The 57,027-nt window shown below is 43.7% G+C and carries 59 protein-coding genes, 1 tRNA gene and 1 pseudogene; 45 read left to right on the top strand and 16 right to left on the bottom strand.

Annotated features, from left to right (window positions below; genetic code table 11):
- Positions 1 to 29 precede the first annotated feature (29 nt).
- Positions 30 to 518 carry a transposase gene (locus VB836_RS09970; protein WP_323219211.1) on the top strand — a complete coding sequence of 163 codons (489 nt, stop codon included), beginning with the start codon at positions 30 to 32 and terminating at the stop codon, positions 516 to 518.
- 39 nt (positions 519 to 557) lie between these two features.
- Here the strand turns inward: VB836_RS09970 and VB836_RS09965 are convergent, their stop codons facing one another.
- Positions 558 to 1,784, bottom strand: coding sequence for a hydrogenase (locus VB836_RS09965; protein ID WP_323219209.1), 1,227 nt, complete (start codon positions 1,782 to 1,784; stop codon positions 558 to 560).
- Between the two features lie 205 nt (positions 1,785 to 1,989).
- On the opposite strand from VB836_RS09965, the gene VB836_RS09960 reads away from it, so the two are divergent.
- Positions 1,990 to 2,223 carry a hypothetical protein gene (locus tag VB836_RS09960; protein ID WP_323219207.1) on the top strand — a complete coding sequence of 78 codons (234 nt, stop codon included), beginning with the start codon at positions 1,990 to 1,992 and terminating at the stop codon, positions 2,221 to 2,223.
- A 143-nt stretch (positions 2,224 to 2,366) separates the two neighbouring features.
- Here VB836_RS09960 and VB836_RS09955 read toward each other — a convergent pair whose 3' ends face one another.
- On the bottom strand, positions 2,367 to 2,585 hold the full coding sequence (locus VB836_RS09955) for a hypothetical protein (protein ID WP_046276636.1): 219 nt from the start codon (positions 2,583 to 2,585) through the stop codon (positions 2,367 to 2,369).
- Between the two features lie 125 nt (positions 2,586 to 2,710).
- Positions 2,711 to 3,313 carry a superoxide dismutase gene (locus VB836_RS09950; protein ID WP_323219206.1) on the bottom strand — a complete coding sequence of 201 codons (603 nt, stop codon included), beginning with the start codon at positions 3,311 to 3,313 and terminating at the stop codon, positions 2,711 to 2,713.
- 529 nt (positions 3,314 to 3,842) lie between these two features.
- Between VB836_RS09950 and VB836_RS09945 the strand changes: the two genes are divergently transcribed.
- Together VB836_RS09945 and VB836_RS09940 are read left to right on the top strand one after the other, a co-directional pair.
- On the top strand, positions 3,843 to 6,029 hold the full coding sequence (locus VB836_RS09945; protein ID WP_323219205.1) for a hybrid sensor histidine kinase/response regulator: 2,187 nt from the start codon (positions 3,843 to 3,845) through the stop codon (positions 6,027 to 6,029).
- A gap of 177 nt (positions 6,030 to 6,206) precedes the next feature.
- Positions 6,207 to 7,583 carry a response regulator gene (locus VB836_RS09940; RefSeq protein WP_323219204.1) on the top strand — a complete coding sequence of 459 codons (1,377 nt, stop codon included), beginning with the start codon at positions 6,207 to 6,209 and terminating at the stop codon, positions 7,581 to 7,583.
- Positions 7,584 to 7,616: 33 nt separating this feature from the next.
- Here the strand turns inward: VB836_RS09940 and VB836_RS09935 are convergent, their stop codons facing one another.
- Complete coding sequence (locus tag VB836_RS09935; RefSeq protein WP_323219203.1) at positions 7,617 to 7,823, bottom strand: hypothetical protein; 207 nt, start codon at positions 7,821 to 7,823, stop codon at positions 7,617 to 7,619.
- 455 nt (positions 7,824 to 8,278) lie between these two features.
- On the opposite strand from VB836_RS09935, the gene VB836_RS09930 reads away from it, so the two are divergent.
- The 8 genes from VB836_RS09930 to VB836_RS09895 all read left to right on the top strand — a co-directional run bounded on the left by VB836_RS09930 (position 8,279) and on the right by VB836_RS09895 (position 18,124).
- Complete coding sequence (locus tag VB836_RS09930) at positions 8,279 to 10,780, top strand: dynamin family protein (RefSeq protein WP_323219202.1); 2,502 nt, start codon at positions 8,279 to 8,281, stop codon at positions 10,778 to 10,780.
- Between the two features lie 364 nt (positions 10,781 to 11,144).
- Complete coding sequence (locus tag VB836_RS09925; RefSeq protein ID WP_323219201.1) at positions 11,145 to 11,537, top strand: KGK domain-containing protein; 393 nt, start codon at positions 11,145 to 11,147, stop codon at positions 11,535 to 11,537.
- 221 nt (positions 11,538 to 11,758) lie between these two features.
- Positions 11,759 to 12,007 carry an HNH endonuclease gene (locus VB836_RS09920; protein WP_323219200.1) on the top strand — a complete coding sequence of 83 codons (249 nt, stop codon included), beginning with the start codon at positions 11,759 to 11,761 and terminating at the stop codon, positions 12,005 to 12,007.
- An 84-nt stretch (positions 12,008 to 12,091) separates the two neighbouring features.
- Positions 12,092 to 12,304 (top strand): hypothetical protein, encoded by a 213-nt coding sequence (locus VB836_RS09915; protein WP_046277158.1) that lies wholly within the window; start codon positions 12,092 to 12,094, stop codon positions 12,302 to 12,304.
- Positions 12,305 to 12,352: 48 nt separating this feature from the next.
- Complete coding sequence (locus tag VB836_RS09910) at positions 12,353 to 12,610, top strand: cytotoxic translational repressor of toxin-antitoxin stability system (RefSeq protein WP_323219199.1); 258 nt, start codon at positions 12,353 to 12,355, stop codon at positions 12,608 to 12,610.
- Between the two features lie 211 nt (positions 12,611 to 12,821).
- Entirely contained in the window at positions 12,822 to 14,411 is a 1,590-nt protein-coding gene (locus tag VB836_RS09905; RefSeq protein ID WP_323219198.1) for a glucose-6-phosphate isomerase, read from the top strand.
- Between the two features lie 307 nt (positions 14,412 to 14,718).
- Complete coding sequence (locus tag VB836_RS09900; protein WP_046277161.1) at positions 14,719 to 15,387, top strand: response regulator transcription factor; 669 nt, start codon at positions 14,719 to 14,721, stop codon at positions 15,385 to 15,387.
- A 229-nt stretch (positions 15,388 to 15,616) separates the two neighbouring features.
- Positions 15,617 to 18,124, top strand: coding sequence for a sigma 54-interacting transcriptional regulator (locus VB836_RS09895; RefSeq protein WP_323219197.1), 2,508 nt, complete (start codon positions 15,617 to 15,619; stop codon positions 18,122 to 18,124).
- 38 nt (positions 18,125 to 18,162) lie between these two features.
- On the opposite strand, the gene guaD is transcribed toward VB836_RS09895, so the two are convergent.
- The 3 genes from guaD to VB836_RS09880 form a co-directional block, all read right to left on the bottom strand.
- Entirely contained in the window at positions 18,163 to 19,500 is a 1,338-nt protein-coding gene (guaD, locus tag VB836_RS09890) for a guanine deaminase (protein WP_323219196.1), read from the bottom strand.
- 181 nt (positions 19,501 to 19,681) lie between these two features.
- Positions 19,682 to 19,753: transfer RNA gene (locus VB836_RS09885), tRNA-Gln, on the bottom strand.
- Positions 19,754 to 19,898: 145 nt separating this feature from the next.
- On the bottom strand, positions 19,899 to 23,549 hold the full coding sequence (locus tag VB836_RS09880) for a PAS domain S-box protein (protein WP_323219195.1): 3,651 nt from the start codon (positions 23,547 to 23,549) through the stop codon (positions 19,899 to 19,901).
- Positions 23,550 to 24,091: 542 nt separating this feature from the next.
- Between VB836_RS09880 and VB836_RS09875 the strand changes: the two genes are divergently transcribed.
- Positions 24,092 to 24,481, top strand: coding sequence for a response regulator (locus VB836_RS09875; protein WP_046277165.1), 390 nt, complete (start codon positions 24,092 to 24,094; stop codon positions 24,479 to 24,481).
- 8 nt (positions 24,482 to 24,489) lie between these two features.
- Here VB836_RS09875 and cheB read toward each other — a convergent pair whose 3' ends face one another.
- The 9 genes from cheB to ndhN all read right to left on the bottom strand — a co-directional run bounded on the left by cheB (position 24,490) and on the right by ndhN (position 37,822).
- On the bottom strand, positions 24,490 to 25,599 hold the full coding sequence (cheB, locus tag VB836_RS09870) for a chemotaxis-specific protein-glutamate methyltransferase CheB (protein ID WP_323219194.1): 1,110 nt from the start codon (positions 25,597 to 25,599) through the stop codon (positions 24,490 to 24,492).
- Positions 25,600 to 25,622: 23 nt separating this feature from the next.
- A complete protein-coding gene (locus tag VB836_RS09865; RefSeq protein WP_323219210.1) occupies positions 25,623 to 27,998 on the bottom strand; it encodes a hybrid sensor histidine kinase/response regulator in 2,376 nt (791 codons plus the stop codon).
- Between the two features lie 207 nt (positions 27,999 to 28,205).
- Positions 28,206 to 29,660, bottom strand: coding sequence for a methyl-accepting chemotaxis protein (locus VB836_RS09860; RefSeq protein WP_323219193.1), 1,455 nt, complete (start codon positions 29,658 to 29,660; stop codon positions 28,206 to 28,208).
- 24 nt (positions 29,661 to 29,684) lie between these two features.
- Positions 29,685 to 31,136, bottom strand: a complete 1,452-nt coding sequence (locus VB836_RS09855; protein WP_323219192.1) for a methyl-accepting chemotaxis protein — start codon at positions 31,134 to 31,136, stop codon at positions 29,685 to 29,687.
- Between the two features lie 37 nt (positions 31,137 to 31,173).
- Entirely contained in the window at positions 31,174 to 32,232 is a 1,059-nt protein-coding gene (locus VB836_RS09850) for a chemotaxis protein CheW (RefSeq protein WP_323219191.1), read from the bottom strand.
- A 9-nt stretch (positions 32,233 to 32,241) separates the two neighbouring features.
- Positions 32,242 to 33,765 carry a CheR family methyltransferase gene (locus VB836_RS09845; RefSeq protein ID WP_323219190.1) on the bottom strand — a complete coding sequence of 508 codons (1,524 nt, stop codon included), beginning with the start codon at positions 33,763 to 33,765 and terminating at the stop codon, positions 32,242 to 32,244.
- A 240-nt stretch (positions 33,766 to 34,005) separates the two neighbouring features.
- Complete coding sequence (locus VB836_RS09840) at positions 34,006 to 35,751, bottom strand: R3H domain-containing nucleic acid-binding protein (protein ID WP_323219189.1); 1,746 nt, start codon at positions 35,749 to 35,751, stop codon at positions 34,006 to 34,008.
- 118 nt (positions 35,752 to 35,869) lie between these two features.
- Complete coding sequence (ldpA, locus tag VB836_RS09835; RefSeq protein ID WP_323219187.1) at positions 35,870 to 37,054, bottom strand: circadian clock protein LdpA; 1,185 nt, start codon at positions 37,052 to 37,054, stop codon at positions 35,870 to 35,872.
- A gap of 291 nt (positions 37,055 to 37,345) precedes the next feature.
- Positions 37,346 to 37,822, bottom strand: a complete 477-nt coding sequence (ndhN, locus tag VB836_RS09830) for an NAD(P)H-quinone oxidoreductase subunit N (protein WP_323219185.1) — start codon at positions 37,820 to 37,822, stop codon at positions 37,346 to 37,348.
- An 826-nt stretch (positions 37,823 to 38,648) separates the two neighbouring features.
- On the opposite strand from ndhN, the gene rplC reads away from it, so the two are divergent.
- The 32 genes and pseudogenes from rplC (at position 38,649) to VB836_RS09670 (ending at position 56,950) form a co-directional block, all read left to right on the top strand.
- Positions 38,649 to 39,338: a 50S ribosomal protein L3 gene (gene rplC, locus VB836_RS09825; RefSeq protein ID WP_046277174.1), complete on the top strand. Its 690-nt coding sequence runs from the start codon at positions 38,649 to 38,651 to the stop codon at positions 39,336 to 39,338.
- Between the two features lie 13 nt (positions 39,339 to 39,351).
- Positions 39,352 to 39,984 carry a 50S ribosomal protein L4 gene (gene rplD / locus VB836_RS09820; protein ID WP_323219184.1) on the top strand — a complete coding sequence of 211 codons (633 nt, stop codon included), beginning with the start codon at positions 39,352 to 39,354 and terminating at the stop codon, positions 39,982 to 39,984.
- Entirely contained in the window at positions 39,977 to 40,285 is a 309-nt protein-coding gene (locus tag VB836_RS09815) for a 50S ribosomal protein L23 (protein WP_046277176.1), read from the top strand. Before rplD ends, VB836_RS09815 begins: the two co-directional genes overlap by 8 nt.
- 53 nt (positions 40,286 to 40,338) lie before the next feature.
- A complete protein-coding gene (rplB, locus tag VB836_RS09810) occupies positions 40,339 to 41,202 on the top strand; it encodes a 50S ribosomal protein L2 (protein ID WP_046277177.1) in 864 nt (287 codons plus the stop codon).
- A 62-nt stretch (positions 41,203 to 41,264) separates the two neighbouring features.
- The gene (gene rpsS / locus VB836_RS09805) at positions 41,265 to 41,549 is read left to right on the top strand and encodes a 30S ribosomal protein S19 (RefSeq protein WP_046277178.1); all 285 of its coding nucleotides are present in this window, start codon (positions 41,265 to 41,267) and stop codon (positions 41,547 to 41,549) included.
- An 82-nt stretch (positions 41,550 to 41,631) separates the two neighbouring features.
- Positions 41,632 to 41,991 (top strand): 50S ribosomal protein L22, encoded by a 360-nt coding sequence (gene rplV / locus VB836_RS09800; protein ID WP_046277179.1) that lies wholly within the window; start codon positions 41,632 to 41,634, stop codon positions 41,989 to 41,991.
- A 94-nt stretch (positions 41,992 to 42,085) separates the two neighbouring features.
- Positions 42,086 to 42,805 carry a 30S ribosomal protein S3 gene (gene rpsC / locus VB836_RS09795; RefSeq protein WP_046277180.1) on the top strand — a complete coding sequence of 240 codons (720 nt, stop codon included), beginning with the start codon at positions 42,086 to 42,088 and terminating at the stop codon, positions 42,803 to 42,805.
- 70 nt (positions 42,806 to 42,875) lie between these two features.
- Positions 42,876 to 43,307: a 50S ribosomal protein L16 gene (gene rplP, locus VB836_RS09790; RefSeq protein WP_046277181.1), complete on the top strand. Its 432-nt coding sequence runs from the start codon at positions 42,876 to 42,878 to the stop codon at positions 43,305 to 43,307.
- 42 nt (positions 43,308 to 43,349) lie between these two features.
- Positions 43,350 to 43,604, top strand: coding sequence for a 50S ribosomal protein L29 (gene rpmC / locus VB836_RS09785; RefSeq protein WP_323219182.1), 255 nt, complete (start codon positions 43,350 to 43,352; stop codon positions 43,602 to 43,604).
- A 75-nt stretch (positions 43,605 to 43,679) separates the two neighbouring features.
- Positions 43,680 to 43,928: a 30S ribosomal protein S17 gene (gene rpsQ / locus VB836_RS09780; protein WP_323219180.1), complete on the top strand. Its 249-nt coding sequence runs from the start codon at positions 43,680 to 43,682 to the stop codon at positions 43,926 to 43,928.
- Between the two features lie 62 nt (positions 43,929 to 43,990).
- Complete coding sequence (gene rplN / locus VB836_RS09775; protein ID WP_323219179.1) at positions 43,991 to 44,359, top strand: 50S ribosomal protein L14; 369 nt, start codon at positions 43,991 to 43,993, stop codon at positions 44,357 to 44,359.
- Positions 44,359 to 44,709 carry a 50S ribosomal protein L24 gene (gene rplX / locus VB836_RS09770; protein ID WP_046277185.1) on the top strand — a complete coding sequence of 117 codons (351 nt, stop codon included), beginning with the start codon at positions 44,359 to 44,361 and terminating at the stop codon, positions 44,707 to 44,709. Before rplN ends, rplX begins: the two co-directional genes overlap by 1 nt.
- A 90-nt stretch (positions 44,710 to 44,799) precedes the next feature.
- On the top strand, positions 44,800 to 45,348 hold the full coding sequence (gene rplE, locus VB836_RS09765) for a 50S ribosomal protein L5 (RefSeq protein ID WP_046277186.1): 549 nt from the start codon (positions 44,800 to 44,802) through the stop codon (positions 45,346 to 45,348).
- Between the two features lie 135 nt (positions 45,349 to 45,483).
- The gene (rpsH, locus tag VB836_RS09760; RefSeq protein WP_323219178.1) at positions 45,484 to 45,885 is read left to right on the top strand and encodes a 30S ribosomal protein S8; all 402 of its coding nucleotides are present in this window, start codon (positions 45,484 to 45,486) and stop codon (positions 45,883 to 45,885) included.
- Positions 45,886 to 45,979: 94 nt separating this feature from the next.
- On the top strand, positions 45,980 to 46,522 hold the full coding sequence (rplF, locus tag VB836_RS09755; protein WP_323219177.1) for a 50S ribosomal protein L6: 543 nt from the start codon (positions 45,980 to 45,982) through the stop codon (positions 46,520 to 46,522).
- Between the two features lie 3 nt (positions 46,523 to 46,525).
- Positions 46,526 to 46,888 (top strand): 50S ribosomal protein L18, encoded by a 363-nt coding sequence (gene rplR, locus VB836_RS09750; RefSeq protein WP_046277189.1) that lies wholly within the window; start codon positions 46,526 to 46,528, stop codon positions 46,886 to 46,888.
- A gap of 43 nt (positions 46,889 to 46,931) precedes the next feature.
- On the top strand, positions 46,932 to 47,471 hold the full coding sequence (gene rpsE / locus VB836_RS09745) for a 30S ribosomal protein S5 (protein WP_323219176.1): 540 nt from the start codon (positions 46,932 to 46,934) through the stop codon (positions 47,469 to 47,471).
- 87 nt (positions 47,472 to 47,558) lie between these two features.
- A complete protein-coding gene (gene rplO / locus VB836_RS09740) occupies positions 47,559 to 48,056 on the top strand; it encodes a 50S ribosomal protein L15 (RefSeq protein ID WP_323219175.1) in 498 nt (165 codons plus the stop codon).
- Positions 48,057 to 48,097: 41 nt separating this feature from the next.
- Positions 48,098 to 49,405 (top strand): preprotein translocase subunit SecY, encoded by a 1,308-nt coding sequence (secY, locus tag VB836_RS09735; RefSeq protein WP_323219173.1) that lies wholly within the window; start codon positions 48,098 to 48,100, stop codon positions 49,403 to 49,405.
- Entirely contained in the window at positions 49,405 to 49,989 is a 585-nt protein-coding gene (locus VB836_RS09730; protein WP_046277193.1) for an adenylate kinase, read from the top strand. Before secY ends, VB836_RS09730 begins: the two co-directional genes overlap by 1 nt.
- 276 nt (positions 49,990 to 50,265) lie before the next feature.
- Positions 50,266 to 50,490 (top strand): translation initiation factor IF-1, encoded by a 225-nt coding sequence (gene infA, locus VB836_RS09725; protein ID WP_009782729.1) that lies wholly within the window; start codon positions 50,266 to 50,268, stop codon positions 50,488 to 50,490.
- Between the two features lie 109 nt (positions 50,491 to 50,599).
- Positions 50,600 to 50,713 (top strand): 50S ribosomal protein L36, encoded by a 114-nt coding sequence (gene rpmJ, locus VB836_RS09720; protein WP_071782548.1) that lies wholly within the window; start codon positions 50,600 to 50,602, stop codon positions 50,711 to 50,713.
- Between the two features lie 325 nt (positions 50,714 to 51,038).
- On the top strand, positions 51,039 to 51,422 hold the full coding sequence (gene rpsM / locus VB836_RS09715; RefSeq protein WP_046277194.1) for a 30S ribosomal protein S13: 384 nt from the start codon (positions 51,039 to 51,041) through the stop codon (positions 51,420 to 51,422).
- 90 nt (positions 51,423 to 51,512) lie between these two features.
- The gene (rpsK, locus tag VB836_RS09710; protein ID WP_046277195.1) at positions 51,513 to 51,905 is read left to right on the top strand and encodes a 30S ribosomal protein S11; all 393 of its coding nucleotides are present in this window, start codon (positions 51,513 to 51,515) and stop codon (positions 51,903 to 51,905) included.
- A gap of 114 nt (positions 51,906 to 52,019) precedes the next feature.
- Positions 52,020 to 52,964 carry a DNA-directed RNA polymerase subunit alpha gene (locus VB836_RS09705; RefSeq protein WP_323219169.1) on the top strand — a complete coding sequence of 315 codons (945 nt, stop codon included), beginning with the start codon at positions 52,020 to 52,022 and terminating at the stop codon, positions 52,962 to 52,964.
- A 125-nt stretch (positions 52,965 to 53,089) separates the two neighbouring features.
- Positions 53,090 to 53,440 (top strand): 50S ribosomal protein L17, encoded by a 351-nt coding sequence (gene rplQ / locus VB836_RS09700; protein ID WP_046277197.1) that lies wholly within the window; start codon positions 53,090 to 53,092, stop codon positions 53,438 to 53,440.
- A 51-nt stretch (positions 53,441 to 53,491) separates the two neighbouring features.
- Entirely contained in the window at positions 53,492 to 54,382 is an 891-nt protein-coding gene (truA, locus tag VB836_RS09695; RefSeq protein WP_323219168.1) for a tRNA pseudouridine(38-40) synthase TruA, read from the top strand.
- A 102-nt stretch (positions 54,383 to 54,484) separates the two neighbouring features.
- A complete protein-coding gene (rplM, locus tag VB836_RS09690) occupies positions 54,485 to 54,943 on the top strand; it encodes a 50S ribosomal protein L13 (RefSeq protein ID WP_323219167.1) in 459 nt (152 codons plus the stop codon).
- On the top strand, positions 54,943 to 55,353 hold the full coding sequence (gene rpsI, locus VB836_RS09685; RefSeq protein ID WP_323219166.1) for a 30S ribosomal protein S9: 411 nt from the start codon (positions 54,943 to 54,945) through the stop codon (positions 55,351 to 55,353). Before rplM ends, rpsI begins: the two co-directional genes overlap by 1 nt.
- Positions 55,354 to 55,487: 134 nt before the next feature.
- Positions 55,488 to 55,601: pseudogene (locus tag VB836_RS09680) on the top strand (IS607 family transposase); the annotation flags it as partial.
- Positions 55,598 to 55,810: a helix-turn-helix domain-containing protein gene (locus VB836_RS09675; RefSeq protein ID WP_046277201.1), complete on the top strand. Its 213-nt coding sequence runs from the start codon at positions 55,598 to 55,600 to the stop codon at positions 55,808 to 55,810. The pseudogene VB836_RS09680 and the gene VB836_RS09675, both read left to right, overlap by 4 nt.
- Before the next feature lie 357 nt (positions 55,811 to 56,167).
- Positions 56,168 to 56,950 (top strand): RNA-guided endonuclease InsQ/TnpB family protein, encoded by a 783-nt coding sequence (locus tag VB836_RS09670; protein ID WP_323219165.1) that lies wholly within the window; start codon positions 56,168 to 56,170, stop codon positions 56,948 to 56,950.
- Positions 56,951 to 57,027 lie beyond the last annotated feature (77 nt).

The following is a 57,027-nucleotide window of genomic DNA, read 5'->3' as shown; positions in this document are numbered from 1 at the left end:
CTAAAGCTTGTCGCAAACAAAAGCGACGAATGAATCAGGCAGCCAATCGAATCAGGGTGAGGATTCACAACTTAGTCTCGGAGTGCCACAAGCAAGTAGCCAACTATATCACGAGTCAATACAAGGTTATCTTCTTGCCAACCTTTGAGACTTCACAGATGGTTGTCAAATCTAAGCGAAAGCTAAATAGTAAAACAGCAAGGCAAATGCTAACTTGGTCTCATTATCGGTTCAAGTTGCACTTGAAACAAGTGGCTAAGAAGCGTGGAGTTGCAGTGATTGACGTCAACGAATCTTATACTTCAAAGACCTGTACTAAGTGCGGACACCAGCACTCAAAACTAGGTGCATCAAAGATATTCAAATGCCCCGGTTGTGGTCACGAACATGACCGAGACTGGGGCGGCGCACGGAACATTATGATTCGTGCTTTGAGGGACGGCTCCTTTGCTCTCAACCTATCGGTTGAAGGCATTGCCATCGCGTCAGATGTGTTTGTCCACAGATGTACAGCGTAACACCGTCAGCCAAAATCTAGGCTAGGGAGAAGAACAGATTCAAGCCTTCGGTTGTATCCAAACTTGCATCCCCTCAACCCGCAACGCCTTAGCACGAGTTCCGCAGAATTTCCCATTAGAACAAACCGGAACATCACCGACATTTTGGACGTGAGCCGTGTAAAAAATATCGTAGTTCGAGGCTTGTGGCCCAGTCAGTTCAATAGAAAATCCCTCAATTTGGCGGTTTTTACCGGGTTCGCCAACGGGAGATCCTTCGGAAATCATCGGAGTATCTCCCACTTCTGAAATATGCGCCCCATAACGTAAACTCAAACCGGGAACCGGAGGAACAATACTAATTTGAAACGCTTCTAAAGCCAGACCCTGGCCACGAGTTCCCGCATATTCATTTGCGCCATATTCGCGATCGCCGAGTCTTTGAATAGAAACTCTCAGCTTCAAACCAACAGGCTTGAGTTGACTGACTTGAGGAGGAATAGATTTTCCTGAAATGGGAGCATTTCCAAAAACAATATTTGTTCCGTCAATTGTGGGGAGTATTTTGGGAACTTCAAGACTCGGAACAATAATTACATCTTGAGGTGCCAGAGAAGTCGGTTCACCCAAAATGACAATATCAGGGTTAGCCGCAGGAGGTAAAGAAGTAGAAACCGTTTCGGAGACAGACAGAGCGATTTTACCGCGAGAAATCGCCACTGCTAAGGCTTTCCCAAAAGAAGCTGCAACCTTTTCTTCGAGGAGCACCCAATGTTCATCATCCAAACTCTCTGAAGTTTCTATCAAAGTCAGCAAAGCTCTTAAAGGATGTTCACCCGCAATTAGTGCTTCGACTTCTGTAGAAAGTTCAACCGTTGGATCTGTAATTTGAGTTCGCAGTTGAGTGGCAGCTTGTTTAACCGTTTGTAAGGGTGCAAAAGTCCCCTGATCCTTGTGCGTTAGACTCAAAACCCGTTCCAAGACGATTAAGGCTTGGGAGCGTAAATTTTGAGAGTTGATCGGCTGAACTTTCTGATGGAGTCGCTTTTCTAAGTCTGAGAGGGAAATTCCCTCTGGAGAAATCGATTCACCTTCTGCAATCACCTCTTGTTGGAGGCAGTTGAAGTCCCGATTGTATTTAACCAATTCCTCAAGTAATTGTTCTGAGATAGGTGTGCCAACTTGCTGAAGTTCTTGAGCCGCTAAACAGAGACGAGAGCCTAAGCTCGAATGACGTTTGGACAGAGAAGTGAGTTGTTGCAGTAAGGTTTGGTGTGCGGATTCCATAGGTATTTACTTCAATTCCTTTACAGTCTGGGTTGGTGATCTAAATCACAAGATTTTACAGGACAGATTACCTGTCAAAGCTGCATAAATTTTCAGAGTCGCTCCTAATGACATGATAAGTGCCGATGTTTTCGTCTAGCAGGTGGCGACGTGAATATTCGGATACTGAGAGGAACGAGCTACTTTGAAAGAGGAAAATCCTACTATGACTTGCATTCACGATGTTGTTAACCATGCTTTAAGTACAGGCTATCTGAGTCTAGAAGCCGAAGAACGACTACGGCAACTGTTACAAACGACTCGCTATGGAGTGGAAGAGATGAATGCTTTTGTCAACTTGCAGCTTGCTGCTATGGCGGGTCAAGTCAGACAAGAATCACGGGAATTACTCAGACAAAAGCGTGAATCTGAACGAGCCTTATCTTGTTCGGCCAGATGACTGGACTGGGGTTCAACCTCCAGTTCAAGGTCAATCTACCATGAACCGTTAATTTGTTTGTTGCCCTGGCAATATCCTTGAGAAGCGCGTGAATGACTAGGATTCGCAGGCTAATTTATTAGTTTTATGGGATAGCTGATCTATTAACGATCTGTTCCAAACACTTCCTCTTCAAGACCAACCCACCATTCACCCAAGTTCATCAAGTCTTTCTGAATATCTGCTAACTCTTGTAAATACGCTTCAAAATCAAGCTGCGAACGACGTTCCTGAAGTTTCTGTAATCGCAGTTGAACCAATAACCAAGGTTTCGAGATCCCCTCAGTTGCTTCGATATACTTGGCTAAATTTTCACTATTCATATAAAGATCACAAGACGACAACAGCGATGGAAAAGGCAGCCACTATAAGACTTGTGACTGCCTTCTCAGTTTAACAATATTTGTTGTGCAACCCAATCGCTACACCCAATTGCTGATTGTGACGACTAAGCGGCTGCTAAATTTTCAGCAACAAAATCCCAGTTGACTAACTTCTCTAAGAAATTCTCAATGTAACCCGGACGAGCATTTTGGAAGTCGAGATAATAAGCGTGTTCCCAGACATCCAAAGTCAGTAAAGGAGTTGCTCCTTCAACGATCGGGTTAGCAGCATTAGCAGTCTTTGTGACTTTGAGCGTACCATTGTCTAGGACTAACCACGCCCAACCGCTACCAAATTGGGTAGCTGCTGCTTTTTTGAACTCTTCTACAAACGCTTCATAGCTGCCGAAGTCCGCAGTAATTTTTTCGGCTAATGCGCCATCCGGCTTTCCGCCTCCACCGGGTTTCATGCACTGCCAGAAGAAGCTGTGATTCCAAACTTGAGCGGCATTATTAAAAATACCCGCTTTGCCGGGATCATTGGCGGTTGCTTTAACAATCTCTTCGAGGGACGAACCTGCTAAATCTGTTCCCTCAATCATGCCATTAAGGTTTTTAACGTAAGCGGCGTGGTGCTTGCCATGATGGTATGAAAATGTTTCCTTAGACATCCCAGAGGATTCTAAAGCATCTGCGGCATAGGGTAATTCTGGAAGTTCAAAAGCCATCGTGTTCAATCCTCTCTGAACGACTGTAGATCTGAGTTGACTGTGATAGGCTATGAGCCTACCATCACTCGTCCTCTCCCTAAAGGGATAACAACGAGTTTCTCATCTGGTCTACATAAATCTTTACATTGATTTCATTTTATAACAAACCGGATCAAAGCTAAAACTTTTTTGCGGATTTGAACAAATTGCCAGTAGAGGGGTCATCGGTATACCGCCTTTAAAAGGCTGGGCTTGCTTCGGACTCAACAAGCGAGTCAAGCTGTCCAGTCTTGACGGATTCAGTCCCCTAAACTTTAGGTATAATACCTACTGCCATCTTGATTTTGCCTCTACCGTCAGATAGAAACCCGGGTTGTGATTTCCATCACGAAGGTGTCCTAGATCACAGGGGGACTTGATCCCACTCATGCCTAAATACCATGAATTTTTGTAAAGATCAATAAATAATCAAAAAAAACGTGCTGGATTTTTTTAAATCTCAATAGTGAAACAAAAAACCATAATAAACGAAGAGGACAAACTACTGATGAGCTTGCAGCAATGGAGGGAGGAACAAGAATTAATATTAAACCAGATAGACAATGCGATCGCCCTATTTGATCAAAACGCTCATCTGATCCTATTCAACCTCAAACTAACGGAGTTGTGGGGCTTATCGATCGAACTCCTGGCGAGTCAACCTGATTTTGAGAAGGTTTTTAGAGAAATTGTCAACCAAGGGTACTGGAGCGAGGAACAGTGTCAACATTTAAAAGCTTGTTTGCTGAAATCTGAATCTCAAGGGTCGGCTTTTTGCCTAGAACAAAAGAACGGGGTTTGTCTAGAAGTTTACACGACTACCATGCCGAGTGGGGGATGCTTATTTACCTTTCGAGAGGTCACTTACTACCGCAACTCCCAAGCCAACCTCAACTCTGAAGTACGACGGTTAAAATTCCTACTGGGTTTAAATGAACGTTTGCAAAACTCCGATAACCTGCGAGAAATTGCTCAGTTTGCGCTCAACTACCTCGTGCGGGTGATGAATGCGGCTTTCGGGGATGTCAAAGTTGTCACAGGAGAGGGCAATCAAAGACAAGCAGGCCCGATTAATAACGAAATATCCAGTCAATTTATCGCCAGCTACGGAGAACCCGCCGTTGCTGAGATGCAAAAATTACTCGATCAAGGCATTCCTTACGGTCAAGGACTACTCTGGGAAGTCGTCGAAACAGGTCAACCCGTCTATGTACAAGACTACGCTAACCATCCTAAAGCGGTAGCCGGATTTCGTCATCCCGCGATTGGACAGTTGGGGATTTTCCCAATTCCGGCCATAGACGGTCGGATTATTGGAGTCTTAACGCTAGAGTCTCGCAATGTTGAACAATTGCAAGCCTATCCTCAACGGGATATGCTCTATGCGGCTTGTAGAACCCTCGGAGCCGCCATTGAACGCGCTCAGTCTCAAGACCGTCTCCGGCAAATTAACGAAGACTTAGAACGGGCTTCTCAGATGAAATCGGAGTTTCTGGCTTCTATGTCCCATGAACTACGAACGCCCCTCAATAGCATTTTAGGATTTTCTGACTTGCTGAAACGTCAAATTTCCGGTGAACTGAATCACCGCCAAGTTAATCATGTGAAACTGATCGAAAAAAGCGGTCAACACCTCCTCCAACTGATCAACGATATTTTAGATTTATCGAAAATCGAAGCAGGAAAGACTGAACTGAATCTTCAAGCGGTTGAGATTCATCGCCTTTGCAGCGAGTGCCTGAAGATGATCCAACCTCGGGCAGATAAAAAACGACTGGCTTTGTCGCTAGAATTGGATTATCGGATCAATCAGGTGTTGCTTGATGAGCGTCGAGTTCGACAGATCATCATTAATTTACTCTCCAATGCAGTCAAGTTCACACCCGAAGCAGGCAGCGTCAAACTCAGTGGACGCTTGGCTTACGGGAGCCAGATGCAGGGAGATTATCGTCCCGACTGTTCTCCGGTTAATGCCAGTACGCCATACCTGTGTTTGGAAGTACAAGATTCAGGGATAGGCATTCCAGAAGACCGTTGGCATCTACTTTTTCGTCCTTTTCAACAGGTGGACGCTTCACTGACGCGACGACATGAGGGGACGGGTTTGGGTTTGGCTCTGACAAAACGTTTGGCTGAACTGCATGGGGGTACTGTTTCTTTCCAGTCTGAGTTGAATACTGGAAGTCGGTTTCGGGTTTGGCTTCCTTTGACGGAAATGCGACAAACTCTTACACAAAGCGATGAACAGTCTGAACCCTCTTTGGAAACCTTGTCTAGTGCAACTCTTAGTTCAAATTCTAATCCTCGTAATGCTCCTCGCATTTTAGTTGTCGAAGATCAACCCTTTAATCAGTTGTTGGTTTCGGAGATTTTGGAGATGGAAGGATATCAGGTTGAATTGATCTGTGAAGGTCAAACGATGATGGAGATGATTAATTCACCATTTGTACAGGAGAGTATGTTACCTGATCTGATTTTAATGGATATTCAACTTCCTGAAGTTGATGGGTTTGAACTAATGCGTCAACTTAAGGCACATTCTATTTGGCAGTCTGTTCCAGTGGTGGCGGTTACGGCGATGGCAATGGCAGGAGATCGTGAACGCTGTTTGGTGGCGGGTGCAGTGGCTTACCTCAGCAAACCTTTGGATGTGGATCAAGTATTAGCGACGGTGAAATCATTACTCCAGAGTTAGAGACTGGGTTGAAAAAATTTTTGTATTTCAAAACAGAAGTCTTAGGGGCATTCTACAGCAAATATTTACTGATCAATATTAAGGTTAAAGCGAAAGGATTTTTAGGGAAAATTTAATTTAACCTAATTTGATCTATTTGTTTTGTCTGATTGCCCCGTCTGATCATTTACTAACCCTATGTCAGAGCGCTCACCTCATATTTTAGTTGTTGATGATGAACCTGCTAATCTTATTTTATTAGAAGAACTTTTAGGATCACAAGGTTATGAAGTTCTCTTAGCAGCATCGGGAATAGAAGCTATCGAACTGGCAAAAACCACATTGCCAGATTTAGTATTATTGGATATAATGATGCCGGATATGAATGGGTTTGAAGTCTGTGATTATCTGCGAAAAGATCAGCAACTCCAAGTGACTCCTGTGATTTTTCTGACCGCTTTAAATGATGATAATTCTCGTCTGAGAGGGCTAGAATTGATGGGGGATGATTATATTACAAAACCGTTTAATAGTCGCTTGCTTTTGGCGAAAGTTTCCAGTACATTGAAACTCCATAAAATGCGAAACCAAAGCTTTAAAACCTATAATAAAATGCTTTATGAAGGTGATCAAAAAGGTGCAGTTTCTATGCAGTTTAAGGAATATTTTTCGGAAACATTACGGTTATTTGTTCCTGAACAATTTCTTGAACGAATTGCTCCTGAAGGTTTTGAATCGATCAAATTAGGAAATTTCACCGAAGAAGAATTAACGATTTTATTCTGCGATATTCGCGGCTTTACAACCATTGCTGAGTCTCAAACTGCAAGTGAAACGTATGAATGGTTAAATGTGTTTTTTAATCAAATGAGCGCTTGTATTGACGCGAATTATGGCTTTATTGATAAGTATCTCGGAGATGCGATCATGGCGGTTTTTGATCGAGAACAGCTTCATGCACAAGATGCCCTTAATTCAGCGATAATGATGCAAAAAAGCCTCGAAAAATTTAACGAAGAACGCTCTCAATTTAGAATTAAAGAACCTCTAAAAATTGGTATAGGAATTAATACAGGAATTGGGATGATCGGTACATTGGGTTCAGAAAGTCGGATGGACTCAACGGTGATTGGAGATGTGGTGAATACGGCTTCTCGTTTGGAAGGTTTAACTAAAACCTATGGCTGTAAAATTATCGTCAGTCAAGCGACAATTTTTCACTGGAAACAGTCTTTAAACTCAAATTTACTAACCGACATCAACTTAACAGAAAAATCCAAAAAAGATTCGAGTTCATTTTATTATCGCTGGCTGGATAAAGTCGCCCCTCGCGGAAAGCAAAAAGCCATTAAAATCTATGAACTTTTTGGAAATCAACATCATCTGATGGATGTGAGTAAAATCGCAACATTGTCTTTATTTGAAACCGGGGTTAAAGCTTGGCAAATAGGAGATTTAACCCAAGCTTTAATCTATTTTCAAAAAGTGATTGAAAAAGATCCCACTGATCTTGTAGCAGAATTGTATATTCAACGGTGTCAAGAAGAACTGAAAATAGACAGTTCATGCTGTTAACTCAGTGGGAAGAAAAACCCTAAAAAAATAACTTTAAGTTCCCCAAGAATCAATAATAGCCTGTAAAGACTCTCCTACCTTTTGCCAGTTATTCGCTAAGTCTGTACTGCGATCTTTTTTGAGGAAATCAGCTTCTTTCTGACAATGAGAAGCTAGTCCTTGAATAACAGTTTTTATGCCGTGTTCTTCAATCAGTTGATTGAGAGAACGGATTAATTTTTCGTCTTTTGGTTCAACCATAATTCGACACAATTTTTGACTAAAAAGACTTGACAAATGACAGTATTCATTTTACCAGAACATACACATCAACCCGATTTCTAAACAGAATTTCAACATTTCAAGTCAGGTGTCGGGTGTCCAATGTCCTCTAGGGGCGGGTTCAACGATCAATGTATGTTTCCGAGAAATATAGCGGTGTGCGATCGCCTAAAAATTGAAAACCGCTATAGATTATTGATAACAGACATACATCTCGGCGGAGGTGCGCCCCTCGGCTGTAAAGATTGGTGAGTATCAAGAGAAATCAGGTTTATAAACGACGAGTAAGTATATTCTAGGACGTTCTAATTTTTCTTGAGTGTTTATTAATACATTAGAAAACCCGGAAAACACTGTTTTCGCTAGCCCCATACTCGGGTAACAATGTTAAATATATTACTTTTCTCGGGAAACCCGAATAGGAGCTTGTGATTATGAATCAGGGTATACCACAGTGTCAAAATTTGCAAGAACAGGTTGAGAGTCTGCTGGGACTGCTACACAGTGAACCGACACTCCGACAACAGGATGTGAGCGGGGTACGCGCCGCCCTCAATAAAGTGATTTCTCCCACGTTTGAAATTGTCTTTGCGGGGGCTTTTAGTGCGGGAAAATCGATGTTAATTAACGCATTGTTGGGGCGAAAATTGCTCTACAGCGCCGAAGGACACGCCACCGGAACCGAATGTTATATTCGCTATGCGGAACAAGATCAAGAACGGGTAGTGCTGACGTTTTTGAGTGAAGTTGAAATTCGCGAACAGGTAAAAACTCTGTGCGAACTGTTAAATTTACCTCTGGTTGGAAATATTAATCAACCGGAAACTTGCCAACATTTACAACAGCAAGCCCAAGAGATTTTAGAGATTGAAGGGGGTGAAGCCCGTTCTGAACGTGCTAAACAAGCAAAAGCATTGGAGTTGTTATTAGAAGGGTTTGAAGCTAATCGCGATCGCATTCAAACGCTGAATAATGCAATTTATTCAATGGAACATTTGAAAGCTTCAACCATTGAAGAAGCAGCCAAATTTGCATGCCGGAGTAAAAATAGTGCGGTTATCAAACGAATTGAATATTATTGTTATCATTCTTTGCTGAAAGATGGTAACGTGATTATTGACACGCCGGGGATTGATGCGCCTGTTAAAAAAGACGCTCAAATTGCTTACGATAAAATCGAAAATCCTCATACTTCGGCGGTTGTTTTTGTTCCGGCAGTAGCAAAAAATGGAGCAATGACAACACCAGAAACTGAACTTCTGGAAAAAATGCAAGGAAGTTCTGCAATTCGCGATCGCGTGTTTTATGTGTTTAACTATATCGATGCAACTTGGCATCATGATGGGTTGCTTTTTAAATTAGAGGCGATTATCAGAACTGATTTTCGCGATACAACTCGGGTTTACAAAACTAGCGGATTACTCGGGTTTTATAGCAACTTAGTTCAACAACAAACTTATCAATCTGATCGTTGGGGTTTAGATTCGATTTTTGCGGAGAGTGTTCACAGTAATAATGGTGTTGAAAATACACCGCAGTTTGTGAATGAATTTAACCGTTATTGTTTGGTTTCGGGGCGTTTACCGTCTAGCCAGTTCCCCATTCCTCCAGAAGTTTTAATTACAGATCATCCGAATGGAAAATATACTGCTATTCTCAACTCTCTGGGAAATTCTGTTTTAGAACATCTGATTAAAGATAGCGGCGTTGAAGAGTTTCGCAACGCCATGACTCGCTATTTGATGGACGAAAAACGCCCGCAGTTGTTTGAAGTGTTAGCGAATGATTTACAATCGGTTTGTATTAGTTTGCGAGAATCTTATCTGAAAGCTTGGCGAGAGTTAGAGAGTCAACCCCGTGAAGTTGATGCACTCAAAGAACTGAAGTTGAAACACCTAAATATCGAACTCAAACAAATTGGGGATGATTTTTGCAAACACATCGAAAAAGAGTTAAATTTGGTCGTTGCAAGTGCTGAAAATTTAGCTTTTGAGAGGGATTTTAAAAAGCTTCAGCATCGAATGATTAGTCGTTTGGATGTATTAATTACAAGCTTCTCTGTTGGGGAGACTCATAAACGCGCCCAAGCCAGCCATGAACGCAATGCAGTAGTCCCGATGATGGGAATTTTAGCAGAGGCTTTCTATTATCTAGCGAATGAGTTAGAAGTGGTTTTGGAGGATGGGTCTAAGGAGTTGATGGATAATTTCTTTTATCAACTTTCTGAACGAGTTCGTAAAGCGGATTTTTACAGCAAATTGTATCGTTTGTTGGGGAATGATAACGGGGTTGAACAGAATTTAGAACGCTGGTGTGAACGGGCGAAAGAGGCGTTAGTAAATGAGTCTAAAACCGAATGCGATCGCTATATTCGAGAACGTCCTGAATTTTATTCAGAAGGAACAGTTTCGGTGTTTCAATTGCGTCAAGTTTTACAAGAAGCTTGTCGGGGTTATGACTATGAAAGTATGGTGCAAGCGGAACCTGCTATTCGTCAATTGTTGAAGATTGATTTTGAGCCAAAACTTAAGGAAACGATTCTGCGAACTTATCGCCCAACGGTGAATAAAACCCTAATTCATCATTTGTTAGAACCGTCTCGAAAGCTGGCTAATCATATTTTGCAACAGCATGATAAAGCTTGTGAACATTTAGCCAAAACGTTGGATAAAGAAGCTTCTGAACAGTTGACGATTAATGAAAAGCAAAAGGTAGAGTTAAAGCAAAAAATTGAGGCTTACAATCAGTCTGTTAAAGGGGTTAACCAGTGTTTAGAAACGATGCGACTTGATCGCAAAACGTTACCTGAAATTTCAGAGATGGATTTATTGACTTTACCTGTTTTTGAGGTGAGTTCAACGGAAAGTTTACAAGAAAAACCTGCGGAAATTTATCAGTCTGAAAATGGGTTAGTTTCGACTGAGTTTGAACGTTAACCTCTCCCCTAACTACCAGGAGATGATCAAACCTCTCCCTACCCTCTCTATCCCCCCTGCCCCCCTTTGAAAGGGGGGTTAGGAGAGGGAAAAGGTGTCCCTAATGGGACTATTATTTAATGGAGAGGGGAGTAATAAAAGAGGAGGTTGGTGGGGGTTAAATTAATTAATAGCCTCCTCAAACCCCCCTTTCTAAGGGGGGCTAGGGGGGATTGGGGGAGGTTGGTGGGGGTTAAATTAATTAATAACCTCCTCCAACCCCCCTTTTTAAGGGGGGATCAAGGGGGGATTCAAGGGGGGATTGGGGAGGTTGGTGGGGGTCATATCGTGATATATAATGGAATCGTTTAGGAGATTAATTCAAATGGAAGATAATGTTATTTCGCAAAATTGCAATGATGATGATGTTTTGTTGTTTGAAGATGAAGCTCATAAAGTCAGCACTTTTCAATATAAGGTGTTCCGAGTTTTGATCAACAGGATATATAATACCTTTGTTGATGGACTAATAGCAGAAGGAGTAACAGAAGCCAAAATCGAACATTCTGATGATTTTAAATATCCGAATGCCGAATGGTTTAACAACGGTAAAGAATGTGAAATATTGAAACTCGGTTCAAAAGGATGGCAAAAAGGAAAAGTCAGGTTAAAAATCATTGTTGAATTTTGTCCAGATGAACCGGAAGTTTCTGAACCTGAGTCACCGTTAGATAGTTTGCGTCAGAAGTTAATGGAAAGTGAAACTGAACATAACTAATTATTGAAAAAGTAGGTTGGGTTGAGGAACAAAACCCAACAGTTATAATGGTTATTTTCACAAAAACAAACAGTTACAATGGTTATTGTTGGGTTCGCCAAAGCTTAACCCAACCTACAAGATGCGAGGATCAATCCCCTGAACTAAACCCAACAGTTATTATGATTTTTGTTGGGTTGCGCTATTGCTTAACCCAACCTACAGATAAGAGTAAAAAACAGATGAACGAAAAAACACCGAGAATTATTATTCCGCCTGAAGTGAGAAAATATGTATTTGAACGGGATAGTTATTGTTGTCAAAGTTGTCGGAAAACGAATTTAGAAGCAGAATTGACGATTGATCATATTATTCCCTTAGCAAGAGGCGGAAGTAACGACATCAGCAATTTACAAACCCTTTGTCGAAGTTGTAATCTGAAAAAGAGACATTATTTAGATTCTCGTTTCAAGCGTCGTTATACAGATTAACCCCAATCCCTCTATAATTGTGCAATATTTGAATTAGGAAAGTTATCTTGTAAACGACTAAATCGCGTATTGGATAGAGAGAAAATGAAATCGCGTCGCCAACAACTGCACAATTTAGTTGACCAAATGCCAACAAGTGAGCTAGAACGGTCTTGGGAAGTCCTGACAACGTTGTATTATGATGCCTATATGCTAAAGGCGATTCAATATGCTCAAAGAACTTTAAAACCAGGAGACTCTTTCACCACTGAGGAAGCGATGCGGGTGCTGTCGAATGATTATATGATTAAACATTGATAAATAAAGATATAGCTTCTAACATTTTGTGCTATTGCTGAATCTTCTGTGAACCTTGACGTGCGTTATGCTCGCTCTTTCCTGAGAGACTTAATCAGTTTAGAACCCCCGGTTTATAAACGGGTGTATGATTATGTCTTTGTTCAGTTCCAGCAACTTGATAGCCTATACGACTTACCGGAACTGCACCCCCTAGACACAAGCCTGCTTTTTTATCGCTTTACTCTTGATGATTATTTTATTGGTATTGAGGTAACGGGTCAAATTGTTAAATTTATCCGAATTTTACCCAAGCCGGAAATTTAACGAGCTATAAAATCTTTAGATTTGGTAAATGAAATACCTTCCTCCTCAAAAACTAATGGTAAATTAAAGTCGGTTGTGAGATCGGGTTCGGTCTAGCTGACCACAACCATGATTGATCAGGAAATATTGGGCGTGATGTCCGGCTTTCCTCATTAACAGCAGTTTGAGCGAAATTCTGCATTAGCTTTTGTAATTAGCGGAAGACGATACTATGGATGCCTCAGCACTTTGGCAACGCTACCAAGATTGGTTATACTATCACGAAGGCTTGGGGTTATACCTCGATGTGAGTCGCGTGCGCTTTGATGATGCTTTCTGCGAGTCGATGAAACCCCAGTTTGACAAAGCGTTCAAAGACATGGAAGCTCTCGAAGGGGGAGCGATCATGAACCCGGATGAAAACCGCATGGTGGGTCACTATTGGTTACGAGATCCCGATCTGGCCCCGACTTCGGAAATTAAGCGAGAAATCATTAGCACCCTCGAACAAATAGAAGCCTTTGCCAAAAAGGTTCATAGCGGCGAAGTGAAACCGCCCGGATCGCCAAAATTTACCGACTTACTCTCCATCGGTATTGGGGGTTCGGCACTAGGGCCGCAATTTGTCGCACAAGCCTTGACACCAGACTCTTCCCCCCTGAAAATTCATTTTATTGACAATACTGACCCGGATGGCATTGATCGGGTGTTGGGTGAGTTGAAAGATAGACTTCAAAGCACTTTAACTCTGGTGATTTCTAAGTCGGGCGGGACTCCTGAACCCAGTAATGGGATGAAAGAAGCCAAACACGCCTATGAAGCCCAAGGATTAGAGTTTAGCAAACACGCGATCGCCACAACCGGAGTCGGTAGCAAACTCGATCAATTCGCTAAGTCTGAAGGCTGGATCGAGACGTTCCCAATGGCGGACTGGGTAGGAGGACGAACTTCTGAACTCTCAGCCGTCGGTTTGTTACCTGCGGCGCTGCAAGGGATTGATGTTCGCTCGATGCTAGAAGGGGCGAAAGTCATGGATGAAGCCACCCGTAAACCTGACTTAAAAACCAATCCCTCGGCGTTGCTAGCCCTGAGTTGGTACTATGTCGGCAACGGTAAGGGCGAAAAAGACATGGTAGTGCTGCCCTACAAAGACAGTTTGCAAGTGTTTAGCCGCTACCTACAACAGTTGGTGATGGAGTCTTTGGGCAAAGAAAAAGACCTTGATGGCAATGTCGTTAACCAGGGGATAGCCGTTTACGGGAACAAAGGATCTACCGATCAACACGCCTACGTCCAACAGTTGCGGGATGGGGTGCCGAACTTTTTTGCGACTTTTATTGAAGTGTTGCAAGATCGCCTTGGGCCATCTGTTGAAGTTGAACCGAATGTTACCGCCGGGGACTATCTCTCAGGATTTTTGCAAGGCACTCGACAGGCGTTGTATGAAAATCAGCGAGATTCGATCACGATTACAATTCCAGAAGTAACACCGCGCACGGTGGGGGCGTTAATTGCGCTGTATGAACGGGCGGTGAGTTTCTATGGGTTTTTGGTGAATATTAATGCTTATCACCAACCCGGAGTCGAATCGGGCAAAAAAGCCGCAGCTACTGTCTTGAACTTGCAACAAGAACTGCTGAAAGTATTAATTGCAGAAGGGGCTGGACTGTCTTTAGAGGCTTTGGTTAAAAAAGCAGGGGCTTCTGAAAATGTGGAACAAGCCTACAAGATTTTACGACATCTAGCCGCTAATAATCGCGGTATTGTGTTACAAGGAAATCTGGCTCAACCTGCGAGTTTAACGGTGAGTTACAACGCTTAGGTTCATTAAGCCAAAACAGGCATTCTGAGGGTTGGGGGGGTTTATGTAGGTAGATTAGATTGTCAGTCCGTGACTTAAATCTACTTAGAACCCGCCCCTACGCGGGTGACTGTTCTCAAACACCCCGTTAGATCACCCTCCCTCACTTTTGGAATTGGATTTAAGCCCTAGACAGGGTATAATCGATAAGCTGAACAAATGTAAGCTATAAGAATTGCTTGTTTTCTTTGGTCAAAAATAAAAAAGCCGAATCCAAAACAAGCAATGCTGACTGATCTTCTATACTTGAATTTCCAGTCCCCGTCCTATGCCCCTAACGATATTGGTTGTAGATGACGACTTCGGGACTCGCCTCTCGATCGGTGATTATTTGGAAATTGCAGGTTACACTGTGATTTCTGCTGAGAACGGTCAAGAGGCGCTTGAGTTGGTAGACAAACACAAGCCTCACCTGATCGTCACCGATATTGCAATGCCTGAGATGGACGGCTATGATCTCGTTAAACGTATCCGTTCTCGTCCGGCTTTTCGTCTGCTTCCGGTTATTTTTTTAACGGCTCACACAGCGATTTCTGAACGAATTCGGGGCTATCAATTGGGCTGCGATAATTACTTACCTAAACCGTTTGAACTTCACGAATTGGGCGTAGTCATTCGAGCTTTATTGGAGCGATCGCAGTTGATAGAGTCGGAATTGCGATCGCGAGTTACTGAGTCAGTGGTGGTGGCGAATGGCTCTTCTTCGACTTCATCGGAGTTGAAAGGAGTCTCTTCAATTCAGATTAATTTAACGGAGCGAGAACAACAGGTTTTGGACTTGTTAACCGAAGGATTCTCCAATGTACAAATTGGTGAAAACCTGCATTTAAGTCCGAGAACCATTGAAAAATATGTGAGCAGTTTATTAAGAAAAACTGACAGCAGCAACCGAGCAGAATTAGTGCGATTTGCTCTCAAAAACCATTTGATTGATTAGTCCAAGTCTGGGTTAAAAAACCCGCTCGACACACGAGACACAAAGATCAGTTTGTCTGTGTTTTAGGGTGGGTTTTTACCTTTTAACGGGAACTGAAAAAAATAGCGGCTAAGATAATTAACCCTAAAAGTGCGCCAGGAACCCAAAAGTTAGAAAGTTCGATCATGGTTTGAGTTAATAGTTCGTTCTCTATTAAAATAGAAGATAAAGGTAAAGGGGAGAACTCGCGATGAACGTTCAAGAGTTGGTGACATGGCTGCAAGAACGAAGTGCTTTAAGCCTCCTAAGCCGAGAAACCCTAGAGGCGATCGCTTCCCAACTCGAAGAGCGCATTCTAGACTCACAACAAGCGATCACTACAGAAGGAACACCCCCAGAAGGACTCTACATTCTGCGATCGGGTCGGATCGAAGCCCAACTGCAACGCTGGCGATCCTATGGCTTATTACCCGGAGCGGCGATTAATCTTCAAGAATTGTTAGTTAAAACATCGGTTAGACAAACGTTAATTACGCTCAGTGAATGTGAATTTTGGTTTATTTCGGCTGAACCTTTTAATCAATTGGTGAGTCAATATCCTGAAATTAATCAGGTGTTTTCTCAGCAATTGGTTGAAGAAGTCGAAGCCTTATCTTCTCAATTGCTTTATGAACAGGAACGACTGCTAATTTTACAACCCTATTTAGTCCCAAAAGCCAGACGGGGAATTGTTGGAAAAAGTCGCTATGCGGTGAGATTGCGATCGCAAATTAAACAAGCTGCAAAAAATCGTCAGTCTGTGTTAATTTTTGGGGAACCGGGACTCGAAAAAGATAATATTGCAGCGTTAATTCATTTTGGTTCGTCGGAGCGGCGTAAACCTCTGATTAAAGTTGATTGTAGCACCTTACAAACCAGTGGGTCTGAATTATTGGGTCGAGTTGGCGCAAAACCGGGATTAATTGAAGTCTTGGGAAAAGGAACCTTAATTTTGAATAATGTCCATGATCTTCCGCCTGAACTTTTACCAACAATTATTAACCTGATTCAAACAAAAGCTTATAGTCCTGTGAGTCGTTTAGGAGAACCAGAAGCCCCTGTTAAAACCTGTGAAGCGCAGATTATTATTATCTCTGAAAAAGCGATTTCTGAAATTAATTCTATTGTCGATCATTCTATTAAAGTTCCGCCATTGCGCTTGAGAAAAGCAGATTTAGAAGACTGGGTAAAATATTATATTAGCTTAATTTGTCGCGCTAAAGGCATGGAAAAAGCTCGGATTACTCCCGAAGCTTTACGGCGACTGCAAGCCTATGATTTTCCGAATAATCTACGGGAACTTCTCAACTTAGTTGAACGGGCAATTATTCAACTCGAAGGCGGTTTAGAAATTACAGAAGAAATTATCTGGCCGTCACAAACGAAGAAAAAACAATTTCGTCTCAATTTACTCAATACTTATCCCGAACTTCGCCATTTTCTTCGCAGTCCTTGGTGGCCGGATAGGATTAATTACGGTTTTACTTTAACGGCATTTGCATTAATTGTTGGAGTCTTATTTTTAGGCCCGCAAACTCGTTCAGAAAACTTTGCTTTGAATTTATTTTGGGCTTGGTGGTGGCCGATTATTTTGATTTTATTTCCCTTTTTTGGGCGAATTTGGTGTGCGGTTTGTCCGTTTATGATCTATGGAGAAGTCACCCAAAAATTATCTCTGTGGTTGTTTCCTCGTCAACTGAAACGTTGGCCCAGACAGTCGGCGGAACGCTGGGGCGGATGGTTTTTGTTTGGGTTATTTGCGTTAATTTTACTCTGGGAAGAACTCTGGGATTTAACGAATACAGCTTATTTATCAGCTTGTTTACTGTTATTAATTACCGCCGGAGCGATGATTTTTTCGGCTCTATTTGAACGTCGGTTCTGGTGTCGTTATCTCTGTCCCATTGGGGGAATGAATGGGATGTTTGCTAAACTCTCAATGACTGAATTAAGGGCGCAGCAAGGAACTTGTTCGGCGGAATGTACCACCTATCAATGTTATAAAGGAGGGCCAGAAAAAGGCGAAGGAATGGCAACTGAGGGCTGTCCATTGTATTCTCATCCCGCCCAGTTGGAAGATAACCGAGACTGTGTTTTGTGTATGACTTGTTTAAAAGCTTGTCCTCATCGTTCAGTTGAATTTAATTTACGTCCACCCGGAATTGAACTCTGGACAACTCATGTTTCTCGTAGTTATGAGGTGGCTTTATTATTTTTGATGTTGGGAGCGGTATTTTTACATCATCTTCCAGAGTTACAAACACAGTTGAATTTGCCTTTGAATTTAACGCAGTTTCCCGTTCATTTAGGGCTATCGGTTGCCGTTTTGAGTTGCCCTGTGATTTTACCAATCTTTGCTCATTTTATTATCCATTTGAATTTTAAATCTCGTTCTTTTGTCGAACTGGCTTACGGCTATTTACCTTTAGTTTTAGCGGCAAATATCGCCCATTATTTACAGTTGGGGTTATCAGAAGGGGGACGTATTCTTCCGGTAGCGTTGGCGACTTTTGGGTTAAATGGAGAGGGATTACCCATATTAATCGCTCATCCGGCTGTAATTAGCTTTTTACAGGGAACTGTGTTAATTTTTGGGGCGATGACGGCTGTCATTTTAACTCAAAAAATTGCCCGTCAACCGTTTAAGTTTTTGTTACCCCAACACCTCGTAACTGGGGTTTTAATGGTGGGTTTATGGCGGGTAATTGTTGGATTTTAACTGATAGAATCTTTCCCTATTGTCCCCAAACCCCATTTTTAGGCATTGCGAATGTACGCCTGTTCTCCTAAAATATAAGTAGCAGCAACAGCTCGATCATCCCCTAAAATAATTAAAGCAAAAATCAAATCCGCTATTTCTTCTCTTGTTTGAGCTGGAATTTTGCCTTGAGTTCGTAAAGTAAGTAAAGGTGTTGCTTGTCCATCTAATACTACAAAATCGGCTTCTTTACCAATTTCAAAGTTACCGATTTTATCGTCTAATTTGAGAGCTTTTGCCCCGCCTAATGTTGCTAAAAATAAAGCTTGTAAACCCGATAAATTTTGTCCTTGTAAATGGGTAACTTTATAGGCTTCGCTAGCAGTTTGTAGGAGGGAAAAACTCGTTCCACCACCGACATCGGTTGCTAAACCCACAGAAATCGGATACTCTTTAGATTTGGCTTGATGCAGTTTAAACAGTCCACTTCCTAAAAATAAGTTAGAAGTTGGACAAAAGGCAATAGCAGCTTGAGTTTCTGATAACCGTTGAAACTCGGAGTCGGAAAGATGAATTCCATGTGCAAAAATTGATTGATTTCCGACTAAGCCAAACTGTTCATAAACCTGTAAATAGTCTAAACTATCAGGAAAAAGTTCAGCAACAAATTTAATTTCATTCAGATTTTCAGACAGATGAGTGTGTAAGTAAACATCAGGATATTCTTGCAGCAATTTCCCTGCTAAATGCAGTTGTTCAGGTGTTGAAGTAATTGCAAAACGAGGCGTAACAGCGTAGAGAAGGCGGTTTTTATGATGCCATTTTTCAATCAGTATTTGACTGTCTTCATAGGAGGATTTGGCGGTATCAAGTAAATATTCAGGTGCATGACGATCCATCATCACTTTACCTGCGATCATTCGCAAGTTTCGTTGATTTGCTGCTTCAAAAAATGCTTCTACAGATTCCCGAAAAACAGCCGCTAAAACGACAGCCGTTGTGGTGCCATTTTTCAGGAGTTCATCGATAAAAAACTCTGCAATTTGTTTTGAATAATCGAGATTTTTAAATTTAGATTCAGTTAAAAAGGTGTATTTGTCTAACCAGTCTAACAGTTGATTACTATCAGAAGCAATCATTTCGGTTTGGGGATAATGAACGTGTAAATCAACGAATCCCGGTACAATTAATTTGTTAGAATAGGTGATAAATTCAAGATCAGGATATTCAGGCTGTAGATGTTCATAACTGCCGAATTCTTTGATTTTTCCATTTTCTACAATTAGTAAACCATCGGGAATATAGCGAATACTGTCAAGTTCAGGAACAAAAAAAGGATCGGCAACAAAATCTAAAAATGAACCTCGATAAGCTTTAAAAATTGTTGGATTTTCCATTTGACAAAAATCAGTTTTTAGGCGGGTTGATGATTTGATCAATTAATTATCTAATCAAACTTTTACCCTCAAGTCCCATGATAGGATTTTTGTTTGAGGGAATTTTGATAGAATTGAGCGTAACGTGGATGTTTGAAATCTGTTATTAAAGCCTTAGTAGTCTTTATGCCGTTAGGCTCAACTGGGGCGGAAGGATTCGAACCTCCGGATGTCGGGACCAAAACCCGATGCCTTACCGCTTGGCGACGCCCCATTGCGTAACCATATACTATATTAGCAGCATTCCCCCTCAGTTTGTCAAGTATTTTTAAGCGGAAATTAGATTTTTTTTGAACCGCAGACTCAATAACCCTGAAAGCTAGATTTCAAAAGGCTTTCGGAGTTTTCTTGAATTGATCTCAATCTAAGGGTCGCAGTTCCAGAGGCGGTTCAACGGGGATCTCGATCCAAAACTCACAGCCTTGTCCCGGTTCGGAGAAACATTGGAGAGATCCGCCATGTTTTTCAACGACAATTTTATAGCTAATCGATAAACCTAAACCTGTTCCTTTTCCCACAGGTTTCGTGGTGAAGAACGGATCAAACAAACGATTTTTAACCGCCGTTGAAACACCAGGACCATTATCTTTTATTTTCACCCGAACATAGGGTAGATTAGTGGCTTCTGTGGGATTTTGAACGTGAAATAACTCAGTACAAATGGTGACAATACGCGGATCGGGCTGATTATCGAGGGCATCAATTGCATTGCTAATAATATTCATAAAGACTTGGTTCAGTTGACCTGCATAACATTCAACTTTCGGAAGTTTGCCATAATTTTTGACAATCTCCACACCCGAACCGACCTTTTTAGCTTTCCAGCGATTGTGTAAAATCAATAATGTATTATCAATCCCTTCATGGATATCAACAGGCTTCATTTCCGCTTCATCTAAACGGGAGAAGTTCCGTAAACTCACGACAATTTGACGAATCCGATCAGATCCCATCTCCATCGAAGCGATAATTTTGGGTAAATCTTCGGTAATAAATCCGAGATCAAATTCTTCTATTTTATCTTTGAGTTCAGAATCGGGCGACGGATATTTTTGTTGATAAAGACTAAGAATTTCTAACAAATCTTGAGTGTAATCTCTAACATAGTCTAGATTGCCATAAATAAAGTTAACGGGGTTATTAATCTCGTGAGCAATACCCGCCACCATCTGACCCAAACTCGACATTTTTTCACTTTGGATCAGTTGAGCTTCTTTTTGCTGCAAATCTTGAAAAGCCTGAGAGAGTTGAGCCGCTTGAGTTTGAGCCGCTAAAGCTGCCGCTCGGGTTTGGGCGTAGAGTTCGGCTTGATCAATGGCGATCGCTAACTGATCAACAACAGCCTGTAATAATTCTACATCGCTCACACCCCACTGATGGATATTATGATAATGATTGCAAACGATCGCCCCCCGTTGACCGGAACGAGTTTCTAGAGGTAAAAACAACATCGAAGCGACTCCCGCCTGTTTTAAAGCGGCTCGTGTCTGTCCATCAAACCCTTCGACTTTGCTGCTGTCATCGATCTGAACCATCTGATGCTGCTCAATTTTCTCAGACAGCCAGTTGACACAATCGGTCGGATAATCAAGTAAACTTTGAGGTACGCTAGAAGACTGAGCCTGATGGGTAATTACAAAACTGGTTCGCGGATCAGTTGTGGGTAAATACCAGAGAAAATGACACTGATCCACTTGCAATAAACTTCTAATTTCACTAACCGCTTTCGCTAAAATCGTATTGAGATCGAGAGAATCCCGAATTTGACTCGCCAGACGGAACAATAACCCTTCGCGACGACTGTGAAGTTCCTCTAAAGCTGCAACTCGGTCAATTCCAACAGCGATCGCATTGGCAATCCAATATAAAGCATTTTGAACCTGTTCTGTGAGCGGGTAACGACTACTAATTTCCATCATCCCCACTTGTCTTCCTTCGACCACTAAGGCAAAATTAAGACACAAACAATGATGATTGCTCCGTTCTTGGCATTTTGGGCAATCTCCTACTTCACACTGACCGGATGAGACTTGTAGTTCCAGATGATGAGTCGATTTGCGGCTTACCGTCCAGATAGCGACACCTGTAACATTGAGATGATGAGCAATGGCATCGCTACAAGCTTGTAAAATCCTGGTGATTTTTCCACCCTGTCCTAAAGCTTTACCGACTTCGGCTTCCAGTAAGGACAAATGCGATCGCTCTAGCAGAGAAGCTTCTGCCTTTTTACGGCTGGTGATATCTCGTGAAACGGCGACTAACTCTCGAACCTTTCCGGTGCGAGGATCTCGAACAGCGTGAGCGGTGGTTTCAAACCAAATATATTCTCCGTTGTAGCAACGAATGCGATAACTTACCAGGGAGACTTCGCCCTGAGCCAGTAAAATTTGATGAGATTCTCGAACAGAGGCTACATCATCGGGGTGAAAAAACTCATAGGCTGAATGTCCGATCAGTTGTTCAGGTTCATATTTTAGCAACTTTCGACAAGCCGGAGAAGCATAAAGATAAATTCCTTCTGAGCTGTGTCGGGAAATCAAATCTGTGGCATTTTCTGCTAAAAGTCGATAGCGTTCTTCACTGTTTTTTAAGGCTTCTTCGGCTCGTTTACGTTCGCTGATATCGGTTTGAATGCCAATAAAATGGGTGACTTTACCTTCCGCATCTCGGACGGGAGAAATTGCTAATTCGTTCCAAAAGGCAGTCCCATCTTTACGGTAATTTTTTAAGGTGACTAAACAATCTTTGGCTTCTTTTAAGCAAGCCCGAATTATGCTAATGGTTTCAGGATCAGTATCGTTTCCTTGTAAAAATCGACAATTTTTTCCTAAAATATCGCTGCTCGAATATCCGGTAATCCGTTCAAAAGTCGGGTTACAATAAATAATCGGTTTTTCGGGGATTAGAGCATCACTGATCACAATACCATTGGGACTCGCAGCGATCGCTCGTTCTAATAAACGCAGCATCTTTTCGGACTCTCGACGCAGGGTAATGTCGGTTCCGGTGGCGATGATGTGTTCGATAGTACCATCGGAATTATAAATGATTGTATTTGACCAAGCAATTAAATGATGAGAGCGATCGTGAGCGATCCATTCACTTTCAGACTGTGAGGGAAACTGATCAGTTTCTGAGGAATTTGAGGATAAAGGCTGAGTTTGAACGGGGAAGTTATAAATCGAGAGTCCGACTTCTTGAGGAGTTTTTCCTTCAACTTCTTGGGCTGAATATCCGGTGAGTTCTTCACAGATGTGGTTGAAGCGAATAATTTTTCCTTGCGGATCAAGAACAACAACTAAGGCACTTAAAGTATTGAGAACATTACAAACAAAATCCCGTTCTTGACGGACAATTTCCCAGACTGAGGAGCGTTTTTTGATGGTATCTTCGAGCTTAATCAGTTTCCCTTTGCTGTGAATCAGTTGGCGATGTAAGTCCATCTGCATAAACACTTGACGACTGATCGCTTCTAAAGCATTGAGGCTATCTGTACTAATGCGGCGAGGTTCATAGTCCATCACAGATAGCATCCCCAGTAATACCCCTTCGTTTGTTTGTATGGGAATACCGATATAAAAGCGAATTCCGGGATCTGATTTCACCAGGGGATGAGTCGCCAACTGTTTGTTTATCGAATTGTTAATCCCAAGATCTTCAATAATAATCGCGGATAACATTTCCTCAGAAGTCGATAACCCGGTTTCTGTTGATGTTGGGGTTTCCGGCTGAGGAGATTTTGCAGTTTGACGAGACGTATAATGCAGAGCAATAACCCGCTCACAAAAGTCGAGATAGTGATGGGTTTTGGCTTGTAAACCCACTTGGGATTTTAACCACTGACAACTCGCATCAATAAAGCTAATATATGCAATCGGAGCTTGAGCGATATGGATGGCAATTTGGGTGCAATTGTCAAAGGCTACTGCGGTTTCGGATGCCATTATTTCCCGTAGAGATAGGTTCTCTTCTTCCCCCATTGTACGATAATCTGAAAGTTTGATTACCATCTATAACCTATTCCCCTCAAAAAATTGAGCGAGCGAGACTTAGCACTCAAGATCCAGAATTCAAGGAAATCGGTTTTTGAGCTAGTAGTCTGAATTTTCGATCCCCAGGTGTTCATTTTACTATTCTGGAGTGTATCTCAATCATAACAAGCGGTAAGGGCAGTTGCCTGGAAGTCCTAAAGACTTTCTCTGAAGGCGACTCATCTAAAAATTAATATTAAAACTGCTAAAAACGGACTTAAAAATGATATACAATAAGTTTATTTCCTGCATTTAATTATGACTTTTTTGCTAAGATTCGTTACAAATTTTATTGAGATAACCTGAAATTTGATCGCGCACTGCGGGGTTGGGAGATTTCACCGCTATCGTCGAAAATTGATCACCCGATGTTTGAACGCTTTTTCGGGCTTCAAGCCTCAATCAACCGAGAAATACTTTGAGAGTTTAGAGTTCTTTTTCCAGGTCGTTTAAACTATTAATAGAGATTGTAATTGTCTACCCCGAGCGGACATGAGATTTAACAAAGGAAAACAACGAAGATGTCTGCAATTGCTCACCCTATACCCACTGTCCTAGCCGTTGATGATAGTCTAGTGATGCACGGTTTGGTTAAACAAGCTCTCGGAAAAGATTACCGGGTTCTCGTCACCGACAATGCAGTAGAAGCACTATCGCTATTATACCAAGAAAAGGTCTCCATTTTACTTCTAGATGTCACCATGCCAGAGATTGATGGCTTAGAACTCTGTCGTACTGTGCGAAACCTGCCTCAGTTTAAAACGTTGCCGATTATTATGCTGACAGCCCGAGATGGAGCCTTTGAGAAGGTGCAGGGACGTCTAGCAGGGGCAACAGAATATCTAACTAAACCCTTTAATCCTCAAACACTGTCTGAGGTGATTACTCAAGTTCTGAGTAAACATCTGTGAATTTTCTCTCAACCTCTATCGTTAGCTTGCCAGCCATTTGATTGCCGACGTTCGATTTGTCGCACCAACATTGAAGCGATCTCATCGATAGGAAGAATCTGTTGGGCTGCACCTAAAGCGATCGCTTCTTTCGGCATTCCAAACACCACCGAACTAGCTTCATCTTGAGCAATAGTTATTCCACCAGATTGAGCGATCGCATCCATTCCATCTGCTCCATCCCGCCCCATTCCAGTTAACAAAATCCCGATACTGCGATCACCGTAATATCGAGCAATCGACTGAAACGTGATGGTAATTGAAGGTCGATGTCCGGCAAGAGGTGGCGCATTACTGTAGAGAAATCGACCCTGACGATCCCACTCTAAATGATAGCGCTCCGGTGCAAAATAAACCGTTCCATTTTGAGGAATTTCGCCGTTACGTGCAATTTGAACTGATAGAGAACATTGTACATTCAACCAATTCACTAAACCCTGTAAAAAGCCTTCACTAATGTGTTGAATACAAATCACAGGAACAGATAAACGAGGCGGAAGTTGGGTTAAGATGGTATGTAACGCTTGTGGGCCACCTGTCGAAGCCCCAATTGCCACCATCCGAATGGCTTTTGAGGAAGAACTCACAGGCGAAACGGAAGTGAAAGGTGAAGTAAATTTAAAATGAGAATGGGTATGAGTTTGATGTCCCTTTCCCCGGTTTCTTCGAGTAAAAACTTTAACTCCTGACAAAACTTTTATCTTACGAATTAAATCCTGAGCCAATTGAGAATCTCCAGACAATAACCCATCTTTCGGCTTCGGAAAAACATCAATAGCACCCGCATTCAACAATTGAAAAACATTATAAGTATCTTCCGGTTGCACAGCCGTACTAATCACTAAAATCGGTCGAGGAAAATTCGCCATAATTTCCCGTGTGAATTCCAATCCGTCCATTTGTGGCATATGAAAATCCGTACAAATGACATCGGGTTTAACAGTTGGAATCAGGGCTAAAGCCTCTTTTGCGGTGCGAGCAGTTCCAACAACTTCGACTTCAGGAGATGAAGATAAAATCCGTTTGAGAACAATCAAAGCAACGGGAGAATCATCGACCAAAAAAACTTGAATGGGCATATTTTAGCGTTTTAGTGATAGGATTAAATCAGTCTTCTCAGGGTTTCTAACAGTACCTTTTGATTAAAACTACTCTTAGTAATGTAGGCATTGGCACCCGCTTCAGCACCCCGGCGTTTATCCTCATCTGACGCTAAAGACGTTACCAAAATAATCGGCAATTCGTTATATTCTGAATTTTCGCGAATTTTAGCAGTTAAACTCAATCCATCTAAATTGGGCATTTGTATATCAGAAATCACCGCATCAAAGTTTTGAGTTTTCAGCTTATTAAAGCCATCTAATCCATCAACGGCGGTAATCACTTCATAACCGGCTGCCTCTAAAATTCGTTTTTCTTGAGTACGGGTAGCAATTGAATCTTCAACGAGCAGAATCATCGGTTTTTGAGTCACCAAATCTTCGGAATTTTTGGTGTCTATTTTGACCGCAGCACCCCCAGAATTTAGAAGTTTACGAGCCGATTTGATCAAATCAGCCGCATTCAAAACCATGCAAACTTCTCCGGTTCCGAGAATCGTCGCTCCGGCAATATTTCGGACTCGTTTGAGCAATTGACTTTGTGATTTGAGTACAACATCTTGTTCATCGATCAACGCATCGACAAATAGTCCTAATTGTTCTTCTCCAACTTTCAAAATAATACAAGGTAGAGCCGTAGCAGAATCAGCCAATTTGTGAGGGCGTTCAAGTTCTAGGAGATCAGCTAATTGAGCAACGGAGAGCGGTTGTTCTTCAAAAATGATCGTGTCTCTTCCCTCAATTGTAAACTGTTCACCAGGGGAAACCAAGCGAGTCGTGCGAACAAATTCGACAGGAACCCCATAAGAAATATCTTGCACAAGGACAATCAAAACGTGAGTTGTAGCTAAGGCTGTTCCCAGTCGCATCCGAAATGTAGAGCCTTTAGTCGGAACTGATTCTAACTCAATTGTTCCTTTAAGCTGTTCGACATTATTGCGAACAACATCCATCCCCACTCCTCGACCGGAAATTTCCGTCACAAAAGTTCGTGTGGTAAAACCGGGAGCAAAGATCAAACCCTGAATTTGGCTAGGAGTCATCGCTTCAAGTTCTTCGAGTTGATATAAACCTCGTTTGAGGGCGGTTTGTTTAATCTGTTCAGGATCAATACCTCGACCATCATCACTGACTTCTATAACAACATGAGTGGCGGTTTGATAGCCTCGGAGTCGAATTTGAGCCACAGGAGATTTACCATATCGAAGTCGTTCTTCTGGAGTTTCTACGCCGTGATCAATCGCATTCCGTAATAAGTGCATTAAGGGATCTTTCATTTCTTCTAAAATCCGCTTATCGGCTCGGGTTTCACCCCCTTCTAAAATCAGTTCAACTTGTTTGCCTTGTTGTCGAGCTATATCACGAACCATGCGAGAAAAACGATTAAAAATAGTGGAGAGCGGTAACAGTCGTAAAGTGCGAATATCCTCTTCAAGTTCATTGGAAATCAGTTCTAAACGGGTTGTATCTTCATAGAGACTATCTCTCAAACGGTTTACTAATAAGCCTAACTGTTCGAGGTGTTTAGTTGCGCGATGATAATAATTTTGTAGTTGCTCGATGGTTTTATGAGCAATAGTGGATTGGGTTTCTAAATCATTGAGAATAAATCGATTAACAAAGGCATCTCGAGTCCATTCTTCCCATAAAGCTGTGAGGGCTTCTACTTCATTCAGTCGATGACAAATGCGAATTTTAGTGACTGTTAGTTCTCCGGTTTGCGTCATTAACGCATCGAGTTGCTGTGTGGAAACCCGAATTGTTTCAATCCGATAAGCCGCCCCATCAAAGGTGACTTTCTCCTCGCTTGGCGGTGTACTAACATCGGGAATTCCAGAGGGAATAGAATCACTAATTTCTTCTTCTAATGGGGGTGTCGGGGTTTCAACGGTGAGATGTTCAACGGGTTTGGCTTCAAGAACTTGAAAAATGTCTGAATGGGATTCTTCGGAAAAATGGCGATCGTTAACTGTTTGGGCTGGGGTTTCTTGAGGGATTGGGGCTTCAGCCGCAATTAAACTTGCTAACATTTGGAAAGTATTAACACCGGAAGGTTCACCTGTAACGGCTTCTTGAACAAGTTTACGAAGAGCATCTAAGACTTGAAATAAGCGATCGCTAACTTCGGCTGAGAGTGTTACTTTACCTTGATTAATAGCGCCTAATAAATTCTCAATTTGATGGGCGAGGGTGGCAACATCTTTAACGCCCAACATTCCTGCATCTCCTTTGAGACTGTGGGCTTCTCGCAGGAGTTCTTCAAGTTTCTGGGTATCTTGGGGATTTTTTTCTAAATATAACAATCCGTCATCGAGATTTTGTAAATGTTCTTCGCTGGCGGTTTTAAAGACTTCTCGGAGTTCGTCATCTTCGATCATCATTTTAGTTCAATCTCCTATTCAGTAGTTTCTTTAGAAAGATTCAGTTTTCGCTGCTCTTCCTGAACAGTCTTTACGTTAGAAGTCACCAAAAAAGCGGCTAAAGTTAGCAAGATCACCGGAATACAATATCCAAAAAAAATTACATATCTCTATTTTTTAAAAACTCACATAAATTCCCCCTCATCGTTTGATCAACTGTTGAACTTAGATAGAAGACTGCAACTCAAAAACCAATTGATTGAGCTTGTTTAGTCCAGTTTTGGTGATCTTCAAACCATTTGCCGTTTCATTTGTTCCTTGATTAATAGAGTTCATCGCCTCCAACACTTGAGCAATAGCTATCGCTTGTTCTTGAGTATTTAAATAAATTTGTTGATGACTTAACACCACATTATTAACTGCATCTGAAATCCCCATTAATGCTGATGCGGTTTTTTGAGCAATTTCGACACCGTAAACGACGGTTTTACTACCTTCTTCAGTTACTAAAACCGTCGAATTAATTGCATTGTGAATATCAGTCACTAAGGTATTTATTCTTTGGGCTGATTTTTGACTTTCATCCGACAGTTTGCGAATTTCGGCTGCGACGACGGCAAATCCTTTCCCATGTTCCCCCGCTCTTACTGCTTCTACGGCTGCATTGAGCGCTAACATATTGGTTTGATTGGCTAAATCACTGACTAATTTAGAAATGTTGCCAATTTGATTGGTTTGTTCACTTAAACGAATAATTTGTTGACCAATATCATCGACTTTATCTCGTAAATTTTTCATAGCTTCCTGGTTTTTTTCGACGGCTTGACTACCATTTTCTGTCAGGTTTAAAGCTTGTTTGGCATCACTAACCGAAAATTCCGCTTGTTCAGCAGTGGATTTGGAAGAGGTGCTTAATTCATTCATTGTTGTAGTGATTTCATTAATGGCTACTGCTTGTTGACTGGCTGTTCGTTCCTGTTGTTCTGCTGCGATCGCAATATCAATCGAGCTTTCGGAAACAACTTGTAGTGTTTTTTTCAAAGTTTTTGTAATAGATTGACTGAAAGAATAACCAATTGGAGAAGCAACCACTAGAGATCCTAAAGTAATCAATCCGAACAAGAGTAAAGTTTTAGAGTAAACACTTTGAGCTTTTGTTCTTTCTTGAGCAGCGACATCTAACTGTAAATTAATTAACTGTTGAATCTTTTCGGTTAGCGGATCAATCACGGTATAGAGTTGTCCGTTATAAGCGTCTAACTGAGAAATGTCATCAGTTTCTAAAGCTTGTTTAAGTTGTGTAATCCTGAGATTAACAGGCACAAATAAACTCTCAACTTCCCGGGCTATTTGCTGTTCTTCTGAAGTCAGATTCGTTTGACGATAGGATTGCCAATGGAGTTTTATTTTTTGCTGGGCTTCGTCAATAGACTCTAATGCTGCATTCAGAGAAATGATTTCTTGATCAGCTTTATTAACCGCATCAACGACTAAAACAGCGTAGGCATCAGACACTAACTTAAGTTCTTTAAGGGGTACGATTCGATCATCATATAATGTGACGACTTGTTGATTCATCCGGCTAAAAGAAACAATTGAGTAGAAGCTTATTACCAACAAAAGAATCGCTGGAGCAACAAAAAAGCCCCAATAAAGTTTTGTACTCAATTTAATGTTCATTGTTGTCACCATCCCTTAATAATATTACATCGAAGACTGCAACTCCAAAGCCACTTGATTCAATTTATGGAGTCCCGTTTTCGTTTGATTCAGACCATTTGCTGTTTCATTTGTTCCTTGGTTAATTGAGTTCATCGCCTCCAATACTTGAGCAATTGCTATCGCTTGTTGTTGGGTATTTAAAGAAATTTGTTGATTATTTAACACCACATTATTCACCGCATCCGCTACACCCATCAATGCCGATGCTGTCGTTTGAGCAACTTCAACCCCTGATAAAACCGTTTTTGTTCCTTCTTCGGTAACAATTACTGTCGAATTAATTGCACTTTGAATATCGGTAACTAAGGTATTTATTCTTTGGGCTGATTTTTGACTTTCATCGGACAGTTTGCGAATTTCGGCTGCTACCACTGCAAATCCTTTCCCATGTTCCCCTGCTCTCACCGCTTCTACGGCGGCATTTAACGCTAACATATTGGTTTGATTGGCTAAATCACTGACTAATTTAGAAATATTGCCAATTTGATTGGTTTGTTCACTTAAACGAATAATTTGTTGAGCAATATCATCGACTTTATCTCGTAAATTTGCCATACCTTCCAGAGTTTTTTCGACGGCTTGACTGCCATTTTCAGTTAGGTTTAAAGCTTGTTTGGCATCACTAACAGCAGATTCAGCTTGATCGGCGGTTGAACGCGATGATGTGCTTAATTCATTCATCGTTGTCGTGGTTTCATTAACGGCTGCTGCTTGTTGATTAGCGGCTCGTTCTTGTTCTTCCAGGGTCGCCGCAATTTCAGTTGATGAAATCGCAATGGCTTGGGTTGCTCGCTGAATACCTGCACTGATGTTATTTGAGATGAACGTTGCAATAACAATTGCTAAAATAATCACCAGCAATGTGCCGAAAATTAACGCATAAGTCAGCCAGCTTAGACTTTGTAAAGTTGCTGTTGTTTGTTGCTCTAAAATTTCTTCTTCTTTCTCTGTTAGTTGTTGAGTCAGCCGATCAATTTCCTGCACATATTGAGTCGCATTTTGAGATTCAATTAACGCGATTCCTTCAGCATTTTTGCCCTGTTGAACAAGTTCAAGAGCCGGACGACTGACTCGATCATACTCATTAACTAACTCTCGAATTTGAGATAAACGCTCTTTTTGTTCGGGATAAGTCATTAATTGATCAACTGTAGTTGCTAGAGTGTTAAATTGTTGTAAGTAGTTATCATATTCTTCTAAAAATTGCGTATTTTTTAGGGCTACATATCCGCGAAAACTCTGAACAACTCCAATCGCACTTTTGTCCATCTTATGAACAGTAAGCAATAGAGTTTGTACTCGTTCTACTTCTTCAAATATATCGGAGACTTGTCTAATATTGGTGTAAACGATCCCAGCCAGTCCAATAAAGAATACAAAAGGTAATGTATAACCTAATAATAAACGTCCTCTCAATTTTAAGTTTCCAAACATTGATTATATCCCCCCTATTTTTTGATCTCTATTGATTTTAGACTTCATCATTAACAACAAGTTCTTCCTGAGTTAAAAATTTTTTTAAATCTAGAATACTCATCATTCGATTTCGATAAGGTGCTGTACCTTGAAGAAATTCATTCTGGTTGGAACGAACTGTCGTTGGAGTTGTTCTAATGTTGACAGAATCTAAATAAATGATATCAAAAACTTCATCGACCACTAAAGCTGAAACAATATTTTCAACTTTGACAATCATGGCTTTTGATAAGTTTTTTCTCGGAGTCATAGATAAGTTTAAAAAACTGCGAATATCAATTAAGGTGACAATCTCACCCCGTAAATTCATATTACCAATAATATGCGCTGGGGTACAAGGAATTGGCGTAATGTTGTGAATTTCTATAAATTCCTTAACTGTTGTTAACAGTATCCCAAAATACTCTTGATTTAATCCAATCACAGCCAAGGGAATTAATCCCTGAAATTCTTGACTTTCACTCGCATTTAGTAAATTTTTAGCACGATCTTGAAAAACCTGTCGTTCCTCTAAACTTGCGTTGGGACAAAACAGCAAGTTTTTTCTTGAATTTATACTTGAATAATTCTGTATTTCTTCCGCTAAAAAATCCGATTTATATAAACTTTTTGTTTGCTCAATAAATCCTTCTAATTCCAGTAAAATGACCAAGTTATCCGCTATTTTTGCGAAGCCGATAATCCACTGATGAATTGAGTTATTGTGAGGATATATCTGTCTTGAAAAATTCGATAATTCCCGGGATATTTCTTCGCTAGAAATCATCTGAAGTTCATCAACTTTATTGACTAAAAGCCCCAGTCTGAAGTTGTTACACTCAATCACAATTACACTATCAGTTAAATGATAGTCAGAGGATGGAGAACCCCAGCGATAATTGAGATCAATAATCACTAAAAGCTGACCCCGTAGATTGATAATTCCCACAATTTCATCGGGTGTTTCTGGAATCGGCATCACTTCAGGAAGCAAGAAAATTTCTTGTACCGCTAGCGCATTAATTCCGTACAGTGTATTGCTTAGTTTAAAAATTAGATAAGGTATTTTTTCCATAAAATAACGCTAATTTAAGTTTTTAATAATACTGTTGAGAGATGCTATCAACTCAGCAACAGTAACATTGTCTGTATATTCAACTTGAGCCTGAGAAGGTAGTTTTTGCAGCAGTTCTAAGGCTATATTATAGGTTTTTATCGCTTTTTTTGGATTGTTTTCTTGTTCATATAAAGAGGCAAGTTTAACATACGCAGAAATCGATAACGGTGAAATACCTGATAAATAAATGATTCGTTTAGCTAGTTTTTTTGCTTCTTCTATATTATTCGTTTCTTCAGCAATATTTAATAATATATAACAGGGTAAAACGGAGAGCGAATCGACAGCTATTGCTTTTTGGCAATACTCTATTGCTTCTTGATATTGACCTAAATTCGCATAAATTTTCCCTAACAAATAATAGGCTTCAAAAGTTGGTGAAGTCTGGCTGATAAATTCCTGAACTTTTTGGATCGCTTCAGCGTACTTTTTTTGATGATAAAGTTCTTTTGCTTCTTCTATCTTTCCCCGTTTATTCAAACCATTTTCTCGAGGATTTTGTGAAGAACTCAATGGAGTTAACTTCGTCTGAAAACTTTGATTCTTGGCGGTAAGACTTGGCGTAAAATGGAGATGATTATTCAAGGGAGAGAGATCGAAAAACAAAGCCGAAAGATCTAACTTCGAGTTCGAGTGAGAAGCGGGATGATCACAACCCTGTTCTAGAGGACGTTGATAAACAACAGACTCAGGAAAAATAATAGCTCTAAAGGGATTAATTTCTAAACCTTGAAGTTCAGCATGGGCGGTGATAAAAAATCCTCCAGGTTTTAGGGCTTGATAAAACTTATGAATAACTTTAGAGATGCTAACTTTTTCAAAGTAGACAAAGACATTCCGACATAAAATAAGATCAAAGTCCTGGAAATTAAAGTCTCTAACTCGCTGCTCTTGAAGCAAATTAAAGTTCATAAATTTGACGAATTGTTTCGCTTGAGGGATAATTGCCCATCCGTCTGTACAAGGAAGAAACGACTGCGATATAATCTCAGCATCAACCTGACGAAATGACCAAGCACTATAAACTCCTTTTCTCGCTTTTTGCAAAGCTAATTCATTAATATCTGTCCCCAAAATGAGCAGATTCCATTCTTCCCAGTTCGGAATCAATTTTTGAACCAACAGAGAGAGAGAATAAGGTTCTTCTCCCGTCGAACATCCCGCACTCCAAATCCGCAAATTTCTGACCGTTTTTTGCCGTTCAATTAACTGCGGTAAAATCACATTTTGTAGCAGCTTAAACTGTCCGCGATCGCGAAAAAAATAACTTTCGGGTGTCGTCAGCAAAGGAATCAGGCGAAGCCATTCTTTCTGGCTGGCGGGCGTCTCACTCTTTAAGAAGTTGTAATAATCTTCAGCATTAGAGAATCTCAGCTCTCGAACTCGCGTTAAAATTTTCTGAGAAAATCCAGAATAATCTAGCGGTCTAATTTGTAAACCGTATGAAGTCGAAACCAGTTGAGCAAAGCATTCAATTAAAATCTGATCCATTTGAGAAGGCAATTTTCCCAACGGTGAGTACAACGAAAGACCTTACTAGGTAACAAGTAACTTTAGGGTTTAGGGTTTAGGGTTTGGGGTTTTAGAGTATAGGAGTAACGGAAACCTCCTCTACTTACCCCAACATCGGAGCGGGAGGGAAAATCGAGGAGATACTCACTCCCTACATCATCCCTCCCTCTCAATTATGAGTTTTTAAGACTAAGTTGATCGAAACTCACTCAATCGTAACTAGGCTGGATAAATTCGCAACCGACGGTTCGGTTCTTCACCAAAACTGTTCGATTTTAAGCGATAATGTTCCACCAACTCATGCTGCATTTTCCTCACCTGCGGCGATCGCGGCAGCAGTTCCACAGGTTGTCCTTTCGGAATCACAATCTGTTCAACCGCCAAACGAGCTTCTTCGAGCGCTTCAATCTCATCTTCCGATCCACTGGTCGCAAACAACGTCAGATCTGGAATTTCCGGCGAATTTGGATCTTCCATATTCAGCAACCGTCGCAACGCCCGAGCCACCTGGGGCGCACTCCCGGACTTCACCGCATGAATCGGAACTTGACGAGTTTTTGCCATATGCCGCAGTTTAGACTGATTGCGAATATGCGATCGCAACGCCAAAACCACATCAGCACTGTCAATATCCTTCGTCAAAGCCACAGGCAACTGTAAACTACGAATCACTTGATCAAGCTGATGACGAGCAATCCCATAAGGATAGACGTGCAAAGGCAGATCCTCCCCATTCGGGCCGACTGTCGGATGTTCACCATTACCGACAATCCCCCTTAACCCCGTCGAAAAAGAAGCATCCAGCAACTGCTCAAAATACTTGTTTTCCGGTATCGGCTTCGGAGGTGGAATCGGGATCATCTTACCCGAACCCCGTAAGCCAGTAAGCCCCGGAGCCGAAATTTCAACACTTTTCATCACTTGCGGACTGAGCGTGCCAGGAGAACTATTAGACGAGGCGCTGCTATAACGTTCCTCAACCTGTGTCACCTCTCCGGCCTCATTCATCGTTCGCACTTGCTGAATCGGTTGCATTCCCCGCAACAAGCTATCAATCGTATCCGAAACACTCTCATGCACCACCCAGCGATCGCGTTCTAGCATCTCAATGGCAATCTCAAACGTCGGAGGCGCCTTGCGTTCCAACACCGTTTTTTGAGAGCCTCGCCGCCGTGCCTCGTCATCCCCCAACGTCACTGCTTGGATGCCCCCAATTAAGTCAGCGAGAGTCGGATTTTTCATCAAGTTTTCAATCCGATTCCCGTGAGCCGTCCCAATCAGTTGTACCCCACGTTCAGCAATGGTTCGAGCCGCTAGAGCCTCCAATTCCGTCCCAATTTCATCAATCACAATCACTTCCGGCATATGGTTTTCCACCGCCTCGATCATCACTTGATGTTGCAGTTCAGGACGAGCCACTTGCATCCGACGAGCGCGACCAATCGCCGGATGAGGAATATCCCCATCACCTGCAATTTCATTCGACGTATCAATAATGACGACCCGTTTGGATAATTCATCGGCCAGCACCCGGGCAATTTCCCGCAGCGCTGTGGTTTTACCGACCCCCGGACGACCTAGCATTAAAATGGACTGACCCGTTTCCACTAAATCCCGAATCATGCCAATCTTGCCAAACACCGCTCGACCCACCCGACAGGTGAGGCCGATCACTTTGCCTGTGCGGTTGCGAATGGCACTGATCCGATGCAAGGTGCGCTCGATACCCGCGCGGTTGTCACCGCTAAATTCTCCAATTTGAGAAATACAATGATCTAGGTCTTCCCAAGAAACTGGCGTTTGAGAGATATACTCCGCTCCTAATGGAAAACGAGCTTCGGGATGACGACCCAAATCTAAGACAATCTCAATGAGACTATCGCGTTGGGGGTGTAATTCCACATTCCGTCGAATTTCCTTGGGAACAATATTAAGCAATCTATTAAGGTCGTCTGTAATCTGCATACTTCCAACAGTGACGTTTTCAAACCTATGGTCAGGGGCGAGTTTTTGGGGTTAAACGGGAGTGGAATAGCCGGGATAACATTGCTTCGGTTCCGAACGATTAACCCCTTTCGGCTGACTAAAATCCCTTGAGTTGGGCAACGAGGGAATAAGCTAGGCTCACCGCTTGCCAAAGCAGATCTGGGTGGGTTTCCAGTTGGGTGAGCGCTTTGGGTTGAGCGATCGTTGTTAACCCCAGATTATGTTTTGGGGTTGACCCAGGTTCAGGGGTATATTTTGATTCTAGTTTTTCTAAAAGCGGTGACAACAAAACACGGGCATAGCTGCCATAGGCTACACCCGCCACAGTTTTTTTAGAGGCTTGAGGGTTCATCAACACAGCCCCACCTTCCCCGCTTTGGGGTTGGTTTTGCTGTTGCTGTGCGAGTAACCCAATAGATTTCAGTTTGGCAACTGTAGAATGGTTGGTACCACCCGCTAGCTGCACATATCCCGGCAAGTTCGCCGAACACACTTTTTCACCCAGTTTGATACTAGCTGTGGTCGTTCCCGCCCCGATATCCCCACTCATCGGTCTACCGTCGGTTTGCCAGATCAGTGGACAAGGCAAAGGAGAGATGATCTCATACAGCGTCCACAAATAGTCAATCAGATCCCGACCATCAGGACAACTAATGGCAACCAGTTTGAGTTGACCGATCCAGGGTTGCACACTGTACCAAAGTCGTCTAAAATCAGAGACTCTGCCGACCTGTGTATGAATCTCAATGGCATCTACTCCAGTTGATAGCACTAAGGGTGCAATGTTTTCTGGAGTTGATACATAGGAGCGAGTCCAGATGATCTGACTGGGACAAATGGGGATGCACCGACCGCAGCCATAGCAAAGCGGATCGATAACACCGCCCTCGGATGCTTCAGCTTGATCGTTAAAGGCGATCGCACCCGCCGGACAAACCTTTTCGCAGGGTCGCCAACAATCCGCCGGACAAGCCGTGGAGTCAAACTCGGCTTTGCGAAAATGGGGATCTTCTCCGTCGTTGAAGCTGACCATCAGCCAAGGTTTATGGATCGATCTAAACCCTTGCTTTTGGGCTAACTTCACCCAATGTTCGGCTGTTGCCATTGCCTCTTGAGCCGCAGCAATCACGGCTGGATCGGCCGCAACGTCAATACAGTCTACACCTGCGAGGGTATAAGCAAGGGTGAGGTTGCGAACCGCAGGCAAATGTTGGTAACTGGCTCCGCAAATCAGTTTGAACCAGTTGCCGTTTTGCAAGGATTGGAGGGGGGAACTGTTCATTGTCACAATTAATATGGTGACATACTCCCGCTCAAATTCGTCATACACCCCAGCAGAAAACTGAAGTGCAGTTGCTCCCAAGCTTGATCAGATTTAGATCGATTTCTAGCTCCCCAGTCCTCGGGACTCTACGGGTAGCATTAATCACACGTTATCAACGCTACAGCTAGTCGGAAAAAGGCAAGAAAAGATGAAAATATGAGGATATGGGGGATGGGGAGTTTTTACAGTTTACAGTTATTAACATTGCTAGTAACTGGTCACTGTAAAAACAGTCCCCAGTTCCCTGGTCTAAGCAGCAGCTAAAACTTCTTTGAGAGGCTGCCAACGAAAAACGCGATCCCCTCCCATCTCAATTACGATCTTTACTCGTGGTTCAAGAGTCGATAATTGAGTCAGAAATTCAATTTCTTGACTCGACAAAACAAAACCTTCTATCAGCCACAATACTAATCCCTTTGAGTTAGAAGGGAGGTGTTCGAGTTGATAGTTAATCAGAGGAGGAACATAATAAACATTACCGACCGCCGCTTCATTACCGCTACTTTTCTTTCCCAAGTGAGGCGGGCGTACCCCATGCACTCCCGTTAAATAGGCAGATAAATCCCCTAAGCCTCGGGCTGATAAGCTGTAGGTTGTATAACCCGCAGCCCGTAAGCGACGATGGTAGCGTCCCTCCATACCCCCCTCTAAAGGAACGTACAAAGCCAAGGAACCCTGAGTTTCTAAGTCTCGAATCAGTTTACGGCCCGTTGTGATTAATGCCATAGTAAAATTACGAATTTCTGCGCTCAATTCATAGATATTATAGGGTTAAGGTTCAGCCCCTTTGCGAAATTGGAAAAACCCTGGGAAAAAATTCCAGATAAAGCTTGACAAACTTCCAATTTTCAAATAAAATAAAAAATTGTCGCCAAATGTCAAAAAACCGTTAGGTTCAGAGAAGCAAAAACACAGATTAAGTGAAAGCTTACAGTGTCAGATCGATCATGCTCTCAAGAGTTGCTTGCTGAGTCAAATCAGTGAAGTGAAAGTGAACCTCAGTGAAAGCTAATCGCAGCGACTCCGGGCAAATTATCGGGTTTGACCTTCTCCTATGAAGGATACTGAGCGGAACAACCGTTCAAGTCCTAGCGACGTTGATTCGGTATCGAGGAAATTCTTCGGTAACAGAGCAGCTTAAACAAGTTGATAGCTTAAAGCCGTGTCAGGTAGCCGACTCTTTATCCTACAGTTTGAGTAGGAAAAGTTTTTCGCGTGTCTGAACATCCCAAAAGGTGAGGATCTGGAACTCGGTCAACGAGATTTTCAGAAGTAATCCTCAGCAAACCCAATAAAGCAAAAATCCATTATAGCCGTTGGACAAACGGTGGCTTGGATGAGCAACTGGAGCGTTCCTGCGGCAAACAAATTACAAAAAAACCTGCTGAGACGATCAAGTTAGACAGAGTGTTAGCACAAAGCAAGTTGATCGTCGAACCTAAAAAAGCAGGCTGTCTGGTCGGAGACCCTTAAAGACTCCCCTCAACCCGACCCAATTTGACGGGAGAACCACTCAACAAAGTTCGGAATTAGAGTAGAGAGGCTAGTTGAAGTGTCTATAGGTATCCTTGGCACAAAACTCGGCATGACCCAAGTGTTTGAAGCCGAAACCGGGATAGCCATTCCGGTGACGGTCATTCAAGCAGGGCCGTGCATTATCACCCAGATTAAGACCGAACCCACCGATGGCTACACCGCCATCCAGCTCGGTTACGGGGAAGTAAAAGACAAAACCCGCAAATTAAACACCGTCAGATCCCCCGGCAAAGAGGTTAACAAATATCTCAGTAATGCCGAACAGGGACACCTGGTTAAGTCAGGAGGACGGCTGGTTCGTCATCTGCGAGAGTATCGTTTAGAAGATACCAGTAGCTACGAACTCGGTCAGGAACTCAAAGCCGATCTGTTTGAACCCGGTCAGATCGTCGATGTAAGCGGAATCAGCATGGGCCGGGGTTTTGCGGGTTTTCAAAAACGACATAACTTCAAGCGAGGGCCAATGGCTCACGGTTCAAAAAACCACCGTCAACCGGGTTCGATTGGCCCTGGAACCACCCCAGGTCGCGTTTATCCGGGTAAAAAGATGGCTGGACGTTATGGCGGAAAACAAATAACCACCCGCAAACTGACCATAGTGCGGATCGATCTCGAACGCAACTTACTGCTGATCAAAGGAGCAGTTCCCGGAAAACCAGGCGGTTTACTCAATATCACCCCAACCAACCTAGTAGGGCGGAAATAGAGAGGAGAGAAACATGGTTGATTGTGTTGTACGCAACTGGGAAGGCGTTGAAGTTGGACAAGCCAACCTAGACCTGAAAGTTGCCAAAGAAGCAAACGCCTCCCACATCGTTCATCGAGCCTTAGTGCGACAGATGAACAACGCCCGTCAAGGGACAGCTAGCGCCAAAACCCGCTCAGAAGTCCGAGGCGGCGGACGCAAGCCCTGGAGACAAAAAGGCACAGGTCGAGCCAGAGCCGGGTCAATTCGTTCTCCCTTGTGGCGGGGAGGCGGTGTCATTTTTGGGCCAAAACCTCGGGACTACTCCCAAAAAATGAACCGCAAAGAAAGACGTCTGGCTTTACGGACAGCTTTGCAAAGTCGCACAGCAGATATCGTAGTCGTTGAAGAATTTGTCGAACAACTTCCCCGTCCGAAAACCAAAGACCTAGTGGCTGCGATGAGTCGTTGGGGAGTCGGTGCGGAATCTAAAGTGTTGTTAGTTCTTCCCGAAAAACAAGAAAACGTTTATCTTTCAGGACGCAACATTGCTCGGATGAGAATTTGTCTAGCCGATAGTATCAATGTCTATGACATCCTCAACGCCGACTACATTGTGACCACACCCGCAGCTCTTGAGAAAATCCAGGAGGTTTACGGTGACTGAATATCAGACCCGCGATCTCGCTGATGTGGTGAAACGACCCATCGTGACCGAAAAAGCGACCATCCTAATGGAGCTAAACCAGTTCACCTTTGATGTCGATCCCCGAGCGAGTAAGCCCACAATTAAAGACGCGATAGAACTCCTGTTCTCCGTGAAAGTCCTAAGCGTCAATACTCATAATCCTCCCCGAAAACGGCGTAGAGTCGGCAAATTTATCGGATACAAATCTCGTTATAAACGAGCCATTGTCACCCTAGAGGATGGAGAACCCTTAAGAAAAGTTCTATTCCCAGAAGTTTAAGGGAAATTGATCATTTAGGACTGTTTTTTGCAGATTAAAAAAGAGGGCCAATTATGGGAATTCGTTCATATCGACCCTATACCCCAAGTACCCGACAGCATTCAGTTTCAGACTTTGCTGAAATTACACACACCGAACCCGAACGCTCCCTAATCGCATCCAAACATCGCCATAAGGGACGCAATAACCGAGGTGTAATTACCTGTCGTCATCGGGGTGGAGGACATAAAAAACTCTACCGGATCATCGATTTTCGCCGCGATAAACACAATATCCCGGCCAAAGTCGCTCAAATCGAATACGACCCTAACCGCAACGCCCGTATCGCTTTGCTGCACTATATCGACGGCGAAAAGCGATACATTTTGCATCCGCTTGGCTTAAAAGTCGGCACCGTGATTGTTTCAGGGCCAGATTCAGCCATTGAAGTCGGTAACGCTTTACCCTTATCGAGAATTCCGTTAGGAACCGATATTCACAACATCGAATTAGTTCCCGGTAAAGGCGGACAAATGGTTCGCTCCGCAGGCGCAACCGCTCAACTCATGGCAAAAGAAGGGGAATATGTCACCCTGAAACTGCCCTCTGGAGAACAGCGCAAAGTCTCGGCTCGTTGCTATGCCACCATCGGACAAGTCGGGAACATCGAAGCTCGCAACGTCAGTATCGGTAAAGCCGGTCGTAACCGTTGGAAAGGAAAAAGACCTACCGTTCGGGGTAGCGTTATGAACCCTGTCGATCACCCGCATGGTGGTGGAGAAGGACGCGCTCCCATCGGTCGCAGTGGCCCCTGTACGCCTTGGGGTAAGCCCGCTTTAGGGATGAAAACCCGGAACGCCAAAAAACGCAGCACAGCCTTAATTGTGCGTCGTCGTCGGAAGTCTTCCAAGCGCGGTAAAGGTGGTCGTCAAAGTTAATCCCCTTGGGGAAATCGCGTGCAATTTTGAACGCTGTACATTAAACCCATAGAGCTGTCATTATGTCTCGTTCACTGAAGAAAGGCCCATTTGTCGCCGATCATTTACTCAAAAAAGTCGCCGCCTTGGATGCCAGTGGCAAAAAAGGAAAAGAAGTGATCAAAACCTGGTCACGAGCTTCGACCATTTTGCCTCTGATGGTAGGTCACACCATCGCCGTTCATAATGGCCGCCAACACGTTCCTGTGTTTGTCACAGAGCAAATGGTGGGACATAAGTTAGGTGAATTTGCCCCCACTCGGACTTATCGCAGCCATGCTGGAGGCGACAAAAAGGCTCGCCGATAGGGTGAAATCACTCCCCGAAGTCATTGACGGGGAAAGGCGTTTAGAGCGCCATCTCCACATCTAAGGGATCGAGGAAACAATAATGCCTGTAGACACTAGCACAGAAATTAAAGCGATCGCTCGCTATATCCGGATGTCGCCTCACAAAGTACGACGAGTCCTCGACCAAATTCGGGGACGCTCCTATCGAGAGGCGTTGATCATTTTAGAATTTATGCCTTATCGGGCTTGTCAGCCGATTCTCAAGGTTTTGCGTTCTGCCGTTGCCAATGCCGAACACAATCAGGGCTTAGATCCAGCCACCCTCGTTGTTTCTCAGGCTTTTGCGGATCAAGGGCCGAGTTTAAAACGCTATCGGCCTCGCGCTCAAGGTCGAGCATACCAAATTCGCAAACCCACTTGTCATATTACGGTGGCTGTCGCCCCTGAAGTTGACAGCTAGATCAAAATGCACGAGTTGCACCCTTACGCCCATTCAATCTTGTACCTTTCAATCCAATGATGAATCGTTAACCCATTTCATAACTTAATTCGCTATGGGACAAAAAATTAATCCAGTCGGTTTTCGTTTAGGAATCACCCAAGAACACAAATCCAGATGGTTCGCTGATGCTAAACATTATCCCGAACTCTTGCAGGAAGACTATAAAATCCGCCAATACATTCAAAAAAACCTTAATAATGCAGGCATTTCGGATGTACGGATAGAGCGCAAAGCCGATCAAATCGACTTAGAAGTGATGACCGCTCGACCCGGGGTAGTCGTTGGCCGAGGCGGTACGGGGATTGAATCTCTGCGAGTCGGTTTACAAAAAGAACTGGGCAGTAATCGTCAAATTCGCATCAACGTTGTAGAAGTCGCCCGAGTCGATGCGGATGCTCGGTTGATCGCCGAATACATCGCTCAACAGCTCGAAAAACGGGTGTCCTTCCGTCGGGTGGTTCGTCAAGCCATTACCCGAGCGCAAAAAGCAGGGATTGAAGGCATTAAAGTTCAAGTTAGTGGTCGTCTCAACGGGGCTGAAATTGCGCGGACAGAGTGGACTCGCGAAGGTCGAGTGCCTCTGCATACCCTACGGGCTGATATTGACTACGCTTACTGCACGGCTTTGACGATCTATGGCATTCTCGGCATTAAGGTGTGGGTGTTCAAAGGCGAAATTATCCCTGGACAAGAAGAGACATCAAACGCCAATGCCGGTCAACCTAAACGCAAACAACCGCGACGTCAAAAATATGATGATCGCTCTGAATAAAGGATAGAAAAGCCGCAAATCATGGCTTTTCACCTTGGACAGATAGCCAACAACTCACTATCAACCACCGATGTTAAGTCCCAAAAGAACAAAATTCCGCAAACAACAACGGGGCCGGATGAGAGGTCTAGCGACCCGAGGAAGTACCCTGACTTTCGGGGAATATGGCTTGCAAGCTCTCGAACCCTCCTGGATTACCGCACGTCAAATCGAAGCCGCACGTCGGGCGATGACTCGTTATATTCGTCGGGGTGGAAAAATTTGGATTCGGATTTTTCCAGACAAACCGATTACCATGCGTCCGGCGGAAACTCGGATGGGTTCCGGTAAAGGCGCTCCCGAATATTGGGTGGCTGTGGTTAAGCCCGGACGGATCATGTTTGAACTGGATGGGGTTTCTGAAGAAATCGCCCGGGAAGCCATGCGTTTAGCTGCTTTTAAATTACCGATTAAGACCAAGTTTATTATGCAGCAAAAACAGGAGGAAACCTCCGAAGAGTAAAGGGACAGGGTAAAGGATACATCGAAGGTTAAGGATCAAGTTATGTCTTTTCCGAAGGTTAAAGAAGCAAGACAGTTAAATGATGAGCAACTGTCTAACCGAATTATAGAACTCAAAAAAAATCTGGCTAATCTGCGTTTGCTCAAAGCAACAGGACGTTTAGAAAAGCCTCATGAGTTCAAACACGCTCAACATGAATTGGCTCAATTGCTAACGGTTGAACGGGAGCGACAACAGCAGGCAGAAGCAGAAAAAACAGCCTCGGCTAGCACGACCGATGAACCCGTATCAGCTTAAGCGATCGCCCTGTGTAGACAGTCGAATTAGCACCAATTCTTTTGAGTTTTACGAACTATCGCGGCAAACTAAACTATGGCAATTAAAGAACGAGTTGGCTTAGTGATCAGCAACAAAATGCAGAAAACTGTGGTGGTGGCTGTAGAAAACCGCTCGCCCCATCCCAAGTATGGAAAAATTGTTGTGAAAACGAAGCACTATAACGCTCACGACGAAGACAATCAATGTAAAGAAGGGGATAGAGTCCGCATTCAAGAAACTCGCCCCCTGAGTAAAACGAAACGTTGGAATGTGATTGAAATTCTAAGTGGCAAAGCTGAGTAATTTTCAGCAAACCCGCTCAGAAATTCAGTGAAAATTCACCTCTAAACTATCCATGAAGTGTCATGATTCAACCACAGACTATTCTTAATGTTGCTGATAATAGCGGAGCGCGTAAATTAATGTGTATCCGCATCCTGGGAGGGGGTAATCGTCGCTATGCCCGGATCGGCGATGAGATTATTGCAGTGGTTAAAGATGCGATTCCGAACATGGCTGTTAAACGCTCTGATGTCGTTAGAGCCGTTGTTGTCAGAACTCGTCATAGTCTACGCCGTGACAGTGGGATGAGTATCCGCTTTGACGATAATGCAGCCGTGATTATTAACCCAGAAGGCAATCCCAAAGGAACCCGCGTATTTGGCCCGATTGCTCGGGAACTGCGGGAGAAAAATTACATGAAAATTGTGTCTCTTGCGCCGGAGGTCATCTAATGCCTTATAAAAAACAACAGAAACTCGAACGTCATCAAATGCACGTTAAAAAAGGCGATACGGTGCAAATTATCGCCGGAAAAGATAAGGGTAAAGTTGGAGAAGTGATCCGAGCAATCCCGAAGTTGAGCAAGGTTGTGGTTAAGGATGTTAATATTCGCACCAAACACGTAAAGCCTCAACAAGAAGGAGAATCCGGTAAAATTATTACCTTTGAAGCTCCGATTCATAGCTCAAACGTCATGCTTTATTCCACCAAAGAAAAAGTGGCGAGTCGCATTAGTTATACCTTCACTGAAGAAGGTAGAAAAGTGCGAATGCTCAAAAAAACTGGAGAAATCATCGATTAATTTCTCGACAGGAACTCGGAGAAATTTATTCTAATCTCTCAATTAAACCTTCCCTGACCAAGCCCAGGGATTAAAAAGGAGCAAAACACTATGACCGCTACTCAAATCAAGACTCAGTATCTCGAAAAAGTTGTTCCCAAACTGATGGAGCAATTTGGATATCAAAATATCCATCAAGTTCCCAAGCTCGTTAAAATTACCCTAAATCGAGGCTTGGGAGAAGCTTCACAGAATGCCAAAGCCTTGGATTCCTCCCTTAATGAAATTGCCGTGATCACTGGACAAAAACCCGTTGTCACTCGAGCGAAAAAAGCGATCGCTGGATTTAAAATTCGTCAAGGGATGCCTGTTGGGGTGATGGTGACATTACGCTCAGATCGGATGTATTCCTTTTTAGAGCGACTGATTCACCTGTCATTACCTCGAATTCGAGACTTTCGCGGCATTAGCCCCAAAAGCTTCGATGGGAGAGGAAATTATAGTTTGGGCGTTCGAGAACAGCTCATTTTCCCGGAAATCGAATACGACAGCATCGATCAAATCCGGGGTTTAGATATTTCAATTATTACCACCGCTCAGTCTGACGAAGAAGGACGGGCTTTACTCAAAGAAATGGGAATGCCCTTCCGGGAAAACTAAGGCTATCAGATTTACAACGGATAGTCAGTAGAAAAACGGATTCACTTTTTACCCTTGTCATCAGTCTATGCGGCCTTGAGTCAACGCGCATCCGTTCTTCATTCGTCAATATCCGTTTCTAATAACGAGACAACTATGGCAACAAACGATACCATTTCAGATATGTTGACGCGCATTCGCAACTCTTGCTTGGCGCGGCATCAAACCACACAAATTCCCTCGACCAAAATGACGCGCAGCATCGCCCGAGTGCTTCGCGAGGAAGGCTTCATTGGAGAGTTTGAAGAAACAGGAGAAGGAATTAAAAGATCTCTCGTCCTGTCTTTGAAGTACAATCCTAAAACTCGCACCCCGATTATCAAAAAGCTCAAGCGTGTCAGCCGACCTGGTTTGAGAGTCTATAGCAATCGGAAAGAACTCCCACGAGTTTTAGGTGGGATTGGCATTGCAATTATCTCCACCTCTCGGGGAGTGATGACCGACAGAGAAGCCCGTAGTCAAGGCATCGGTGGAGAAGTGCTTTGTTACATTTGGTAAGTCGAGTTAGTTAGCAGAGCCGAAGGTTTAAACCCTCTCGACGAATGGCTTTTTAACTCACAAAAATTGACAACTCACAACTGACAAAAGCATTATGTCTAGAATTGGTAAACGCCCAATTCCGATTCCCCAAAAAGTTACCTTAACCATTGAGGGACAACAAATTACCGTCAAAGGCCCTAAAGGAGAACTGACTCGGGTTTTACCCGCTCAAGTCCTACTCGAACAAGAGGGTGAAGCCTTACTCGTTAAACGGCGTGATGAGTCTCGTGTGGCTCGTCAACGACATGGATTATGTCGAACTCTCGTTGCCAATATGGTTGATGGTGTCTCCAAAGGCTTTGAAAAACGCCTAGAAATTCAAGGCGTGGGGTATCGGGCGCAAGTTCAAGGAAGAAATTTGATTCTCAATGTTGGCTACAGTAAACCTGTTGAGATGAATCCCCCGCAAGGCATCACCGTAGCGGTTGAAAACAACACCAACGTGATTGTTAGCGGCATCGATAAAGAAATTGTCGGGAATGTAGCCGCTCAAATTCGGGCTGTTCGTCCCCCTGAACCCTACAAAGGCAAAGGCATTCGCTATGCCGGAGAATTAGTCAGACGCAAAGCAGGTAAAACAGGTAAGAAAAAATAGACTATGAAACAGACTCGACAAGAATCACGCCTTCGTCGCCATCGTCGTGTCCGACGCCAAGTATTTGGCACTCCCGAACGACCTCGGCTGGCTGTGTTTCGCTCTCACAAACATATCTATGCTCAGGTGATTGATGATACTCAGCATCATACCCTGGCGGCTGCCTCTAGTCTCGATCCCGATTTCAAAACTCAGATGGAAACTGGAGGAACCTGTGAAGCATCTGTGCAAGTCGGACAGCTTGTCGCCCAACGTTTACTCTCCAAAGGCATCAGCAAAGTTGTTTTTGATCGAGGCGGCTATTTGTATCACGGACGAGTTAAAGCTCTAGCCGATGCAGCCCGAGAAGCAGGTTTAGACTTCTAAGATCGCCATTTCACAGCTTAACTTGATCAAAGGATAAACGATTATGGCAGAACAGCAACAACAGCAACGTCGGAAAAAAGGAAATCGCACCAAAGAAAAAGAAACGGAATGGCAAGAACGAGTCGTGCAGATTCGTCGGGTGACGAAAGTGGTCAAGGGCGGTAAAAAACTCAGTTTCCGTGCCATTGTGATTGTGGGTAACGAACGCGGTCAAGTGGGCGTCGGGGTTGGAAAAGCCGCCGATGTAATTGGAGCCGTGAAAAAAGGGGTCGCAGACGGTCGCAAAAACGTGATTGAAGTGCCTCTGACCAAATCCTATTCCATTCCCCATCTCGTTCAAGGAGAAGGTGGCGGTGCCAAAGTGCTAATTCGACCCGCAGCACCTGGTACTGGAGTAATTGCAGGGGGAGCAGTCCGAACTGTTCTCGAACTTGCAGGCGTTCGGAATATCCTCGCCAAGCAACTCGGTTCCAGTAACCCTCTCAATAATGCCCGTGCTGCCGTTGATGCGCTCATCGGCTTGCGAACCTTGTCAGAAGTTGCCCGAGAACGGGGCATTTCCATTGAGCAGCTCTATGGTTGAGCCGCTTGATTCCCAATCAAAATTATCACCTGAGTTGGAGCTACGTGTCTCCAGTTAAAACTGATCATTGACAATCGATAAAAAACAATGAGATTAGAAGATGCCGTACCAAAAGCCGGCTCCCGTAAGCGCCGCCGTCGCCTGGGTCGAGGTATTTCAGCCGGCCAAGGTGCAAGTTGTGGCAAAGGGATGCGCGGTCAAAAATCTCGCTCCGGTGGTAGCACCCGACCGGGATTTGAAGGAGGTCAAAATCCCCTCTACCGACGTTTGCCCAAATTAAAGGGCTTTCCCCAAGTTAATCGGAAACAGTACACTACCATTAATGTAGGAAAGTTGGCATCTCTGAGCGCAGGTACAGAAGTAACGCTTGAGTCTCTACAAGAAGCCGGAATTTTAACCGCCAATAACGGGCCGTTAAAAGTCTTAGGAGACGGAGAACTCAATGTCGCGCTTCGAGTCCGAGCCGCCGCTTTTACCCAAACGGCTCGCTCAAAAATTGAAGCCGCAGGTGGAAGCTGTGAACCGATGGATGCCAGCCGTGAAACAAATGGAGACACTCAGGAAACTCAGACAGAGCAAAACTGAGAACTCCAGGTTCAACTGGGTTTGTTCATAGGGAGTCCTTCATGGTCGTTAGTCGAGATAAAGCGCCAACTGCACAAGAGACATTCATGCAGATGGCTCAAGCCGCCGGGTTGCGAGGTCGTATCCTCGTGACGATTGGCTTACTGATTTTAGTCCGTTTGGGCGTTTTCTTACCCATTCCTGGAATTGATCGCGCTGCATTTAGCGAAAATATTCAAAACAGTCCCGTGATTGGCTTTTTGGATTTATTCGTTGGAGGTGGTCTTTCAGCCCTGGGGATTTTTGCTTTAGGAATTTTACCCTTTATTAATGCTTCGATCATCATGCAGTTGATGACGGCAGCATTACCCACTTTAGAAGATTTGCAGAAAAATGAAGGGGAAGCCGGACGGCGGAAGATTTCTCAGATCACTCGCTATGTGGCTTTAGGATGGTCTGTTCTGCAAAGTATCGGTTTGGCATTGTGGGTCAGTCCTTTTGCCGAAAATCCGGGGCCTTTGTTTACCGCAGAGGTCGTCCTTGCCTTATCAGCCGGGGCGATGTTTGTCATGTGGGTGTCTGAACTGATTACAGAACGAGGAATTGGTAACGGGGCTTCGTTGCTGATTTTTGTGAATATTGTTGCGGTTCTGCCCCGCTCTCTGGGAAATACGATTGAGTTGGCTCAAAGTGGCGATCGCGCCATTGTCGGTCGGGTGATTATCCTGTTGCTGATTTTCTTGGCGATGATCGTCGGAATTGTCTTTGTTCAAGAAGGAACACGGCGAATTCCAATTGTTTCGGCACGTCGTCAGGTCGGTCGTAAACTTTATCGGGAAAAAACCAGTTATCTGCCGTTGCGACTGAATCAGGGTGGGGTGATGCCGATCATTTTTGCTTCGGCTGTTCTGATTTTACCTGCATCCCTATCGCAATTTACCAACAATCCGATTTTAGTTCAAGTCGCTACGGCTCTCAGTCCGAACGGGCCAACGCCTTGGCTATATGCCGCTTTCTATTTGACGCTCATTTTGTTCTTTAGCTATTTCTATGCGTCGCTGATTTTGCAACCTGTAGACATGGCTCAGAACTTGAAGAAAATGGGCGCTTCGATTCCGGGGATTCGTCCGGGTAAAGCCACGACTGAATATATTGAGCGGGTTCTGAATCGATTGACCTTTTTGGGGGCGATCTTTTTAGGGTTTGTCGCGATTATTCCCACGGTGGTTGAAACGGCGACTCGGGTTCCTACTTTTCGGGGGTTTGGTGCTACTTCTCTGCTGATTTTAGTGGGGGTGGCGATTGATACGGCGAAACAGGTGCAAACCTATGTGATTTCTCAACGCTATGAAGGAATGGTGAAGCGATAGTGGTTCAAGTTATTTTCTTAGGGCCTCCAGGTTCAGGTAAAGGGACACAGGCAGCACGGGTGTCGGAGCTGTTTCAAGTTCCTCATATCTCAACTGGAGACATCTTGAGAACTCATGTAGCTCAACAGACTGATCTGGGTCAAAAAGCTAAAGCCTTCATGGATCGCGGCGATTTGGTTCCTGATGGATTAATTCTAGATATGGTACTAGATCGCCTCCATCAACCGGATGCTCAAAAGGGTTGGATTCTTGATGGTTTTCCTCGCAATGTCGCTCAAGCCACTTTTATTGAACAGGTGGTGCTGCAACAGAAGGCTGAAAATGCTTCTGAAAATGCTCAGGACAAAAGCCTGAATACTATCAATTTAGAAGTTCCTGATCAGGTTCTGATTGAGCGTTTATTGGCTCGGGGACGGGCTGATGATTGTGAACAAACCATTCGCCATCGTTTGCAAGTCTATCACGAACAAACTGAACCCTTGATTCAGTTTTATCGTGATCGCAATCAGTTGAGTATTGTTAATGGCAATCTCTCCGTTGATCAGGTGACGGCTGAGTTGAAAAAGGCAATTGTTGCAGCCTAATTGTCTCTTGTTCTCTCCCCAAAGGGAAGTGGGAATTTAATGAGTTGAAAAAGGCACCCGTCTTCATCTACCTGGTGGAATTGTTCTTGAGGCTTGGCTCTAACCGCAAAAGGCGGTCTCCCCTTGACATAAGTCCCACCCTTTATTTGAAGATTTTGATAAAATATGTTAAGAATTGCATCTTGACCGCCAGTGTCTTAGGGGTTAGAGCTAGTCTGCCAAAAAGATCAACGAAGGGTGACAGGAGCAGTTTGGTTGAATTGAGGAAACAACAGCTTGTCTAAGCAAGATTTGATTGAGATGGAAGGGACAGTCACAGAGTCTCTTCCGAATGCGATGTTTCGTGTGGATCTTGATAATGGGTTCAATGTTTTAGCTCATATTTCTGGCAAGATTCGCCGCAACTACATCAAAATTTTACCGGGAGACCGCGTTAAGGTGGAATTAACTCCTTACGATCTGACTAAAGGGAGAATTACATATCGCCTGAAGAAGAAGTAGGTTGAGGTTGATCCACTGCCTTTTTGATTGGCAAAAGGTAAAAATACTGGATCAACTTTCTCAATCAATGATATAATAATAAATTTGTTGTAGTATTGCCAGAATCGGCATGAAAGTAAGAGCATCCGTGCGGAAAATTTGTGAAAAGTGTCGCGTCATCCGTCGTCGTGGCCGAGTAATGGTGATTTGTTCCAATCCCAAGCACAAACAGCGACAAGGATAGGTTAGCAGAACAGTGAGACCTAGTTCTCCGAGAACTTTGAATCAGCTCTTTGAGAGAAACTCATGTAGAGTCAAGTCTGACCCAGTTCAGAAACATTCTACTCGCTCAAAACCCGTTGAGTTGATTTCAGCTCAACCCCAATTGCGACTCATTGAAGCGACCATTACCAAAGCGAACTGCAATTAGCCCAAGAAGGTTGTAGCAAAACCTGCGCTCACCTCAAGATTTTTAGACGGGGAGCGCGGTAGTGAAAGATTATGCAGCTATTCTACTGCATCAGCGAATCAAGTAACTTCAGATCACGTATTTCACAGGAGAAACAAGTGTGGCACGTATAGCCGGAGTAGACCTTCCACGAGATAAACGTGTTGAAATTGGTCTGACTTACATTTACGGAATTGGACTATCACGGTCCCGAGAAATTTTGGCAGAAACAGGGGTCAACCCAGATACCCGAGTTAAAGACCTAAGCGATGCGGAAGTCGCCGCCTTACGCGCTTTGGTTCAGGGACAATATCAAGTCGAAGGAGATCTCAGACGCTGGGAAGCGATGAACATCAAGCGTCTGATGGATATTGGCACCTATCGGGGCCGCCGTCATCGCATGGGTCTGCCTGTACGGGGTCAGCGAACCCGCACTAATGCGAGAACTCGTCGGGGCGCTAGACGCACAGTGGCGGGTAAGAAAAAGGCAAGCTCCAAGAAATAATCCAGTTGAAGGGGCTAGAACCCAATCACCAGCTTGCCAAACTCGCTGGTGGGCAAGGGATACGAAAGAGATCATGTTAGAGAAAAGACTATGGCAAAACCATCGAAAAAGTCAGGAACAAAAAAGCAAAAGCGGAACGTACCCAATGGGGTCGCTTACATTCAATCGACTTTCAACAATACCATCGTGACGATTACTGATCCCAACGGTGAAGTCGTTTCTTGGGCTTCGGCTGGATCTACAGGGTTTAAAGGGGCTAAAAAAGGGACTCCTTTTGCCGCTCAGACGGCGGCTGAAAATGCCGGACGGCGAGCCAATGACCAAGGAATGCGACAAATTGAAGTCATGGTGAGTGGCCCGGGTGCGGGTCGAGAAACAGCAATTCGAGCATTGCAAGGGGCGGGATTGGAAATTACCCTGATTCGAGACATTACACCCATTCCTCATAATGGTTGCCGTCCTCCTAAACGGCGTCGCGTCTGATTAGGAACTCACAGTGCTGGGATGCGAATGAAAAATGAAAAATGTCAGTCCTTTTTCATTTTTCGCTTTTAATCAAATACACTTCGGGGTTCAAAGGAGAAGGGAGGTCAATCGGTGGCGCAATTTAAGATTGAGTGTATTGAGTCAAACACTGATACAGACCGGAGTCAATACGGTAAATTTGTCCTGGAACCGCTAGATCGGGGTCAGGGAACAACTGTCGGCAACGCACTCAGACGGGTACTCCTGTCAAACTTAGAAGGAACAGCAATCACAGCCGTTCGGATTGCCGGAGTTAACCATGAGTTTGCCACAATTGAAGGGGTAAGAGAAGATGTATTAGAAATCTTGCTGAACTTGAAGGAAGTCGTCCTTAATAGTTATTCTAACCAAAGACAAATTGGTCGTTTACTGGTTCAAGGGCCGGCTACTGTTACCGCAGGTCACTTTGACCTGCCCTCAGAGGTTGAAGTTGTAGACAAAAACCAATATATCGCTACCCTGTCTCCGGGATCAACCTTGGAAATGGAATTTCAGGTCGAGAAAGGAACGGGGTATCGAGCGGTAGATCGGAATCGAGATGAAACAACGGCGGTTGATTTTCTACAAATTGATGCCGTGTTCATGCCCGTTCGCAAGGTCAATTATACGGTTGAGGATGCGAGGATTGGGGGATCGGTGGAGAAAGATCGGCTGATTATGGAGATCTGGACGAATGGCAGTCTGACTCCTCAAGAAGCCTTAAGCCTATCCGCGACAATCTTGGTGGATTTGTTTGTTCCGCTCAAAGATATCACCCTTGAATCTATTAAAACGGATCAGACGGATGATGTCGATCCGACCAGTCAAATCCCGATCGAAGAACTCCAGCTTTCTGTGCGAGCTTACAACTGTCTCAAACGCGCTCAAATCAACTCAGTGGCAGACTTACGGGACTATACCCAAGAAGACCTGTTAGAAATTAAAAACTTTGGTCAAAAGTCAGCCGAAGAGGTGATAGAAGCCCTACAAAAACGCCTGGGAATTACTTTACCTCAAGAAAGGGCAAGTAAACCCTGAGCGTCCGAGACAGAGAGGATGCAATCGCAGGGGAAGGCAAATGGCTAGCTCCCCTGCAACGCTTGGGAAAAATCACACTAGACCTGCTAGATCGCTAGTTATCACGTTGTTAATCGGAAGTTATTATGCGTCATCGTTGTCGTATTCCCAAACTGGGTAAACCCGCAGACCAGCGCAAAGCCTTACTGCGATCGCTGGCGACTGAATTGATTCGTCATGGTCGAATCACCACCACCAAAACCCGAGCCAAAGCGGTACAATCTGAAGCCGAAAAAATGATTACCTTGGCTAAAGATGGCTCCTTATCCGCCAGACGGGCGGCAATGGGATACATCTATGATAAACAGCTTGTACACGCTTTGTTTGAAGCCGCTCAAGACCGATACGGATCGCGGAACGGGGGATATACCCGCGTTGTCAGAACGGTACGCCGTCGGGGTGATAATGCAGAAATGGCGATTATTGAACTGGTTTAATCTTGAGATGTTCAGGAGAAAACCAGCACCCAAGACAAGAGACACTCAGGCATGAATCGGACGACATCAGAAGGAATCAGGGAAACCCAAGACTTGCCGACGAGCGATCGCAAACGCATTGCCTTAGTGATTCAATACCAGGGAACTGACTTTAACGGGTGGCAACGGCAACCCAATGGACGAACCGTGCAGGAAGAAATAGAAACGGCGATTGCCACTGTCCTGAATCATCCTGTCACCCTACATGGTGCTGGCCGCACCGATGCAGGCGTTCATGCTGCCGCTCAAGTGGCTCATTTTGAGGCAACGGGGCCGATTCCTGGCTATCGATGGGCAACCATCCTCAATCATCGCTTGCCTTCAGATGTTCTGATTCGTGCCTCTGCTCAAGTAGACCAACGTTGGCACGCCCGCTTCTCCGCCCTCTGGAGACGTTATCGTTATCTGCTGTACACTGACTCGCGACCGAATTTGTTTGTGCGTCCCTGGAGTTGGCATTATTACCATGCCCCCTTGGATGAAAACCTCATGCAAGCGGCATTGAACCCCTTACTGGGACGTCATCATCTCAGTGCTTTCCAACGCGCTGGCACCCGTCGCCCTCACGCCTGGGTGGAGGTGCAGGAAGTCTCCTGTCAGCGACAAGGGCCGTTTATTCGGATTGAAGTACAAGCCAGTGGTTTTTTATACGGGATGATGCGGCTGCTGGTGGGATTATTGGTCGAAGTCGGCTCCCTGGGGCGATCGCTGGAAAACTTTACCGAGATCTGGGTTCACGAACGCCGAGATCTCGTTAAATATTCGGCTCCAGCTCAGGGTCTTTGTCTACTACGAGTCGGCTATCCTGACTTTCCCTTCGAGCCGGATGTCTGGTTTGATACCTATCCAGAGTGGGTACTGGGTTCTACTCCCGCCTCTTTCTCCAGGACTCATTTCTCCTAAGCTCCCTGAAGTGACTTGATCTAATTGCCTATGACTATTGCTCTGTTGTCAATAGTTGATCTGATGATAACTTAATGTCCGTAAGCTAAAGGATAGCGAACAATGACCATTAAAACTTACCTTCCTACCGAAGACTCAATTGAGCGAAAATGGTATGTGGTTGATGCGGCCGATCAACGGCTGGGTCGCCTAGCGACTGAAATTGCCAGCATTATTCGGGGCAAGAAAAAGCCGACCTATACTCCCCATATGGATACGGGAGATTTTGTAATTGTTGTTAATGCCGAAAAAGTTCAAGTGACTGGCAAAAAAAGCTCCCAAAAACTTTATCGCCGTCATTCGGGTAGACCGGGCGGTATGAAGATGGAAACCTTTGAACATTTGCAAGGTCGTATTCCTGAACGAATTATCGAACAAGCCGTTAAGGGAATGTTGCCGAAAAATGCCCTGGGACGACAACTGTTTACAAAGCTGAAAGTCTACCCCGGCCCGAATCATCCCCACACCGCTCAACAGCCTGAAGTCCTTACCATTAACACCATTCCCACAGGAGATCAATAATGCAAGTAACTGATACTGATCGCGCCGTTTATTGGGGTACGGGTCGTCGGAAATCTTCAATCGCCCGAGTTCGCCTAGTTCCAGGCACAGGACAACTGTTGATTAATGGTCGAGATGGTGAATCCTATCTCCAATTTAATGCTAGTTATGTCTCCTCTGCTAAAGCCCCTCTAGAAACTCTGGGCTTAGAAACCGATTATGACATTCTCGTTAATGTCAAAGGGGGAGGTCTAACGGGTCAAGCTGAGTCTATCCGTTTAGGGGTAGCTCGAGCCTTGTGTGAACTGAGTCCTGATAATCGTCATCCTTTGAAAATTGAGGGATATTTAACTCGTGACCCCCGTGCTAAAGAACGGAAAAAGTATGGGTTACGCAAAGCCCGTAAAGCTCCTCAATACTCGAAACGATAAACGAAAGCCCATTTCAACGAACGAACAGGGACTTCACAGAAGTCTCTGTATGGGGTCTAATCTCGGTAAAGTGGCGACTAAAATGGCACAAACCGTCTATAGCCCCTGATCGGCCCGTCAAAAATCCTGCTTTCGAGGATGTTCTAGAAATAATCACCGTTTTTTCCGCTAGACTTTATGGGTCAAGAAGTCACAAGAACAAGAATCTGATGAAAGAGTTGAGAGACGTTGCTGAATCCTTTAAATGAGAATCGCATTTAAGACCGAGATTAATCCCAACAATAAACAGCAAACGGCATTTATCCGTCACGCCGGAACCGCACGCCATGCTTGGAATTGGGGGTTAAGTATTACCTTGGGTATTCTCGAACACAACAAAGCCAACCCGAATAAAAAGATTAAATTTCCCACCGGAATTGATTTACCAAAAATTGCCGCACACGCCCCTACCTTTTAGGTATGGGGATATAAGGCCAGGAAAAATGCTATAATAACTCTACTGGCAGGGTATTCAACCAGTCTAAAAACCCAGCATCTAATGGATGCAATGAACCTTGAAAACTTAAGGTATGGGGTTCTTGCAAGAAATGCTTTGGCCATATAAAACCTTAAAGCACCAAGTACAGAGAATAAAGCATTTTTTCTCAAGTACGGTAGGGCATACCGAAACTATCTCTGAAATGGGATGAACGACTGGGGAGACTCACCCCTCTGGAGTTGATTGGGAAACCAGTATGCTGTAAGGGTTGTCAATGAACCAGTAATCCAAATCCGCTCTTGCTTGGAGAATCCCCTTTCTTTAGAAATGGGGAGTATGTCAAATAAGTGGTTGGTGGCGTTGGTAAAACCCGAAAACCCCTGGTATTACGAATCATCTAAATCGGCTCCCCAAAATGCACTGAGAAGCCTGGCGATCGCCTGGAAACGATGTTTTAAAAAAGTCTCAAAACAACCCCGTTTTAAGAAGAAAGGGAGAGGCGATAGCTTTACTCTTGACGGTTCAATCAAACTAGACTCTTTTAAAGTTAAACTTCCTCGCATTGGTTGGGTGAGAACTTTTGAGCGTATAAGCGATCATGTTAAGCCCAAGTCTGTAACTGTGTCCCGAACGGCAGATCGATGGTTTGTCAGCTTCAGCTTTGAAGTTGAACCGATGCCAACGCCCAAATTTATTGATGTTGTCGGGGTTGATTTAGGGGTTAAATCTCTGGCTACTTTATCAACCTCAGAGGTGTTTGATGGCGCAAAGTCATATCGCAAGCTAGAATCAAAACTTTCTCGCTTGCAATGGTTAAACCGTCGAAAAGTCAAAGGTTCTGCCAACGCTCAAAGAGCTACTCTCAAGATAGCCAAGCTGCATCAGAAAATCGCTAATATTCGCAAAGATACGTTGCACAAGCTCACCACATACTTGGCTAAGAACCACAGCCAAATCGTGATTGAAGATCTCAACGTATCAGGTATGATGGCGAATCATAAGTTAGCTAAAGCTATCGGCGATATGGGCTTTTACGAGTTCAGAAGACAACTTGAATATAAGTGTGAACTTTACCAAAAATTGCCGCACACGCCCCTACCTTCAGGTATGGGGATATAAGGCTCTTTCTAATGCTATAATAACTCTACTGGCAGGGTATTCAACCAGTTGAAAAACCCAGCATCTAATCGATGCAA

The sequence above is a fragment of the Limnoraphis robusta BA-68 BA1 genome (genome assembly GCF_034932365.1).
Taxonomy (GTDB): Bacteria; Cyanobacteriota; Cyanobacteriia; order Cyanobacteriales; family Microcoleaceae; genus Capilliphycus; species Capilliphycus robustus.
This window is presented reverse-complemented; position numbering and strand designations above follow the sequence as displayed.

Excerpts from the sequence above, each read along its gene's own strand:
- VB836_RS09925 (WP_323219201.1), top strand. The coding sequence starts at position 11,145 with ATGGAAGATAATGTTATTTCGCAAAATTGCAATGATGATGATGTTTTG.
- cheB (WP_323219194.1), bottom strand. The coding sequence starts at position 25,599 with ATGCCCATTCAAGTTTTTTTGGTCGATGATTCTCCCGTTGCTTTGATT.
- VB836_RS09895 (WP_323219197.1), top strand. The coding sequence starts at position 15,617 with ATGAACGTTCAAGAGTTGGTGACATGGCTGCAAGAACGAAGTGCTTTA.
- VB836_RS09845 (WP_323219190.1), bottom strand. The coding sequence starts at position 33,765 with ATGGATCAGATTTTAATTGAATGCTTTGCTCAACTGGTTTCGACTTCA.
- VB836_RS09840 (WP_323219189.1), bottom strand. The coding sequence starts at position 35,751 with ATGCAGATTACAGACGACCTTAATAGATTGCTTAATATTGTTCCCAAG.
- ldpA (WP_323219187.1), bottom strand. The coding sequence starts at position 37,054 with ATGAACAGTTCCCCCCTCCAATCCTTGCAAAACGGCAACTGGTTCAAA.
- rplX (WP_046277185.1), top strand. The coding sequence starts at position 44,359 with ATGCCTTATAAAAAACAACAGAAACTCGAACGTCATCAAATGCACGTT.
- VB836_RS09880 (WP_323219195.1), bottom strand. The coding sequence starts at position 23,549 with ATGGTAATCAAACTTTCAGATTATCGTACAATGGGGGAAGAAGAGAAC.
- VB836_RS09850 (WP_323219191.1), bottom strand. The coding sequence starts at position 32,232 with ATGGAAAAAATACCTTATCTAATTTTTAAACTAAGCAATACACTGTAC.
- rpmJ (WP_071782548.1), top strand. The coding sequence starts at position 50,600 with ATGAAAGTAAGAGCATCCGTGCGGAAAATTTGTGAAAAGTGTCGCGTC.
- rpsQ (WP_323219180.1), top strand. The coding sequence starts at position 43,680 with ATGGCAATTAAAGAACGAGTTGGCTTAGTGATCAGCAACAAAATGCAG.
- VB836_RS09915 (WP_046277158.1), top strand. The coding sequence starts at position 12,092 with ATGAAATCGCGTCGCCAACAACTGCACAATTTAGTTGACCAAATGCCA.
- rplO (WP_323219175.1), top strand. The coding sequence starts at position 47,559 with ATGAGATTAGAAGATGCCGTACCAAAAGCCGGCTCCCGTAAGCGCCGC.
- rpsC (WP_046277180.1), top strand. The coding sequence starts at position 42,086 with ATGGGACAAAAAATTAATCCAGTCGGTTTTCGTTTAGGAATCACCCAA.
- VB836_RS09935 (WP_323219203.1), bottom strand. The coding sequence starts at position 7,823 with ATGGTTGAACCAAAAGACGAAAAATTAATCCGTTCTCTCAATCAACTG.
- rplE (WP_046277186.1), top strand. The coding sequence starts at position 44,800 with ATGACCGCTACTCAAATCAAGACTCAGTATCTCGAAAAAGTTGTTCCC.
- VB836_RS09940 (WP_323219204.1), top strand. The coding sequence starts at position 6,207 with ATGTCAGAGCGCTCACCTCATATTTTAGTTGTTGATGATGAACCTGCT.
- rplB (WP_046277177.1), top strand. The coding sequence starts at position 40,339 with ATGGGAATTCGTTCATATCGACCCTATACCCCAAGTACCCGACAGCAT.
- VB836_RS09945 (WP_323219205.1), top strand. The coding sequence starts at position 3,843 with ATGAGCTTGCAGCAATGGAGGGAGGAACAAGAATTAATATTAAACCAG.
- rplR (WP_046277189.1), top strand. The coding sequence starts at position 46,526 with ATGAAACAGACTCGACAAGAATCACGCCTTCGTCGCCATCGTCGTGTC.
- VB836_RS09900 (WP_046277161.1), top strand. The coding sequence starts at position 14,719 with ATGCCCCTAACGATATTGGTTGTAGATGACGACTTCGGGACTCGCCTC.
- rpsS (WP_046277178.1), top strand. The coding sequence starts at position 41,265 with ATGTCTCGTTCACTGAAGAAAGGCCCATTTGTCGCCGATCATTTACTC.
- VB836_RS09675 (WP_046277201.1), top strand. The coding sequence starts at position 55,598 with ATGAGAATCGCATTTAAGACCGAGATTAATCCCAACAATAAACAGCAA.
- VB836_RS09905 (WP_323219198.1), top strand. The coding sequence starts at position 12,822 with ATGGATGCCTCAGCACTTTGGCAACGCTACCAAGATTGGTTATACTAT.
- rplF (WP_323219177.1), top strand. The coding sequence starts at position 45,980 with ATGTCTAGAATTGGTAAACGCCCAATTCCGATTCCCCAAAAAGTTACC.
- rplV (WP_046277179.1), top strand. The coding sequence starts at position 41,632 with ATGCCTGTAGACACTAGCACAGAAATTAAAGCGATCGCTCGCTATATC.
- guaD (WP_323219196.1), bottom strand. The coding sequence starts at position 19,500 with ATGGAAAATCCAACAATTTTTAAAGCTTATCGAGGTTCATTTTTAGAT.
- VB836_RS09950 (WP_323219206.1), bottom strand. The coding sequence starts at position 3,313 with ATGGCTTTTGAACTTCCAGAATTACCCTATGCCGCAGATGCTTTAGAA.
- truA (WP_323219168.1), top strand. The coding sequence starts at position 53,492 with ATGAATCGGACGACATCAGAAGGAATCAGGGAAACCCAAGACTTGCCG.
- VB836_RS09965 (WP_323219209.1), bottom strand. The coding sequence starts at position 1,784 with ATGGAATCCGCACACCAAACCTTACTGCAACAACTCACTTCTCTGTCC.
- VB836_RS09670 (WP_323219165.1), top strand. The coding sequence starts at position 56,168 with ATGTCAAATAAGTGGTTGGTGGCGTTGGTAAAACCCGAAAACCCCTGG.
- VB836_RS09955 (WP_046276636.1), bottom strand. The coding sequence starts at position 2,585 with ATGAATAGTGAAAATTTAGCCAAGTATATCGAAGCAACTGAGGGGATC.
- rplN (WP_323219179.1), top strand. The coding sequence starts at position 43,991 with ATGATTCAACCACAGACTATTCTTAATGTTGCTGATAATAGCGGAGCG.
- rpsI (WP_323219166.1), top strand. The coding sequence starts at position 54,943 with ATGCAAGTAACTGATACTGATCGCGCCGTTTATTGGGGTACGGGTCGT.
- rplQ (WP_046277197.1), top strand. The coding sequence starts at position 53,090 with ATGCGTCATCGTTGTCGTATTCCCAAACTGGGTAAACCCGCAGACCAG.
- VB836_RS09855 (WP_323219192.1), bottom strand. The coding sequence starts at position 31,136 with ATGTTTGGAAACTTAAAATTGAGAGGACGTTTATTATTAGGTTATACA.
- VB836_RS09865 (WP_323219210.1), bottom strand. The coding sequence starts at position 27,998 with ATGATCGAAGATGACGAACTCCGAGAAGTCTTTAAAACCGCCAGCGAA.
- VB836_RS09860 (WP_323219193.1), bottom strand. The coding sequence starts at position 29,660 with ATGAACATTAAATTGAGTACAAAACTTTATTGGGGCTTTTTTGTTGCT.
- VB836_RS09970 (WP_323219211.1), top strand. The coding sequence starts at position 30 with ATGAATCAGGCAGCCAATCGAATCAGGGTGAGGATTCACAACTTAGTC.
- rpsH (WP_323219178.1), top strand. The coding sequence starts at position 45,484 with ATGGCAACAAACGATACCATTTCAGATATGTTGACGCGCATTCGCAAC.
- rpmC (WP_323219182.1), top strand. The coding sequence starts at position 43,350 with ATGTCTTTTCCGAAGGTTAAAGAAGCAAGACAGTTAAATGATGAGCAA.
- rplP (WP_046277181.1), top strand. The coding sequence starts at position 42,876 with ATGTTAAGTCCCAAAAGAACAAAATTCCGCAAACAACAACGGGGCCGG.
- rpsE (WP_323219176.1), top strand. The coding sequence starts at position 46,932 with ATGGCAGAACAGCAACAACAGCAACGTCGGAAAAAAGGAAATCGCACC.
- secY (WP_323219173.1), top strand. The coding sequence starts at position 48,098 with ATGGTCGTTAGTCGAGATAAAGCGCCAACTGCACAAGAGACATTCATG.
- VB836_RS09960 (WP_323219207.1), top strand. The coding sequence starts at position 1,990 with ATGACTTGCATTCACGATGTTGTTAACCATGCTTTAAGTACAGGCTAT.
- rplD (WP_323219184.1), top strand. The coding sequence starts at position 39,352 with ATGGTTGATTGTGTTGTACGCAACTGGGAAGGCGTTGAAGTTGGACAA.
- VB836_RS09920 (WP_323219200.1), top strand. The coding sequence starts at position 11,759 with ATGAACGAAAAAACACCGAGAATTATTATTCCGCCTGAAGTGAGAAAA.
- ndhN (WP_323219185.1), bottom strand. The coding sequence starts at position 37,822 with ATGGCATTAATCACAACGGGCCGTAAACTGATTCGAGACTTAGAAACT.
- rplM (WP_323219167.1), top strand. The coding sequence starts at position 54,485 with ATGACCATTAAAACTTACCTTCCTACCGAAGACTCAATTGAGCGAAAA.
- VB836_RS09930 (WP_323219202.1), top strand. The coding sequence starts at position 8,279 with ATGAATCAGGGTATACCACAGTGTCAAAATTTGCAAGAACAGGTTGAG.
- rpsK (WP_046277195.1), top strand. The coding sequence starts at position 51,513 with ATGGCAAAACCATCGAAAAAGTCAGGAACAAAAAAGCAAAAGCGGAAC.
- VB836_RS09875 (WP_046277165.1), top strand. The coding sequence starts at position 24,092 with ATGTCTGCAATTGCTCACCCTATACCCACTGTCCTAGCCGTTGATGAT.